The 55741-nt window shown below is 70.9% G+C and carries 55 protein-coding genes (2 of these 55 only partly in view); 23 read left to right on the forward strand and 32 right to left on the reverse strand.

The window, feature by feature from the left end; all coding sequences use genetic code 11:
• Window positions 1-97, forward strand: partial view of a carbohydrate-binding protein gene (locus tag KIK09_RS08910; RefSeq protein ID WP_250572869.1) — the 3' end only. 1271 nt of this gene lie to the left of the window's left edge; 97 of the gene's 1368 nt are visible here — the last part of the coding sequence; the start codon falls outside the window, past its left edge; the stop codon is at window positions 95-97.
• Between the two features lie 54 nt (window positions 98-151).
• Here KIK09_RS08910 and KIK09_RS08915 read toward each other — a convergent pair whose 3' ends face one another.
• Complete coding sequence (locus KIK09_RS08915; protein ID WP_214318248.1) at window positions 152-1510, reverse strand: peptidoglycan-binding domain-containing protein; 1359 nt, start codon at window positions 1508-1510, stop codon at window positions 152-154.
• A gap of 49 nt (window positions 1511-1559) precedes the next feature.
• Between KIK09_RS08915 and KIK09_RS08920 the strand changes: the two genes are divergently transcribed.
• A complete protein-coding gene (locus KIK09_RS08920) occupies window positions 1560-4670 on the forward strand; it encodes a GumC domain-containing protein (RefSeq protein ID WP_214318249.1) in 3111 nt (1036 codons plus the stop codon).
• A complete protein-coding gene (locus KIK09_RS08925) occupies window positions 4667-7735 on the forward strand; it encodes a hypothetical protein (protein WP_214318250.1) in 3069 nt (1022 codons plus the stop codon). Before KIK09_RS08920 ends, KIK09_RS08925 begins: the two co-directional genes overlap by 4 nt.
• Window positions 7736-7742: 7 nt before the next feature.
• Here KIK09_RS08925 and KIK09_RS08930 read toward each other — a convergent pair whose 3' ends face one another.
• Window positions 7743-9077: an aminotransferase-like domain-containing protein gene (locus tag KIK09_RS08930; RefSeq protein WP_214318251.1), complete on the reverse strand. Its 1335-nt coding sequence runs from the start codon at window positions 9075-9077 to the stop codon at window positions 7743-7745.
• 53 nt (window positions 9078-9130) lie between these two features.
• Between KIK09_RS08930 and KIK09_RS08935 the strand changes: the two genes are divergently transcribed.
• Entirely contained in the window at window positions 9131-9940 is an 810-nt protein-coding gene (locus KIK09_RS08935; protein WP_214318252.1) for an enoyl-CoA hydratase-related protein, read from the forward strand.
• On the opposite strand, the gene KIK09_RS08940 is transcribed toward KIK09_RS08935, so the two are convergent.
• The gene (locus KIK09_RS08940; RefSeq protein ID WP_214318253.1) at window positions 9890-10714 is read right to left on the reverse strand and encodes a class I SAM-dependent methyltransferase; all 825 of its coding nucleotides are present in this window, start codon (window positions 10712-10714) and stop codon (window positions 9890-9892) included. The genes KIK09_RS08935 and KIK09_RS08940 overlap by 51 nt on opposite strands.
• A gap of 187 nt (window positions 10715-10901) precedes the next feature.
• Here KIK09_RS08940 and KIK09_RS08945 point away from each other — a divergent pair, with 187 nt between their 5' ends.
• On the forward strand, window positions 10902-11876 hold the full coding sequence (locus KIK09_RS08945; RefSeq protein ID WP_214318254.1) for a winged helix-turn-helix domain-containing protein: 975 nt from the start codon (window positions 10902-10904) through the stop codon (window positions 11874-11876).
• Between the two features lie 114 nt (window positions 11877-11990).
• Here the strand turns inward: KIK09_RS08945 and KIK09_RS08950 are convergent, their stop codons facing one another.
• From KIK09_RS08950 to KIK09_RS08980, 7 genes are read right to left on the reverse strand one after another with little or no spacing between them, the layout of a single operon-like run.
• A complete protein-coding gene (locus KIK09_RS08950) occupies window positions 11991-12938 on the reverse strand; it encodes an acetylxylan esterase (protein ID WP_214318255.1) in 948 nt (315 codons plus the stop codon).
• 4 nt (window positions 12939-12942) lie between these two features.
• Entirely contained in the window at window positions 12943-15177 is a 2235-nt protein-coding gene (locus tag KIK09_RS08955; RefSeq protein WP_214318256.1) for a hypothetical protein, read from the reverse strand.
• Window positions 15174-16070, reverse strand: a complete 897-nt coding sequence (locus tag KIK09_RS08960; RefSeq protein WP_214318257.1) for an N-acetylglucosamine kinase — start codon at window positions 16068-16070, stop codon at window positions 15174-15176. The genes KIK09_RS08955 and KIK09_RS08960 overlap by 4 nt, the downstream gene beginning before the upstream one ends.
• On the reverse strand, window positions 16067-16978 hold the full coding sequence (locus KIK09_RS08965; protein WP_214318258.1) for a carbohydrate ABC transporter permease: 912 nt from the start codon (window positions 16976-16978) through the stop codon (window positions 16067-16069). Before KIK09_RS08965 ends, KIK09_RS08960 begins: the two co-directional genes overlap by 4 nt.
• Window positions 16979-16980: 2 nt before the next feature.
• Complete coding sequence (locus tag KIK09_RS08970) at window positions 16981-17883, reverse strand: carbohydrate ABC transporter permease (protein ID WP_308163990.1); 903 nt, start codon at window positions 17881-17883, stop codon at window positions 16981-16983.
• 6 nt (window positions 17884-17889) lie between these two features.
• The gene (gene ngcE / locus KIK09_RS08975) at window positions 17890-19293 is read right to left on the reverse strand and encodes an N-acetylglucosamine/diacetylchitobiose ABC transporter substrate-binding protein (RefSeq protein WP_214318259.1); all 1404 of its coding nucleotides are present in this window, start codon (window positions 19291-19293) and stop codon (window positions 17890-17892) included.
• 15 nt (window positions 19294-19308) lie between these two features.
• Entirely contained in the window at window positions 19309-20067 is a 759-nt protein-coding gene (locus KIK09_RS08980; protein ID WP_214318260.1) for a sugar isomerase domain-containing protein, read from the reverse strand.
• A 133-nt stretch (window positions 20068-20200) separates the two neighbouring features.
• Between KIK09_RS08980 and KIK09_RS08985 the strand changes: the two genes are divergently transcribed.
• Genes KIK09_RS08985 through KIK09_RS08995 form a run of 3 tightly spaced genes read left to right on the forward strand, consistent with a single transcriptional unit; the run spans window position 20201 to window position 23237 of the window.
• On the forward strand, window positions 20201-21079 hold the full coding sequence (locus KIK09_RS08985; RefSeq protein ID WP_214318261.1) for a MurR/RpiR family transcriptional regulator: 879 nt from the start codon (window positions 20201-20203) through the stop codon (window positions 21077-21079).
• The gene (gene rhmD / locus KIK09_RS08990; RefSeq protein ID WP_214318262.1) at window positions 21079-22260 is read left to right on the forward strand and encodes an L-rhamnonate dehydratase; all 1182 of its coding nucleotides are present in this window, start codon (window positions 21079-21081) and stop codon (window positions 22258-22260) included. The genes KIK09_RS08985 and rhmD overlap by 1 nt, the downstream gene beginning before the upstream one ends.
• Window positions 22257-23237, forward strand: a complete 981-nt coding sequence (locus KIK09_RS08995) for a Gfo/Idh/MocA family protein (protein WP_214318263.1) — start codon at window positions 22257-22259, stop codon at window positions 23235-23237. Before rhmD ends, KIK09_RS08995 begins: the two co-directional genes overlap by 4 nt.
• A gap of 49 nt (window positions 23238-23286) precedes the next feature.
• Here KIK09_RS08995 and KIK09_RS09000 read toward each other — a convergent pair whose 3' ends face one another.
• Together KIK09_RS09000 and KIK09_RS09005 are read right to left on the reverse strand one after the other, a co-directional pair.
• Window positions 23287-24219 carry a sporulation protein gene (locus KIK09_RS09000; protein ID WP_214318264.1) on the reverse strand — a complete coding sequence of 311 codons (933 nt, stop codon included), beginning with the start codon at window positions 24217-24219 and terminating at the stop codon, window positions 23287-23289.
• A gap of 326 nt (window positions 24220-24545) precedes the next feature.
• Window positions 24546-25754, reverse strand: a complete 1209-nt coding sequence (locus tag KIK09_RS09005) for a serine hydrolase domain-containing protein (protein WP_214318265.1) — start codon at window positions 25752-25754, stop codon at window positions 24546-24548.
• A gap of 94 nt (window positions 25755-25848) precedes the next feature.
• Between KIK09_RS09005 and KIK09_RS09010 the strand changes: the two genes are divergently transcribed.
• The 3 genes from KIK09_RS09010 to KIK09_RS09020 all read left to right on the forward strand — a co-directional run bounded on the left by KIK09_RS09010 (window position 25849) and on the right by KIK09_RS09020 (window position 27551).
• On the forward strand, window positions 25849-26727 hold the full coding sequence (locus tag KIK09_RS09010; RefSeq protein WP_214318266.1) for an alpha/beta fold hydrolase: 879 nt from the start codon (window positions 25849-25851) through the stop codon (window positions 26725-26727).
• 91 nt (window positions 26728-26818) lie between these two features.
• Window positions 26819-27235: a DUF7144 family membrane protein gene (locus KIK09_RS09015; RefSeq protein WP_214318267.1), complete on the forward strand. Its 417-nt coding sequence runs from the start codon at window positions 26819-26821 to the stop codon at window positions 27233-27235.
• A gap of 10 nt (window positions 27236-27245) precedes the next feature.
• Entirely contained in the window at window positions 27246-27551 is a 306-nt protein-coding gene (locus tag KIK09_RS09020) for a hypothetical protein (protein ID WP_214318268.1), read from the forward strand.
• Between the two features lie 144 nt (window positions 27552-27695).
• Here KIK09_RS09020 and KIK09_RS09025 read toward each other — a convergent pair whose 3' ends face one another.
• From KIK09_RS09025 to KIK09_RS59950, 3 genes are all read right to left on the reverse strand, one after another.
• On the reverse strand, window positions 27696-28277 hold the full coding sequence (locus KIK09_RS09025) for a fascin domain-containing protein (protein WP_214318269.1): 582 nt from the start codon (window positions 28275-28277) through the stop codon (window positions 27696-27698).
• Window positions 28278-28311: 34 nt separating this feature from the next.
• Window positions 28312-29166: a helix-turn-helix transcriptional regulator gene (locus KIK09_RS59945; RefSeq protein WP_214318270.1), complete on the reverse strand. Its 855-nt coding sequence runs from the start codon at window positions 29164-29166 to the stop codon at window positions 28312-28314.
• Window positions 29167-29812: 646 nt separating this feature from the next.
• Window positions 29813-32143 carry an Ig domain-containing protein gene (locus tag KIK09_RS59950; protein ID WP_214318271.1) on the reverse strand — a complete coding sequence of 777 codons (2331 nt, stop codon included), beginning with the start codon at window positions 32141-32143 and terminating at the stop codon, window positions 29813-29815.
• A 107-nt stretch (window positions 32144-32250) separates the two neighbouring features.
• Between KIK09_RS59950 and KIK09_RS09040 the strand changes: the two genes are divergently transcribed.
• Window positions 32251-33294: an ROK family protein gene (locus KIK09_RS09040; protein ID WP_214318272.1), complete on the forward strand. Its 1044-nt coding sequence runs from the start codon at window positions 32251-32253 to the stop codon at window positions 33292-33294.
• Here KIK09_RS09040 and KIK09_RS09045 read toward each other — a convergent pair.
• The 3 genes from KIK09_RS09045 to KIK09_RS09055 all read right to left on the reverse strand — a co-directional run bounded on the left by KIK09_RS09045 (window position 33291) and on the right by KIK09_RS09055 (window position 35616).
• Window positions 33291-34343: a glycoside hydrolase family 88 protein gene (locus KIK09_RS09045; protein WP_214318273.1), complete on the reverse strand. Its 1053-nt coding sequence runs from the start codon at window positions 34341-34343 to the stop codon at window positions 33291-33293. The two genes, KIK09_RS09040 and KIK09_RS09045, sit on opposite strands and share 4 nt — an antisense overlap.
• A 97-nt stretch (window positions 34344-34440) precedes the next feature.
• Window positions 34441-35007, reverse strand: coding sequence for a TetR family transcriptional regulator C-terminal domain-containing protein (locus tag KIK09_RS09050; protein WP_214318274.1), 567 nt, complete (start codon window positions 35005-35007; stop codon window positions 34441-34443).
• Between the two features lie 33 nt (window positions 35008-35040).
• The gene (locus KIK09_RS09055) at window positions 35041-35616 is read right to left on the reverse strand and encodes a TetR/AcrR family transcriptional regulator (protein ID WP_308163991.1); all 576 of its coding nucleotides are present in this window, start codon (window positions 35614-35616) and stop codon (window positions 35041-35043) included.
• Window positions 35617-35702: 86 nt separating this feature from the next.
• Between KIK09_RS09055 and KIK09_RS09060 the strand changes: the two genes are divergently transcribed.
• Window positions 35703-36887, forward strand: coding sequence for a cytochrome P450 (locus KIK09_RS09060; RefSeq protein WP_214318276.1), 1185 nt, complete (start codon window positions 35703-35705; stop codon window positions 36885-36887).
• Window positions 36888-36901: 14 nt separating this feature from the next.
• The gene (locus tag KIK09_RS09065; RefSeq protein WP_214318277.1) at window positions 36902-37093 is read left to right on the forward strand and encodes a ferredoxin; all 192 of its coding nucleotides are present in this window, start codon (window positions 36902-36904) and stop codon (window positions 37091-37093) included.
• Window positions 37094-37131: 38 nt separating this feature from the next.
• Here KIK09_RS09065 and KIK09_RS09070 read toward each other — a convergent pair whose 3' ends face one another.
• The 6 genes from KIK09_RS09070 to KIK09_RS09095 form a co-directional block, all read right to left on the reverse strand.
• Entirely contained in the window at window positions 37132-37731 is a 600-nt protein-coding gene (locus KIK09_RS09070) for a hypothetical protein (RefSeq protein ID WP_214318278.1), read from the reverse strand.
• Entirely contained in the window at window positions 37728-38759 is a 1032-nt protein-coding gene (locus KIK09_RS09075; RefSeq protein WP_214318279.1) for a PASTA domain-containing protein, read from the reverse strand. The genes KIK09_RS09070 and KIK09_RS09075 overlap by 4 nt, the downstream gene beginning before the upstream one ends.
• A gap of 66 nt (window positions 38760-38825) precedes the next feature.
• The gene (locus tag KIK09_RS09080) at window positions 38826-40031 is read right to left on the reverse strand and encodes an RNA polymerase sigma factor (protein WP_214318280.1); all 1206 of its coding nucleotides are present in this window, start codon (window positions 40029-40031) and stop codon (window positions 38826-38828) included.
• On the reverse strand, window positions 40028-40363 hold the full coding sequence (locus KIK09_RS09085; protein WP_214318281.1) for a YciI family protein: 336 nt from the start codon (window positions 40361-40363) through the stop codon (window positions 40028-40030). Before KIK09_RS09085 ends, KIK09_RS09080 begins: the two co-directional genes overlap by 4 nt.
• 13 nt (window positions 40364-40376) lie before the next feature.
• Window positions 40377-40991: a dihydrofolate reductase family protein gene (locus KIK09_RS09090; RefSeq protein ID WP_214318282.1), complete on the reverse strand. Its 615-nt coding sequence runs from the start codon at window positions 40989-40991 to the stop codon at window positions 40377-40379.
• Window positions 40992-41033: 42 nt separating this feature from the next.
• Window positions 41034-41567, reverse strand: coding sequence for a helix-turn-helix domain-containing protein (locus KIK09_RS09095; protein WP_308163992.1), 534 nt, complete (start codon window positions 41565-41567; stop codon window positions 41034-41036).
• 62 nt (window positions 41568-41629) lie between these two features.
• On the opposite strand from KIK09_RS09095, the gene KIK09_RS09100 reads away from it, so the two are divergent.
• Complete coding sequence (locus KIK09_RS09100) at window positions 41630-42937, forward strand: erythromycin esterase family protein (RefSeq protein ID WP_214318283.1); 1308 nt, start codon at window positions 41630-41632, stop codon at window positions 42935-42937.
• Here KIK09_RS09100 and KIK09_RS09105 read toward each other — a convergent pair.
• Window positions 42879-44021 carry a MalY/PatB family protein gene (locus tag KIK09_RS09105; protein WP_214318284.1) on the reverse strand — a complete coding sequence of 381 codons (1143 nt, stop codon included), beginning with the start codon at window positions 44019-44021 and terminating at the stop codon, window positions 42879-42881. The genes KIK09_RS09100 and KIK09_RS09105 overlap by 59 nt on opposite strands.
• A 100-nt stretch (window positions 44022-44121) precedes the next feature.
• Here KIK09_RS09105 and KIK09_RS09110 point away from each other — a divergent pair, with 100 nt between their 5' ends.
• Entirely contained in the window at window positions 44122-44577 is a 456-nt protein-coding gene (locus KIK09_RS09110) for a MarR family winged helix-turn-helix transcriptional regulator (protein WP_214318285.1), read from the forward strand.
• A gap of 4 nt (window positions 44578-44581) precedes the next feature.
• On the opposite strand, the gene KIK09_RS09115 is transcribed toward KIK09_RS09110, so the two are convergent.
• The gene (locus KIK09_RS09115) at window positions 44582-45664 is read right to left on the reverse strand and encodes an FAD-dependent oxidoreductase (protein WP_214318286.1); all 1083 of its coding nucleotides are present in this window, start codon (window positions 45662-45664) and stop codon (window positions 44582-44584) included.
• 81 nt (window positions 45665-45745) lie between these two features.
• Window positions 45746-46753: a nitrilase family protein gene (locus tag KIK09_RS09120; RefSeq protein ID WP_214318287.1), complete on the reverse strand. Its 1008-nt coding sequence runs from the start codon at window positions 46751-46753 to the stop codon at window positions 45746-45748.
• A 96-nt stretch (window positions 46754-46849) separates the two neighbouring features.
• Between KIK09_RS09120 and KIK09_RS09125 the strand changes: the two genes are divergently transcribed.
• A complete protein-coding gene (locus tag KIK09_RS09125) occupies window positions 46850-47692 on the forward strand; it encodes a LysR family transcriptional regulator (protein ID WP_214318288.1) in 843 nt (280 codons plus the stop codon).
• On the opposite strand, the gene KIK09_RS09130 is transcribed toward KIK09_RS09125, so the two are convergent.
• Window positions 47689-48129 carry a cupin domain-containing protein gene (locus KIK09_RS09130; RefSeq protein ID WP_214318289.1) on the reverse strand — a complete coding sequence of 147 codons (441 nt, stop codon included), beginning with the start codon at window positions 48127-48129 and terminating at the stop codon, window positions 47689-47691. The two genes, KIK09_RS09125 and KIK09_RS09130, sit on opposite strands and share 4 nt — an antisense overlap.
• A gap of 110 nt (window positions 48130-48239) precedes the next feature.
• On the opposite strand from KIK09_RS09130, the gene KIK09_RS09135 reads away from it, so the two are divergent.
• Window positions 48240-49253, forward strand: coding sequence for an alpha/beta hydrolase family protein (locus KIK09_RS09135; protein ID WP_308163993.1), 1014 nt, complete (start codon window positions 48240-48242; stop codon window positions 49251-49253).
• 65 nt (window positions 49254-49318) lie between these two features.
• Window positions 49319-49792, forward strand: a complete 474-nt coding sequence (locus KIK09_RS09140) for a cation:proton antiporter regulatory subunit (protein WP_214318290.1) — start codon at window positions 49319-49321, stop codon at window positions 49790-49792.
• A 151-nt stretch (window positions 49793-49943) separates the two neighbouring features.
• On the opposite strand, the gene KIK09_RS09145 is transcribed toward KIK09_RS09140, so the two are convergent.
• Window positions 49944-50663, reverse strand: a complete 720-nt coding sequence (locus tag KIK09_RS09145) for a helix-turn-helix domain-containing protein (RefSeq protein ID WP_214318291.1) — start codon at window positions 50661-50663, stop codon at window positions 49944-49946.
• A 66-nt stretch (window positions 50664-50729) separates the two neighbouring features.
• Between KIK09_RS09145 and KIK09_RS09150 the strand changes: the two genes are divergently transcribed.
• Entirely contained in the window at window positions 50730-51545 is an 816-nt protein-coding gene (locus KIK09_RS09150; RefSeq protein WP_214318292.1) for an NAD(P)H-binding protein, read from the forward strand.
• Here the strand turns inward: KIK09_RS09150 and KIK09_RS09155 are convergent.
• On the reverse strand, window positions 51538-52572 hold the full coding sequence (locus KIK09_RS09155) for a hypothetical protein (protein ID WP_214318293.1): 1035 nt from the start codon (window positions 52570-52572) through the stop codon (window positions 51538-51540). The two genes, KIK09_RS09150 and KIK09_RS09155, sit on opposite strands and share 8 nt — an antisense overlap.
• A 109-nt stretch (window positions 52573-52681) precedes the next feature.
• Between KIK09_RS09155 and KIK09_RS09160 the strand changes: the two genes are divergently transcribed.
• Genes KIK09_RS09160 through KIK09_RS09170 form a run of 3 tightly spaced genes read left to right on the forward strand, consistent with a single transcriptional unit; the run spans window position 52682 to window position 54072 of the window.
• On the forward strand, window positions 52682-53113 hold the full coding sequence (locus KIK09_RS09160) for a hypothetical protein (RefSeq protein WP_214318294.1): 432 nt from the start codon (window positions 52682-52684) through the stop codon (window positions 53111-53113).
• 4 nt (window positions 53114-53117) lie between these two features.
• Window positions 53118-53495, forward strand: coding sequence for a nuclear transport factor 2 family protein (locus tag KIK09_RS09165; RefSeq protein ID WP_214318295.1), 378 nt, complete (start codon window positions 53118-53120; stop codon window positions 53493-53495).
• A 1-nt stretch (window position 53496) separates the two neighbouring features.
• Window positions 53497-54072, forward strand: coding sequence for a CGNR zinc finger domain-containing protein (locus KIK09_RS09170; protein ID WP_214318296.1), 576 nt, complete (start codon window positions 53497-53499; stop codon window positions 54070-54072).
• On the opposite strand, the gene KIK09_RS09175 is transcribed toward KIK09_RS09170, so the two are convergent.
• Window positions 54023-54553 carry a hypothetical protein gene (locus KIK09_RS09175; protein WP_214318297.1) on the reverse strand — a complete coding sequence of 177 codons (531 nt, stop codon included), beginning with the start codon at window positions 54551-54553 and terminating at the stop codon, window positions 54023-54025. The genes KIK09_RS09170 and KIK09_RS09175 overlap by 50 nt on opposite strands.
• A gap of 5 nt (window positions 54554-54558) precedes the next feature.
• Window positions 54559-55741, reverse strand: partial view of a hypothetical protein gene (locus tag KIK09_RS09180; RefSeq protein ID WP_214318298.1) — the 3' portion only. Its footprint extends 278 nt past the window's final position; only the last 1183 of its 1461 coding nucleotides appear in the window; its start codon lies off the right edge, out of view; the stop codon is at window positions 54559-54561.

Here is a 55741-nt window from a genome sequence, read left to right on the forward strand (position 1 = left end):
CACCTACAACGGCGTCAGCTACCGCTGCATCCAGGGGCACACCTCGCAGGTGGGCTGGGAACCACCCAACGTGCCCGCCCTGTGGGGCCGGACCTGAAGCCCCACTGACCCGGGGGGCGCGGAACTAGCCAGGTCCCCCGCGTCCCCCGGCCTAGGGAAAGTCCTGGACGAGGGGGAACAGGCCCTGCGGGTCCGGCGGGTCGATCAGGGATCCGCCGGCGGCCAGGAAGTCGCACACGCTCGCGGCCTTCTGCAGGCGCTCCTGTACGGTCGCCTCGTCCTCTTCGTTGTCGGTGAAGGAGTACTCCTGCAGGCGGCGCAGCCACTGGGCGGCCTGCCGCATGCGGGCCACGGCGTCGTCGGGGCGCTGGTTGAGCGTGGTGACATAGTCGTTGCCCGCGTCGAAGAGGCGGGGGAACTCGTGGAGGTAACTGACCACGGCCGCGGCGAACTGCACGTCGGTGAGGAATTGACCGGCGAACGGGTTCCCCTGCACTTCTTGGCGCACGTGCCATTCGACGTGGCGAGCGCTGATCTCTTCCATGAATTCGAGCAGCACCACCTGTGTCGGCCGGGGCATCGTGGCCGTCTGCTGCGCGGCGAGCGCCGTGTCGAAGTAGGTTTTAGAATCCGAATCCGGAGTGGCCCGGATTCCAGCCTGATTTCCTAGGTTCCGGAAATGCGTGAGCTCGTGAATGACGGTCTCGCCGACTTCGTTCGTGATGCGCTGCCCGGTCGAGGCGCGTGTCGTCACCGATTTTCCGCGCAGCAGCTCATCCGAGACCTGGATGATGCCCACGGAATCGCCGTCGGCGTTCTGGAAGGTGAAGGTGACCCCGCTGAAGCCGCGGGCCTTCAACGCCTCCTTGCGTTCCCGCTCGAACCAGTCGGCGGCGGTCTCGCCGTTGGGCTGGACCGCGGCCGCCTGCTGCAGCACCAGTTTCTTGAGGTCGCCGAACCTGCTGGTCGCCACGATGCAGGCGAGTTCGCCGCTGTTGAGCGAGTTCAGCGCGAACATCGCCGCCATGCGCCGCCACGAGCCGAACGGCGCGGCGAGGTGCCCGGCCAGCACGTTGGCCACCAGCGGATCGACCCGCTTGTCCGCCACGAGCGGGCTGAACTCCAGGAAGGCGGGGTCCAGGATCGGCGGGTCGACGAAGAAGATGTCGTCGAGCCTGGTCATCGTCCCGACGCCCACCACCGGGTCCGACGGATTGAGGCCCTGCTGTTGCTTGAAGGCGCTGACGGCGGCGCCGGTGTCGGGGCCGAAGAATCCGTCGGCGCCGTGGGAGCCGATGTCGAATCCCAGTTCGCGCAGCGCGGTCTGCACGCGCACGACAGCCAGATCCTCGTCGTTCAGCAGCATGCGGCGCGTTCCGCCGGCACAGTCCTCAAGAAACTGATCCCCGGCGAAGCGAAGGCAGCGAAGCGCCATTTCCAGTCCCCCTCCCTGGTGAGTACGTGTTATCACCGCTGTTCGCAGTGTCGGCGGCAACATGCCGGGCGGCATGAGTAGCCATTACTCATGCGCTCCGCTTTCAGACTGTTACTTTCGGTTCATGTTCCTGCTCGTGCGCCCGCATGACCTGGTCATTCTCGGAGTGAGCTGGTCGGGCTTCCACCTGGCCGGCGCCTCGATCGAGGCGATCGCGGCCGATGCTCAGGTGGTGCTGACGTTCCCGCCGCAGCATCTAGCGGAGGAGTTCTCCGACCAGCCGCTCGACCTGTTCCAGGCGACACTGTCCGGGGCGAGCCGCGTCGTGTTCTCCGTGGAGGCGGGCCGGACGATCGAGCTCAGCGTCGACGGGTTCCTCCAGGCGCTGTCGCGCGGCCGGATCCTGGGCGCGCAGACCTCGATCGAGCTGCCCTGGGGGCTGCTGCTGTCGCCGTCCGATCCTGCCTCCTGCCAGAACACGTTCGAGACGGTCCAGTCGGCGGCCGGGGACGTCGGGCTCTGGTTCGCCAGGCTGGCCACCACGTTCGTGAAGCCGGCCAACGCCAAGCTCGGCGTCGACCCCGGCTTCCTGACCCCGCTGCGCGACACGCTGCGCGACCAGATCGTCGAGAACAGCCAGCACGCATTGCCCGCCGTACGGCGGCTCGAGCTGTCGGCGCTCGGCGGCTCGCTGACGGTGCGCGGTGCATGGGACACCTTCGAGTGGGACCAGACGGTCGCGCTCGGCCGCGACCAGCGGGTCCGCTTCGCGACCCAGGGCGTGCTCTACCCGCTCGGCCACCGCGCGGTGTTCATCGAGCTGATCGAGCGCGGCTTCGACCCGCCGCCGGCCGCGTTGCGCCCAACCCGGATGATCATCGTGACCGAGCCGGTGCGCACCTCGACCGAGCCGAACGCGGTCCATCGCAGGTTCCCGTTCGACGAGATCGAGATCACTCAGACCACCTTCGCGATCCCCGCTCCGCAGTGGACGATCTTCCGCCGGCCCGTGCCGATGCTGCAGGACCAGCGAGATCAGCTGGCGGGCATGGAGAGCGAATCGGCCAGGCTCGCGGACGTGTGCGCCGGGGAGGGTGCGCGCTTCCGCCCGCCGGAGGAGCTGGCCGTCTTCATGCCCGCGGCCCAGGAGCTGCTCGACGTGAACGCCCAGCTCGCCGCGCTGGAGCCGCAGCTGGACGAGGCCGAGCAGGCCGACGCGCAACGGCAGGCCATCGAGGATCAGCTGCGCGCGGTCGAGGACCAGATCTCCCAGATCCAGATGATCGACCCGGACGACCCGTCGCTCGGGGACCTGCAGTCGCAGGCCGCCAACCTGATCGCGGAGCTGAACGCGTTCCCGCCCGTGCAAGTGGGCCCACTGCGCGCCCAGGTGAACGCTCTGCGGGCCAGATCCGAGCAGCTCTTCCCGATCGTGGACGCGGAGGGCCGCCGCTTCCGCGACATCCCCGAGCTGGCGGCCGGCGGAGTCCCCGAGGCCATCGCCTTCCAGGACCTGCAGCCGCAGATCGAGGCGGGCAGGGCCAAGGTGGCCGAGCTGGAGGCGCAGGCCACGCAGGAGTTCAACCTGTTCTTCACCCCGGACCTGGCGTTCCCTGTGCGTTGTTCAGGACCGCAGGGCGACGTCCGCATCGACCAGCCGCTCATCTTCGTCAGCGACTTCGCACTGGAGCCGACCGAGGACCTGCCCGGCTTCCACTCGCTGACCGACGACGGCACCGCCGACCAGTTGCGGGACGCCTACGCGAGCTTCGCCCGGGTGAAGCTGCCCGGCGTGGCCGTCGACCTGGTGCGCAGCCCGCAGCCGCAGCCGGCCGACGTGCACGAGGTACACGAGATCACCCTGGCCGCGGTCCCGCACGAGGGCGGCTTCCACCCGCAGCTCGGCAGCCTCATGGTGGCGCTGCCCGCGCTGCGCAGCCTGCTCGGCGAGGCCGACAGGCTCGTCCCGATCGACTTCGACCCGAAGTTCCTGCAGCAGGGGCCTGTCGGCGAGGTCGCCCTGCTGGTGAAGGATTACCCGGTCGACTTCATCACCAAGGCCGACCGCTCCGGCGGGCTGGTCTCGCCGCAGTTCATGGTCAACGCCATCTCCCGCGAACTCGGACCCGTCGACGTGGCCGCCACGATCAAGGACGCCGCGGGCACATTCGACGCCGAGCGGGTCTTCGGCCAGGCCACCACGATCCTCGGCTTCGAGCTGCGCAAGCTCGCGCCCCGGATGGACTTCCCACCCAAGATCACCCAGGTGCCGCCGAGCACGGTGAAAATGACCTGGCCGAGCGTACAGCTGAAGACCGACAAGCCGTTCGTCGCCAGAGACGGCTCCAAGCTCGACCTGAGCGTGGAACGTTCCCCCGAGCACATCACCACGACCTGCGTGATCACCAGCTTCACGCTGGCACTGCCGCTGCTTGACGTGGCCTTCGACAGCATCACCTTCACCCAGCAGGACGACAGGCCACCGCACCTGGACGTCAAGGGCGTCAGGCTCGACATGTCCGGGGCGCTCAAACTGTTGAAGGAACTGCTCGACAAGGTCGACCTCGGCACCAAGGCGCCGGACATCAAGACCACCGGGAACAGCATCAGCGCCGGATACGCGCTGCCCGTCCCCGAGGTCACGACGGCCGGGTTCTCGCTGAAGAACGTCCTCGTCGGCGTGGCCGTGGACGTGCCGTTCAACGGTGATCCCGTCTCGGTGTCACTGAGGTTCTCCAGCAGGCAGAACCCGTTCCGGCTGAACGTATTGACCTTCGCGGGCGGCGGATACATCGACATCGTCATCGACCGCACTGGGCTGCGGCAGCTGGAGGCGTCGCTGGAGTTCGGCGCGGCCGTGTCCATCGGCGTGGGTATAGCCAAGGCCGAGGTGCACGCGCTCGGCGCCATCCGCTTCCTGAAGAAGGGCGACACGGTCGAACTGTCGGCCTTCCTCCGCATCGGCGGCAGCGTCAACGTACTCGGCCTGGTGTCGATCTCGGTCGAACTGGTCGTGATGCTGACCCACCAGGAGCCCAACCGCCTGGTCGGCCGCGCCACCGTGGTCATCGCCGTCGACCTGACCCTCTACTCCGACACGGTCACCCTGGACAGCGGAGAGTTCCTGATCAGCGGCGACCCCGTGCAACCGCAGGCGATCAGCCCCGGCGAGGAGGACGCGGGGCTGGCCGACTGGATCGCCTACCGGCAGGCCTTCAGAAGGAGCGTGGCATGAGCGACAAGCTGCTGTGGATCGCCGTCCCCGGCGGGAAGGTCGAGAACGGCCAGGTCCCGCTCCGGCTGCTGATCGTGCCCAGGCTGGCGGGCCCGCTGCAGGACGGCCCGCTGCACGACTGGCCGGCCACGCTCGCCACGCGGACCTTCGAGGTGGATCTGCGGGTCGGCCAGACGATCACGACGGTCGCCCCGCAGGTGGTCTCACAGTCGCAACCCGAGGTCTGGCACGCGTTCTTCGGCGACGGCGTGCAGGTCCGGCCGTATCAGGCACGCACCTACGCGGGCACCACCGTGGATCCGACCTCAGAGCACGCCGCGAAGATCGTCCAGGCCTACGAGGCGACCGCCAAGGCGCCGGAGACCGCAGGCACGCAGCTGGCCCAGTTCGCGGGCGAGGTGCCTCCCACGGCCCCCGCGCCGCCCACCCCTGACGGCCAGGAGCCGGACTTCCACCGGATCGTCGCGATGCTGCGCGAGCACCCCACGGTGCTGCGCGCGCTCGGGCTCATCGTCGAGCTCACGGTTCCCGCCTCGGCGCTCCAGCCCGCCGGCTTCGTCCGCGTCGGCTCGCCCGGCCTCGACCTGATCCGCCCGTGGACCTCTTACGAGTTCGACGGCACGCACGTCCTGCCCGCCTCCGCGGGCGACGTCAGCAGCGGCATGCTCGACCTGAGCGGCACCGACCTGAGCGGCGCCGAGTCCGACTCCAGCTGGGAGATCACCACCTTCGACGTCGACGGCGGTCTGTCACGGCTGCGCGAGGCGGCCGACTCCGACCGCTCCAGCCTGCCGCACCTGCGCTCGGCGGGCCTGATGCTGGTACGGCGCGGCCGCCAGCAGGACTTCGACGCCCGCCACCAGACCGCCAAGGACAACGCCCAGTTCCCCGAGCTCCTCGATTTCAAGGAGTTCGCGGCCGACGAGCTGATCCTGGGCTACCGCATCGACATCAGGCCGAAGGACGGCCAGTGGTCGGGGCTGTGCCGCCGCGTCGCCAGCTACGACATCGGCGACGTGGCCATCGGCACGCCGAAGCAGGTCGAGGAGGGGCAGGTCAAACCGTACGCGGCTGTCGGGGGCGGCGACGGTGTGCTGCGCGCCGACGAGGTGGTGGCACGCTGGGACGGCTGGAGCCTGGCCGTGCCGCGCAAGCGCCCGGCCGAGCAGGGCGCGGGCTTCACCTGGTCGTTCGACGTCGAGCCCGGCTCGCTGCCGGAGCTGCGGTTCGGGCATTCCTACGAGGTCAGGGCCCGGGTGGCGGACCTGGCCGGTGGCGGGATCGGCCTCGACGATGCGGCGGCGGGCAGGTTCGTCTCGTCGCTGGTGGCCTACACCCGCTACGAGCCGGTGCCGCCGCCGGAGACCACGGTGACCGAGCTCGTCATCCGCAGTGACAGGGGCATGACGGTGGCGGAGTTCCTGGCGGCCAACCCGCGTTACGCCGCCGAGCAGCCGCGCCTGCAGCTGGAGGCGCCGTCCACGTCCCTGAGCCTGGCCGAGCAGCACGGCATGCTCGACGGCGCCGACCCGGAGACGTTCCTGGCCGCCCAGCGGCCCACCGACCCCGCCGCGGAAGGCGTCGCCGTGCACCTGCCGGGGCGGGCGACGGAGCGGCGTCCGTGGACGGGCACCTGGCCCGATCGGGAGCAGAAGACGTTCGAGCTGGCCGAGCGGCCGCCCGGAGGTGGCGGGCCGCTGGCGGAGTGGGATGAGACGGGCATGACCGCGACCGCCCGGCTGGCCCAGGGCGAGCAGGTGACCGCGGAGCTGTCGTCGTACCTGCCCGACGACTTCCTCGACCGGTTCTCCATCAGGCGCTGGCTGGAGCCGGGCGCGGAGAGCCAGGCCAGCGGCGGGCGGCATCCGATGGTGACGCCGCCGCACGCGGTCAACCTGGTGCATGCCGTACGCAAGCCGCTGCGCGATCCGGCGGGCACGCTGAAGGCGAGCCGTGAGGAGGGCCAGACGTGGACGCGGCTGCTGCCCGAGCCCGCGCTGCTGGGCCTGGACGCCAACAGCACGGTGCAGTTGCGCGTCGAGGCTGCCTGGGACGAGTGGAGCGACTCGCCCACGCCCGCTCCGGCCGTCGCGAAGGTCCAGACCCTGCCGCTGCAGGCTGCCGACGTGGCGCTGGGCGAGCTCAGGCAGGAGTTCGGCGACACCAAGCACCGGATGGTCACCTACACGCTCACCGCGGACTCCCGCTTCCGCCGCCACTTCGCCGATGACGAGCCGCCCGAGGCCTTCATCGCCACCGCCAAGCTCGCCCCCGTCGTCGTGCCCAGCTCGGCCAAGCCGGTACCGCCCGTGGTGCTCGGGGTACGGCCGGCGTTCCGTTGGACGGGCGCGGCCCAGGGCGGGGCCGAATGGGACTCCCTCGAGCGGACCCGGCTGTCCGGACGGCTCCGCGTCGAGCTGGACCGGCCCTGGTTCACCACCGGCGCGGGCGAGCGCCTGGCCGTACTGCGGGCGCGGTTCGGCCGCGACCCGATCTGGGCCACCCTCGAACCGCCCGCCGCGATCGAGCAGATGAGCACGCACGCCGTGGAGTTCGACGGCGCCCACTGGTACGCCGACGTCCCGATGCCGCCCACTCAGTCGTACGCGCCCTTCGTCCGGCTGACCGTGGCACGACACCAGCCGAACAGCCTGCCGGGGCTGGAGCTGTCCACACCTGTGGACACCGAGCTGGTCCAGGTCCTGCCGGACAGGACGCTCACCGTCCAGCGACACGACGGCAACCTGCACATCCTGCTGCGCGGCACCGGCCCCGACGGCCCGCGCCCGAACCGGGTCGAGGCGCTGTTGGAGCAGGGCACGCAGGGGACCACAACGCTCACCGCGCTCGATCCCGACGACGTGCCCGCCTGGGTCCGGGTGCCCGGCCACGCGGTCTCCGGCACGCTCAACGCCGAGCTGCCGCCGCTGGCCATCCCGCAGGTCGACGGCCTGCTGCGCGTCTACGTCAGGGAGATCGAGCAGATCGACACCGCGCCGGGGGACGGCGAGCTCTTCGAACGGGTGGTGTTCGCCGACTTCGTGCACGGCTTCTCGGTCCAGTGATCGCGGGTCACGGCGGGATCGCCTCGATCGCCTCGCGCAGGCGGCGCAGGGCGGGTGCGAGGTCCTCCAGCGCGGGCGTGCCCAGGGCCAGCCGCAGCGCGTGCGGGCGGAAGGAGCCGGTGGCGAAGGCGTCGGCGGTGGACACCAGGATGCCGTCCGCGGCGAGCGACGCCGCCACCTGGTCGGGGCGCTGGTGGGGCTCCAGCCCGAGCCACACCAGGTAGGACGCCGGATGGGCGGTGACGTCCATCCCGGCCAGCTCGGCTCTGGCGATGTCCTGCCGGGCGGCGGCGTCCGCGCGCCGGTGGTCCTCCAGCTTGGCCACCGTCCCGTCGGCGAGCCAGCCGGTGGCCACGGCGGTGACGAGTCCTGGCATGCCCCAGCCCGCCGTACGCAGGGTGCCGGTGACAGCCGCGACGTGCCGATCGGGCAGTACGGCGAAGCCGAAGCGCAGGCCGGTCGCCACGTTCTTGGACAGCCCGGCGAGGTAGCAGGTGCGTTCGGGAGCCAGTGCCTGCAGCGGGGGCGGCGCCGCGGTCTCGAGGAAGGCGTAGGTGCCGTCCTCGACGATCACGCAGTCGTGGGCGCGGGCGATCTCCACCAGACGGGCCCGCTGCCGCGCGTCCAGCACCCAGCCGAGCGGGTTGTGCACGGTGGGGATCGCGTAGATCGCGCGGACGGGCCGGAGCTCGCACAGCCGGGCGAGCGCGTCGAGGTCGGGACCGGTCGGCGTCACGGGCACGGCGGCGAGGTCGAGACCGTGCGCCCGCGCCGCGAGTTTGACCCCCGGGTAGGTGAGCGCGTCGGCGGCCAGCACGTCGCCCGGCCTGGTCAGGCCGCGCAGCACGGCGTCGAGCGCATGCTGGGTCCCGCCTGCCAGCAGGACGTTTGCCGGCACGGTGTCGATGCCGCGGCCGAGCAGGTAGGTGGCCACCACGGCACGGTCGTGGCGGCGCCCGCCCGGCGGGTGCTGGCGCAGCAGCGACTCGATCCCGCCCGAGGTCGCCAGCTCCCGCAGGGCCAGCCGCAGCAGGTCGGCCTGCCCCTGGGCCAGCGGCTGGTTGAACGACAGGTCGGCCACGCGCGCCACCGGCAGCGCGCGCGACGGCTCGAGTCCGTCGTAACCGGACAGGTCCCGCACGAACGTGCCCCGGCCCGGCTCCCCCACGACCAGCCCCATCGCGGCGAGCTCGGCGTAGACGCGGGTGGCCGTGGCCAGCGCGATCCGCCGCTCCCGCGCCAGCTCGCGGTGCGTCGGCAGGCGGGAGCCCGCCGGGAGCCCGCCCCCGCGGATCGCCGCGGCGAGCTCGTCGACGATGGCCTTGTAGCTCGGTGGTCGCATGTATCCATGACAATAAATGGATTGTCGTGGTGGCGAGTACCTAGCCTGACGCCATGACGGTCCATCTCGCCCAGGACGACCAGGTCGTCACGATCACCATCGACCGGGAACGCAAGCTCAACGCCCTCGACTACCCGACGATCGACGCGCTGCTCACGGCCCTCGACCGCGTCGACGCCGACGACTCCGTCCGCGCGGTCATCCTGACCGGCGCGGGCAGCAGGGCCTTCAGCGCGGGAGCCGACATCCCGTCCCTGGCCGGCAGCATTGCGGGCGGGCCCGAGCGGGCCCTGCGCGAGATCGTACGGCGCGGCCACGGGCTGACCCGGCGCGTCGAGGAGTTCCCCAAGCCGGTGATCGTGGCGGTCAACGGCCTGGCGTACGGCGGCGGCTGCGAGCTCGTCGAGGCCGCCCCGCTCGCGATCGCGGCCGACCACGCCAGGTTCGCCAAGCCCGAGATCACGCTCGGCTTCCCGCCGCCGTTCGGCGGCTCGCAGCGCCTCCCCCGGCACGCGGGCCGTAAGCGCGCCCTGGAGCTGATCCTCACCGGCGACCCGATCCCCGCCGCCCGCGCCGCCGAGCTTGGCCTGGTCAACGCCGTCGTGCCCGCCGCCGACCTGCTCACCGCCGCCCGCGATCTGGCCGCCAGGATCGTCCGGCACGCCCCCACCGCCGTGGCGGCCTGCCTGCGCGCCGTGACCCGCGGCATCAACCTGCCCATCGACGAAGGGCTGGCGGTCGAGGCGGCCGCCTTCGCCTCGACCGTCCCCACGGACGGTGTCAGGGACGGGTTGCACCGCTTCCTCAGCCGGTCAGCCGGTGACGGTGGCGCGGGCCAGGCGGCACAGGTCGGCGGGGCGTAGGGCGTCCCTGCGGTCCCACAGCTCGGGGGCGACGCAGTCGGCCTGCCGTACGTGCTCGGCCGTCTTGAGGCCGTGCCGGTCGAGCAGGGCCGACAGGTCGTCGGGGGTGAAGAAGGACAGCCACGGCTCGCCGCGCTCGGCGGCGGCGGGCAGGGCGAACTCGGCGTAGGCGGTGCCCTGCTCGTCGCGGAGCTCGGGCGGCAGGGCGTACTCCATGACCAGCTCGCTGCCCGGCGCGAACCGGGCGACGGAGGCGAAGGTGGCCGTGATCGCCTCCCGCGTGAGATACATGGCCACGCCGAGCCAGCTCACCAGGGCCGGGCGGCGCGGGTCGAAGCCCGCCGCGACGAGCGCCTCCATCAGGTCGCCCGACTCGAAGTCCAGCGGGACGAAGGCGAGCCCCGCCGGCACCGTGAGCCCGGCCGCGGCCAGCAGCTCCCGCTTCCACCCCTGCGTGGCGGGATGATCCACCTCGAACACTCGCGCGCCGGTCCTGAGCGCGAACGTGTCGAGCCCCGCGCCCAGCACCACGTACTGCTCGGCCCGCCGCCCCTCCACGTAGTGGCTGCGGGCGGTCACCTGGGCGCGCGTGCCGGAAAGCACGACGTGGTCACCGTGGACCCGGTGGTAGCCGATGATCTCCTCGCCTTTCTCGCCCAGCAATGCGGCGGCCAGGGTGTCGCGGAAGATGTAGGGCTCGTGATCGACGACCAGGTGAGCCGCCCGGGCGGCGGCGGTCATGACGGCGGTCTGACTGGGCTGCGTTTCCCGCATGAACGGTCGTTCCTTTCCTTGCGTCTGGAACGCCGATGCTAAAACGCATTTCCCATGAAACAATCCCATCATACTACAACAAAATAAATTCCCAATAACGCGCTAATTTCGGAATCATTCAAAAGTCATGCGACGAGTGCGTCTTTGGACGCATCGCGATTCGAGGTTTGCGGTTTCACTGAACGCCATGCTGAGGATCCGGTTCACGGCGCAGGATCTGCTGCGGTTGCGGTTCGCCACGCGGCCCGCGCCGATGGTGGAGCTGACACTGGCGCTGATGACGCTGCGCCGCCGTACGGCAGGCCCGCTCGGACCGTGGCGCGACCGGGCCAGGAAGGCGTTTCCCGAGCAGGCGAGGCCGCTGCTCGACCTGGTGTTCGCCGATTCGGGGCCCGAGTACCTGGACTCGCTCGACCCGGACTTCGACGCCGCGCTCGACGCGGTGCTGGGTTCGCCGCCGGGGCTGGTGCGGATCTCGTTCGACCGCCACTCGGCCTCCGGCTGGGTGCGGCGCCTGGCCGAGGGCGAGCGGGAGGCGCAGCGGATCCTGGAACGCGCGCTGCGCAGCGCGCACGCCGCCCTGCTCGCTCCTTCGTGGTCGCGCGTCGTGGCGGGGTTCCACGCCGACCTGGCCCACCGCAACCGGCTGCTGCACGACGGGGGCATCGTGGGCGCGCTGCCGTCGGTGTTCCCCGGGGCGCGCTGGCGGGGCGAGGTGCTGGAGGCCGAGGTGCCCGGCGAGCAGGACGTGCACCTGACCGGGGAGGGGCTGATCCTGCTGCCGGTGGCGTTCTGGAGCGGCCCGCCCACCATCAGCAGGGCCGTCCCCGGCAGGCCGCGCCTGCTGATGTACCCGGCCAGGATCCCGCTTCCCGTCGTGGACGACGCGGCGACCTCGCTGGAGTCCCTGCTCGGCCGGACCAGGGCCGCCGTCCTGGGCGCGATCACGGCAGCGCCCGCCAGCACCACCACCGAGCTGGCCCGGCGGCTCGGCATCTCACCGGGCAGGGCGAGCGAGCACGCGAGCGTGCTGCGCGGGGCGGGGCTCGTCACCAGTCACCGCCATCGCAACACCGTGCTGCACTCCCCCACCCGGCTCGGCCACGCCATCGCCGTCGGCCACGGTGAGCGACACCAAAAGCCGGGCACGGCTTCGCGGTGACGCCTCAGGTCCCGGCCGCCCCCTCCCGGGACGCCATCGGTGGCGGGTCCCGACCTGGAGAACCCAACAGCTCAAGCTGCTGGGCCCGCGCAGCGTCGAGACCCGCTGACGATCTCAGATCGCCGTAGCCCAGGCGATCTTGTCGCGGAGAGTGGTGTCGGCACCTCCTTCGTGGCCGTTGAACGGATGGACGGTGATCTCCGCCTTGCCCGCGTAGGCGTTGAACGCCGCGTACACGGTCGACGGCGGGCAGATGTCGTCCATGAGCCCGACGGAGAACAGCGCCGGCGCCCCAGCGCGCGCGGCGAAGTTGACCCCGTCGAAGTACGACAGCGTCTCGAAGACCCGGTCGACCTCCTTCCTGTTGGCCGCGCAGAAGCGGGTGATCTCGGCGTACGGCTCGTTGTCCACCAGCTCCACGGCACGCCGGTAGTGGCACAGGAACGGCACGTCGATCACCGCCCCTGACAGGTCGTCCCGCAGCCCGGCCACGGCCAGCGCGATGCCGCCGCCCTGGCTGCCGCCCGCGACCAGGACGCGGGCCGGGTCGACCCGCGGGTGGGCGCGGGCGGCGTCGACCGCGCGCACGGCGTCGGTGTGGAGCCTGCGGTAGTAGTAGCCGGCCGGGTCGAGGATGCCGTGGGTGAGCATCCCGTGGGTGGCGCCACCCGGGTCCGGGGTGGCGCCGGCGTACGCGGACGTGGTGGTGCCCTGCCCCCTGCTGTCCATGACGAGCGTGGCGTATCCCGCCGCGGGCCAGGCCAGATGGGCGTACGGCTCGCCGCGGCCGCGCCAGTACCCCAGGTACTGCACGACGCAGGGGACGGGCCCGGATCCGGCGGGCAGGAGCAGCCAGCCGCGGATGGGATGCCCGCCGTACCCGGCGAAGGTGACGTCGAAGACGTCGACCAGCGGCAGGCCCGCGTCCACCGGCGTGAAGTCCGGCGAGAGCGGACCCTGCGCGGCGAGCGTGTCCTTCCAGAAGGAGTCGAAGTCCGCGGGAGTCAGGACGTCGGGTCGGTAGGAACGCAGCGAGTCGAGCGGGAGGTCGAACAGTGGCATGCGATCACTCCTTGACCGTGACGGCGTTGCCGAGCCGCTCCTGGGTCGCCCAGATGTCGGGGATCTGGTACGGGTAGGTGATCGGCTGGCCCGGCCAGGCCTCCACCCAGGGGCCGAAGTTCATGATGGCGATCACGCTCGGGTGCCGCTTGGCGGCGTCGAAGTAGACCTGCTGGACCGCCTGGATCTTCTCCGGGGTGTCGTACTGGCCGGTGTAGGGGCCGACGACGGTCGGCGGGAACAGGTAGATCTTCTTCGTGCCGCCGGTCATCCGCTCCATCGTGTCGATCAGGTAGTCGAGCCTGGCCGCGTCCGCGCCGTAGTCGTCGGCGCCGAGCCAGTCCACCTCGGCGGGAACGTAGGTGTTCGGGTTCACCTTCCCACCGGACAGAGTCAGCAGGATGGGCAGCGACCCGAAGTAGGAGGACTTCACGGCGCTGGCCATGGTCTGCAGGTCGGCGTTGGTGACGCCGTAGTCGTGGGGCTCGTCCTTCAGATAGATCGCCCCGATCTTGTCCTGGTAGGGCTTGACCTTCTCCAGGAACGCCTTCCACCTGACCAGTCCTGGATCGATCGGGCACGTGCCGTTCTGGCAGGTCTCGTGCGGGAAGAACTCGTCACCCACGTACAGCGCGCACGAGTGCGCCGGGCAGCTGTCCAGGTCGGAGAGGGCGTATCCGGTCGAGGGGTTGTCGTAGTCGGGGGAGACGCTGATCCAGTGGAGGTTGGCGAAGCCGGTCACCTCGGGGATGTGGTTGCCCCACCGCTTCAGGATGCGCTCGGCGAAGTAGCCGTAGTACTTCAGGTTCGGGTACGGGTCGATGCGGCTGATCGCCAGGTCGTCGACGGTACTGATCTGCTTGTCGTTGCTGACGTAGGCGCCCAGGTACAGGTAGGGCTTGGGGATGGACGCGCCCAGGCCGACGGTACGGCTGGCGCCGTTCACGGTGACCGTGACCGAGGGGTCGGCCTTGGAGGCGTTGGCCACGGCGATGGTGACGTGGAAGCCGTCGGCGGCCCGGGTCGCGGTCAGCACCGGGTTGAACAGGGCGACCCCGGAGCGGAACAGCTGGACGTTACCGTTGCGGGCGACCGTCAGCCCGAGCTGGACGTCGCCGTTGGTGACGTAGCCGCTGGAGTCCTTCGACTGGGACAGCATGATCGAGTTCCAGTCGGCCGGCGCGCCCAGCAGCTTGGGGTCGGGGTCGACGGTGGCCGAGACGGTGTAGGAGCCGTCCGTGTCCGGTGCCACGGGAGCGTCGAGCCGCACGGCCGAGCGGGAGATGGCGAACAGCAGCTTGCCGGGGGTGTTGGGGTGGTTGACCTGCGAGTACCAGGTCGGCGGCGGGTCGTAGGACCACCAGTTGCCCGACACCCGGGTGTAGGTCTGGGTGGCCAGCGGAGACTGCCTGCCGCCCAGCCCGTCGTTGAGCCCGTAGCCGGGGTCGACGTCGTTGGCGCCGTCGAAGTTGTCGGCGAAGCGGGAGACGCGGCTGACGGTCAGGTCGTCGACGGTGCTGATCTGCTTGTCGTTGCTGACGTAGGCGCCCAGGTACAGGTAGGGGTTGGGCAGGGCCGTCCCGAGCCCGATCGTGCGGGCGGCGCCGTTCACCGTCACCGTGACCGAGGGGTTGGCCTGGGAGGCGTTGGCCACGGCGACGCTGACGTGGAAGCCGTCGGCGGCCCGCGTGGCGGTCAACGGCGGGTTGAACAGGGCGGTGCCGGAGCGGAACAGCTGGACGTCGCCGTTGCGGGCGACCGTCAGGCCCAGCTGGATGTCGCCGTTGGTGACGTAGCCGACGGATCCGGAGGTCCGCGACAGCATGATCGAGCTCCAGTCGCCCGGCGTGCCGAGCGACTTGGGGTCGGGGTCGACGGTGGCCGTGACGGTGTAGGAGTCGTTCAGGTCCGCCGCCACGGGAGCGTCGAGGCGTACCGCGGAGCGGGTGAGCGCGAACAGCAGCTTGCCGGGGGTGTTGGGGTGGTTGACCTGGGAGTAGTAGGGCGGGGGCGGGTTGGTGGACTCCCAGGTCCCCGCGACGCGGGTGTAGGTGACGCCGCGGGCGGTGCCGCTCTGCCGCGCGCCGAGCGAGTCGTTGAGGCCATAGGTGGGATCGGTGTCGCGGGCCTTGTCGAAGCTGTCGACGAGCTGCGGTGCGGGCGCGGCCTTGGCGGAGACCGCTGGAGAGACGGCCAGGGACGTGGCGATCATGGCCAGGCATAACAGGGTGCGCTTCATGGGCAGGCCTTTCCGAGGTCGTGACGGGCGAGCCGGGCGGCGGCCTCCGCGCCGTCGCCCGCATGGGTGATCGGTGCCGCCGGCCAGCGCTCGGCGGCGGACCGGCTGACGACTTCTCCCAGCAGGGTGCCGACGGCGAGCATGCCGCCGCCGAGCACGATCGGTGAATCCTCCTCTTGGTTCCGGACCACGCTCAGCGTGGTCACCAGGTGCGCGGCCGCGGTGACGAGGATGCGGCGGGCATCCGGATCCCCTTCCGCGGCGACCTGGTGGACCAGGGGCGCGAGCGAGGCGGGCACGGTCACCGGGGAGGCTTGCACCGCCTCGATCACCTCGCCGATGGAGGCGTGATTGAACCGCTCGAGCACGGCCTGCGCGAGCTTCGTGGTGCGTGCGCGGTCGAGGCACCGCAGCGCGTGCCTGATCGCCTCGCGCCCGATCCACACGCCGGAACCCAGGTCTCCGAGCAGCCAGCCGTGCCCGTCGGCGGTGCGGGTGACCGTACGGCCTGCGATCCGTGCGGCGGCCGCGCCCGTGCCGCTGACCAGGACGCTGCCTGAGGCGCTGTCGGTGCCGGACACGAAGGCCAGCTCCACGTCGCTGACCAGCCGGGGCGGCCTGGACAGCCCGAGCCGGGGCCAGAGCAGGGCGAAGTCGGGCGCGTAACGGCTCATCCCGCCCGCCAGCCCGAGCACCCCGGCGGCCACGCGGGCAGGATCCAGCCCGGCCAGCACCTGGCGGACGGTGCCGGCGATCTCCTCCACGGCCGCGGCGCCGTGTGCCATGGGATTGCCGCCGCCGCCCGTGGCCCTGGCGACGACCTGGCCGTCCAGGTCGGCGACCAGCGCCCTGGTGGTGCTGCCGCCCACGTCCAGGCCCAGGGTGAGAGTCACTTGAGCGCCCCTTCCGTCATGCCGGCCTGGATGTGCCGGTGGAAGAGGACGTAGACGACCAGCATCGGCAGGATGGCCATGCTGAGCGCGGCGAACAGGGCGCCCCAGTCGGCGCTGTAGCCGGTGGCGGTGGAGATGTCGGCGATGCCCTGGGTGAGCACCCACTTGTCGCGGGCGTTGCCGCTGAGCAGGACCAGCGGCAGCTGGTACTGGTTCCACTGCCCGAGCACGTTGAAGATCGTGATGCTGATCAGGGCGGGTCTCGCCATGGGCAGCATCACCCGGAGGAAGATCCGCGAGTGGGAGGCGCCGTCCATGAAGGCCGCCTCGGCCACCGAGGTGGGCAGCGTCTTGAAGAACGCGGTGAGGAAGAAGACGGTGAAGGGCAGCGAGTAGGCGATGTAGACCAGCACCAGCCCGCCGTAGGTGTCCAGGCCGATGAACTGGCCGATGAGCGGGATCGAGCCGGTGTTCTTGACCACGAAGAACAGCGGGGTGAGCGCCAGGTAGACGGGGAAGGCCATCCCCGACACGAGCAGCAGGTAGATCGCGCCGCTGCCGCGGAAGGGATAGCGGGCCAGCACATAGGCGGCCATCGAACCGAGCGCCATCGTGCCCGCCGTGGAGAACACCACGACGATCACGGTGTTGAACAGGTAGGTGCCGATGTGCGCCTGGTGGAAGGCCCTGACCCAGTTGTCCAGCCGCAGCCTGGCGGGCAGCGACCAGGCGGGCCCGAAGATCTCCGCGGTGTCCTTGAAGGACGCCAGGAGGGTCCACAGCATGGGGACGACCACCAGGATCGCCCAGAACGCCAGCGCCACGTGGGCCAGCCGCATCAGGCTCGGCCGGGTGCGCGGCGGGCTGTCGGCGCGCTGCCGGAGTGCGGGACGGACGTCGACGGCCATCGTCAGTACTCCAGTCGGTCGCGCCGGGTCAGCCGCAGCGTGAGCGCGGCGAAGGTGAGCGTGCAGAAGAACAGGGCCACTCCGATGGCCGAGGCGTAGCCGAACTTCGCGTAGCCGAAGGCGTTGCGGTAGACCTCGTTGGCCAGCACGGTGGTGCTGTAGTCGGGCCCGCCGTGCTCGGCCGACAGCACGAACACGATCGAGAAGGCGTCGAACGCGGCGACCCCCAGATACACCCAGCCGACCTGCACGGTGTGCCGCAGCAGGGGCAGGGTGACGTGGAAGAACGAGGTGGCCTTGCCCGCCCCGTCGATCTGCGCCGCCTCGTGCAGCTCCTTGGGGATGGCGGCCATGCCCGCGGAGAACAGCACGACGTAGAAGCCGACCGCCTGCCAGACCAGCACCCCGAGGATGGACCACAGCGCCAGGCCGGGGTCGGTGAGGAAACCGACAGGTTCCAGGCCGAGCTGCATGAGCAGCCCGTTGATGACGCCGCTGCGGTCGGGCCGCAGCACCGACTGGAACATCACCGCGATGATCGTGACCGACAGGACCTGGGGGAAGAAGAACACCACCCGGTAGAAGCCCGACCCGCGGATCCCCCTCCCCGGCCGGTCGCCGCCCGCGTTGAGCAGGTAGGCGAACAGCAGGGCCAGCGCGAGGGTGATGACGGGCAGGCAGACCAGCAGGATCGCGTTGTGGCTGATCGCCTTCCAGAAGATGGGATCGGCCACCAGCCGCTGGAAGTTCTCCAGCCCGACGAACTGGGGCCTGGCGTCGACCCCCCGCCAGTTGGTCATCGAGATCTGGAACGCCTGCGCGTACGGGGAGATCACGTAGACCACGTAGAGGAGCACCGGCAGCGTCAGGAAGCCGATGGCGAAGCGCATCCGTCCGTGCCGCACGGCGGGCTACCTCGAGAACTTCTTGATCGAGGAGTCCTTCTTGACGGCGTCGGCCTTCTTCTGCAGCCGCTCCGTCCACTGGTCGGCGGTGATACCGCCGGTCATGAGCTGGCCGGTGGCGGCGTCGAGCTCGGTGGCGAGCTCCTTGTACCACTCGTTGACGCGCCAGTTGACCAGGTCGGTCCCGGCCGCGGACAGCGCCGCCGACGCGCTCTTGAGCCCCGGCTTGGCGTCGGCGGGCAGCGCGGCGTCCTTGACGGTGGTGAGCGTGCTGACCATGCCGCTGTAGCGGCCCGCGCCCTCCTTGGACACCATGGCCCGCAGGTACTCCATCCCCGCCAGCGGGTTCTTGCTGCGGGCCGCGACGATGAACCCGGCGCCCGGCATCGCGTGCAGCGCGGCCTGCGAGAGCGCCTCGCTCGCCTCCAGCGCGGGGACGGGCATCATCGCGTAGCCGAAGTCGGCCGGCGCGACGTCCTTCTGCTCGTTCTCCAGCCACGACCCGTTGGGGATCATGGCGACCTCGTAGCCGTTCTGCCTGGCCTGCGACTCGGTGTGGTTGAGGCCCTCGGTGCCCTGCAGCAGGAACCCCTTGGCGTGCAACTCGCCGAAGGCCGCGGCCGCCTGCTTGAGCGAATCGACCTGCCAGGCGCCGTCCTCCAGGTTGTCGACGTTCTTCATGACGTCGACGCCGCCGTGCTTGACGGCCATGGTCAGGATCGCCTCCCAGACGTAGCCGGGATACTTGCCCGCGTAGGCGAACGGCGCGATGCCCGCCTTCTTGATCTGCCCGCACAGCGTGAGGAACTCGTCCCAGGTGGCCGCCGGCTTCCAGCCCTTCTCGGTGAACAGCTTGCTGGAGTACCAGAACCCGAAGATCATGAACACGTACGGCAGGCTGTACGGCTTGCCGTCGAACGAGCCCGCCTCGATGGCCACCGGCAGCAGCCCGTCACGCACCTTCTTGGCCGGGTCGTCCCAGGAGGGAGCGTCGAGCAGCGGGCTCAGGTCGGCCACCTGGCCACCCTGGATCAGCGCCGCCACGTCCAGCGCCTGGGCGCCGTCGTTGTTGATCACCTCGGGCGGGTTGCCGCCGACGAAACGCGGCTGCAGGGTGCCGGAGATCTCCTTGGTGGCCACGTGCTTGAGCTGCACCTTGGGATGCTTGGCCAGGAACATCGGCTCGTGGATCTTGGTCGCGTAGGCGTCGCCGAACCCGCCGTCGAAGATCACGATCTCGAGCGGGCCCGCCTCGTCCATGCCGAGCGGGTTGGCGGCGCTGCGCGCGCCTGTCACGGTGGGCTTCGGGGCGTCATCGGACCCGCCGGGGGTGGCGCAAGCCGCGGCGAGCAGGCCGACACCCGTCAGGGCGGCTCCGCGCAGGACCTGCCGCCTGGAAAGGACGTTCATGATCGTACTCCTGGATCACTTGGTGGTACGGCGGATGCGCCCGTCGTACCGGTCTTCGAGGGCCCTGTTGTGGGCGTCGCCGCCCTGGATGTTGGCCGACAGGTACACCGGCGGCCGCACCCCCGACTCCTCCATCCGGCGTGCCACCTCGGCCACGATCTGCTGGGCAAGCAGGGCGCCGGTGATGGAGGACACGCCGCACACGTGGCCGCCGTCGCGCAGCGGGATGACGGCGTCGCCGTACGGCGCGCCGTTGTCCAGCACGATGTCGGCGTGGTCGGCCAGATGAAGCCCCGACGGATGCCGGGAGGGCATCCGCCCGGAGTGCTCGGCCGACGTCACCGCGATCAGCGCATGGCCGTGCGCCTTGACCACGGCGGCCAGTTCGACGACCGAGCCGTTGACCCCCGAGTTGGACGCGATGACGAACACGTCGCGCGGGTGCGGTGCGGCCAGCTCGTAGAGCCGCTGGGCGACACCGGGATCGCGCTCCAGTGCCGGGTCGGTGAGCACGTCCGGGTCGGCGCCGCCGAGCAGCACCAGGTCGCGCAGCTCGATCCGGTTGGCCGCGACCAGCCCGCCGGCCCGGCCGGTCAGCTCCATGGCGAACGCCTCGGAGTGGCCGCTGCCGAAGACCTGCAGGATGCCGCCGGCCTCGATGGCCTCGGCGACCAGCCCTGCCGCCTTGTCCACCAGCGGCGCCTGGGTCGCGCTCACGCGGGCCATGACGTCCTGGAGCACGGTCAGATAGCCGGTCGCAGAGAGGGAAGACATCCGCACCTCATTCGCATCGCGAGCAATTTTTCTCTGTTGGCCGATAAGATGAGGCCCAGAGCGCAGATCGTCAAGGTGTTGACCCCACTAGTAGTGAATAATTATTCTCTGTGTCGCGAAGAGGAGGACCCACATGCAGAGCCCCGTGGACGGCATCGTCGATCGGCTCGCCGCGCTCGCACCCTCGATGCCCGAGGCTCAGCGCACCATCGCCGAGCTCGTGCTGACCGATCCCGGCGCGGTAGCCCGCCTGACGATCCTCGACCTGGCCGACCGGTGCGGCGTGTCCACCGGCAGCATCACCAGGCTGTGCCGCGCGCTCGGCCTGAACGGCTACGCCGAGCTGCGCCTGGCGCTCGCCTCCGACAGCGGCAGGACCCGGGCCGAGCCGTGGAGCGTGAGCATCGGCGCCGACGTCGCCGAGACCGACGACATCCACCGCATCGCCGAGGTGGTCTCCGCCGCGATCTCGCAGGGCGCCGTCGAGACCGTCGCCGGGCTCGACCTGGAGGCGGCCGACCAGGCCGCCGGCATGCTCGCCACCGCGCGCAGGGTGTGGGTGTTCGGCGCGGGCGGCAGCTCCACCATCGCCTCCGAGCTGCAGCAGCGGCTCTACCACATCGGCGTGCCCGTCTGGACGTCGACCGACACCCACGTCGCCCTCAGCGGCGCCGCGCTGCTCGGGCCCAAGGACGTGGTCGTGGGCATCTCGCACAGCGGCCGCACCAAGGAGGTCGTCGACATGATGACCGAGGCCGTCTCCCACGGCGCGGCCACCATCGCCATCTGCAACGACGCCACCTCGCCGCTCGCGTCCCGCGCCGACCTGCTGCTGCTGACCAGCGTGCGGCAGACCGGGTTCAGGACCGAGTCGCTGGCCTCCAGGCACGGCCAGCTCGCCGTGGTCGACGTGCTGTTCATCGCGGTGGCCCAGCGGACCTTCGAGCAGGCGGGCGAGACGATGGCGGCGGCGCACCAGGCCGTCCAGCCGTACAAGAACCAGGAGCGCTGATGGACCGGATCGTGGACGTGCGCGCCTACGTCGCCGACTACGTCAACCTGCCGCCCGCCCCCGCGGAGCCGGGCGACGGCGAGGCGTTACGGCAGTGGAAGCGGCGCAAGGTGGCCAGCCCCATGACCCAGCACGCCGACTTCCGCGACGACCGGATGGCCGCCATCGGCCCGAACTCCCAGCAGACCGTCGTCGTCCAGGTCGAGAGCGCCTCCGGGCACGTGGGCGTGGGCACCACCAACGGCGGCGTGGTCGTCGCCACGCTGGTCGCGCTGCATCTGGCCTACCTCGTGAAGGGCCAGAGCGCCCTCGACCACGAGCCCATCTGGGACCGGATGTTCAACAGCACCCTGCACTACGGGCGCAAGGGCCTGGCCCTGCACGCCATCTCCGCCGTCGACCTGGCGATCTGGGACCTGCACGGGCGCATCACCCAGACCCCGGTGCACGCCCTGCTCGGCGGCGCGGTCCACTCGGAGGTCGAGCTGTACGCCACGGGGCCGCGGCCCGAGGTGGCGCGCAAGCTCGGGTTCTGGGGCGCCAAGATCCCGCTGACGTACGCGCCGGTCGAGGGCGAGGAGGGGTTCCGCGCCAACGTCGCCATCGCCGAGCAGGCGCGCGAGGCCGTCGGCGAGGGGTTCCCGCTCATGTACGACTGCTGGATGTCGCTCGACGTCGACTACGCCGCCCGGCTCGGGCACGCCGTCGCGCCGCTCGGCTTCCAGTGGATCGAGGAGCCGCTGCGGCCCGACGACTACGCCGCCCACCGGCGGCTGCGCTCGCGGCTGCCGCAGGCCATGGCGCTGACCTCGGGCGAGCACGAGTACACCGCCGCCGGGTTCCGGCTGCTGTGCGAGTCGGGGGTGGACGTCATCCAGCCCGACCCCGCCTGGTGCGGCGGCCTCACCGAGCTGCGCCGGATCTCCACGGTCGCCAGGACCCACGGCGTCCGGCTCATCCCGCACACCGGCGGGCACCACGCCTACCACTTCGTCGCCACCAGGCCCGAGCCGCCGCTGGCCGAGTTCGGCATCTTCGCCGGCGACTGCGACGGGCCGGTGCCGCAGCACCCCATCTTCACCGGCGAGACTTTCCCCGTCGGTGGCAAGGTGCGGCTCGGCGACGCGCCCGGGTTCGGGCTGGAGCTCGATCCTTCGATCCGGCTCCAGCAGGTACGGTGACCGTCCGGCTCGGCGTGGTCGGGCTGGGCTGGTGGGCCCGCTTCGCCCACCTGCCCGCCATCGCCGCCTCTCCCTGCCTGGAGCTGACCGCGATCTGCGACACCGACCCGTCCCGGTTCTCAGGTACGGCCCGCACCTTCGGCGACCCTTCCGAGCTCTTCGCCTCCGGGCTCGTCGACGGCGTCGTCATCGCCACCCCGCACAGCACGCACCACACCCTGGCCCGCGCCGCTCTCGACGCCGGACTCCACGTCCTGGTCGAGAAGCCGATGGCCACCACCGCCGCGGAAGCCTGGGACCTGGTCGACGCCGCGGCGCGCGCGGGGGTGCACCTGTCGGTCGGGTACACCGGCCAGTACACGGCGGCCGCGATCCGCGTCCGCGCCGCCGTACAGGAGGAGATCGGCGAGCTGGTCTGCGTCAACGGCGACTTCTCCTCGATCATGATGGACCTGTTCACCGGCAACGCCACCTACGGCGACCCGGCCCTGGCCGCGGGCGGCCAGGGGCAGTCCCAGCTCACCCACCTCGTCGGCGCCCTGACCCGCGCCACCGGGCGCGGGGCCCAGCAGGTCTTCGCCTACATGGACAACCGCTCGCTGCCGCTCGACGTGGTGAACGCGCTCACCTTCCGCCTGGCCGGCGGCGCCATCGGCACCCTCACCGCCACCGGCACCGTGCCCGGCGGCCTGCCGACCCGCCAGCGGCTGCGCTACTACGGCACCCGCGGCATGGTCGAGCACGACATCCAGTACGGCACGGCCGCCATCCACCGCGGGGACGGCTCGCAGCTCCGCCTCGCCCCCGACCCGAGCCTGCCCGCCTGGGCCAAGCACGCGCCCGTCGAGGCGTTCGGCGACCTGATCGCGGGCCGCGGCGAGAACCACGCCCCCGGCCAGGACGCCGCCGCGGCCGTCGCCATCATCGAAGCCGCCTACCGCTCAGCCGGAACCGGCCTCCCCGTCGCCGTCACGTGACCTCGGGGGTGTCACGTGACCTCAAGGGCGTCACGTGACTTTGGGGGCGTCACCAGTCGCCGTCTCCGCCGTCGTCGCCGTCGAAGATCTCTTCGACGATCTCACCGGCCACCAGCCCGCCGACCAGGCCCGCGGCTCCCGCCGCCGCCACGGTCCCCCACCCAGGGCCGTCGTGATAGTCGTCGTGGTGACCGTAGTGGTGGCCGTGCTGGTGATGCCCGAAGCCGTGCCTGGGCAGGTCGGCCAGCCAGCGCTCGATCTCGCCCTCCCAGTCCATGTGCAGGGCCTGCTCGTGCGTGACCTGGAAACGGCCGAACGCGTCGCCGGAACCGCGCTTGTCGGCCTCCAGGACCACCTCGAGCCCGCGCGGGCTCGCCACGAACGTCAGCTCGACCTCGTTGACGTGGCGCGCGTGGTGGTGCGGCGGGTGGAACTCGATCTCCTGGTAGAACGGCAGCTCCTGGTGCACGCCGTAGATGCGGCCGGCCTCCACGTCGGCGGACTTGAAGTGGAACCCGAGCCGCAGGAACGCCTGCATGACCCTGGCCTGCGAGGGCAACGGCTCGACCGCCACCGCGTCCAGGTCCCCCTTGTCGACGGCCTTCGCGATGGCCACCTCGGTACGCACCCCGACGGCCATCCCGGTCAGGCGCTGCCCGGCGATCACGCTGATCGGCGTCTCCCACGGAACGGGGAACTGGAAGGCGATCACCCGGTCCTCGCCCTGGCCCAGCCGGAACGGCCCGGACACCTGGACGTGGGAGAACTCCGCCAGCCCCCGCTGCTCACCCCCGCCGTACTCGGCCTCGATCCCGGCCACCAGCCCCAGCGCGATGTGGTCGATCTCGGCCTCGACGTCGCCGCCCTTCAGCCGCACCTCACCGCGCACCGTCCCGCCCGGCTGAACCCGGGGCGTGGCCAGCACGGTGTCCACGGACGGCGCGCCGACGCCCAGCGCTGCCAGCATGCGTTTGAACCCCACGGTGCCCTCTCCACTGCGATCGCGACGATCCCACCACTCCCTCGAACGATCACTCCACTCTCCGGGTTCCAGGGCGACAACGACACCTGCTCCACGACCGACGAGTCGAGCTACTACACGGTGGGCGTGCGCGCGGGTGGGCGGAAGCGGCGGGAAGGGAGCTACTCCGTCGACACGGGCAACGTCCTGTGCCGGGGAGGCACGTTCGCTCCTCCGCTCAACGCGTACGTGCAGGTGCAGGAGAACGGCGGCCCGTGGTCTCCTCGCGCGCCGATCGTCTGGCGCAGGTGCCGTGGCCGGCAGGGAGGCTCCGGCTCGGGGTGCGCTCAGCCCGTCGGGGTCGTGGAGAGCTGCGGGCTGGGTGCGGACGTCTGCGGGCTCGGGGTGCCGGAGGGCGAGGTGGACGCGCCCACCCCGACCGGGAGGTTGAAGACGTGGTCCGGCGTCACGACCTGGGTGATCGCCTGTCCGAAGAGGGTGCTGGGTTCCTGGCCGTTCTTGAGGATGTCCGTGTTGAGCAGGACCACCAGCGTCGCCTTCGCCTCCGGGAGGTAGATCACGAGCGCCTCGTAGCCGGGGAGCGAGCCGTTGTGCCCGATCCAGCCCTGCACGTTGAAGATGCCCAGCCCGTAACCGGTGCCGGGGATGCCGGACGGGGGCATCTTGAGCCGTTCTGCCTGCGTCTTGGCCGTCAGCAGCGTGCCCGTGGCCAGGACGCGGGCCCAGTTCTGCAGGTCGGGAAGGTCGGAGATCATCGCCCCGGCGGCCCAGCCCCAGGAGGGGTTCCAGTCGGTGGCGTCCTGGACGGCGCCCGTCTCGGTCTGCTTGGTGTAGCCGTGGGCGTGCGGGCTGGGGAAGGTGGCGTCCGTCGGGAAGATCGTGTGCGTCAGACCGGCCTTCTCCGCGACGTTCTTGTGGATGTAGTCCTGCAGCGGCTGACCGCCGATCTTCTCCACCACCAGCCCCAGCAGGATCGTGTTCGTGTTGGAGTACTGGAACCGCTCGCCGGGCTGGAACTGCACCGGATGCTTGAAGGAGTAGGCCAGCAGTTCCTGCGGCGTGAAGGGCCGGGTCGGATCGCTGAGGAGCGCCTTGTCGAAGCCCTCGTCCAGGGTGTAGTTGAACAGCCCGCTGCGCATCTGCGCGAGGTTGCGCAGGGTGATCCGGTCGCCGTTGGGCACCCCGTCGACGTACTTGGCGATCGGGTCGTCGAGGCCGACCTTGCCCTGGTCGACGAGCTCGAGCAGGGCGGTCACCGTGAAGGTCTTGGTCACGCTGCCGATGCGCATGTTCAGATCGGGCGTCATGGAGGTGTTGGTCGCCTTGTCCGCGACGCCGAAGGCGCGCACGTAGGAGCCCTTGCCGGGAGCCGACAGGCCGACGATGACGCCCGGCACCTCGGCCTCGCGCATGACCTTCCTGATCGCCGCGTCGAGCCGCGCCGTGACCGTGGGATTCAGGTCGGGGAAGTCCGTCTGTGCCTTCGGTACGGCCAGCAGAGCAGCCACCATCAGCCACACGATCGAGTACCTCATGGCACAGCTCTGCCCCAGAAACAGTGCAGTAACGCTATTACCTGCGTAAACATGTATAAATCACGCATCGCTGGCGTCATGCCATCATCGGTGCATGACTCTCGCCTCTGTCACCACACCCGTGCTCGACATCGCCTACGAAAGCAGTGGTGAGGGCTCTCCTGTGATCCTGCTCCACGGGTTCCCCTATGACGTCCGGGCCTACGACGAGGTGGCGCGGATCGTGGCGGCCGCGGGTCACCGGGTGCTCGTGCCGTACCTGCGAGGTTTCGGGCCGACGCGGTTCCTGGACGCGGCGACGATGCGGTCGGGCCAGCAGGCCGCGATCGCGCAGGACCTGGTGGACTTCATGGACGCGCTGGGCATCGACCAGGCGGTGCTGGCGGGCTACGACTGGGGCGGCCGGGCCGCCTGCATCACGGCCGCGACGCAGCCCGGCCGGGTGCGCGGCCTGGTCACCGTGGACGGCTACAACGTGCAGAACCTGGCCTACGCCGATGAGCCCGTCGACCCCGAGTGGGAGCGCACCTACTGGTACCAGTACTACTTCCACTCCGAGCGCGGCCGCCGCGGGCTGGAGGCCAACCGGGAGCGGCTGTGCGAGCTGCTGTGGCGCACCTGGTCGCCGACCTGGCAGGAAGCGGCCAAGGAGTTCCCTGCCAGCGCGCCGAGCCTGCACAACCCCGACTTCGTGGACGTGGTGATCCACTCCTACCGGCACCGCTTCAACCTGGCCGACGGCGACCCGCGCTACCAGCCGCTCGAGGACCTCATCGCCCAGGAGCCGCCCATCACGGTCCCCGCGATCGTGCTGGAGAGCGGCGCCGACGGCGTGGGAGGACCCGGCCCGGAAGGCGACCGGGAGTACTTCACCGGCCCCTACGAGCACCGCCTCCTGGAGAACATCGGTCACAACGTCCCTCAGGAGGCCCCCCAGGCCTTTGCCGACGCCGTCCTCACTCTGTGCACATGACCCACGGAATGTTGCCCGTTCTTTAGGTACGTCGGGGCGTCTCCGCCCGAAGCGGCGGGCATCCCGACATATACCTGGAAAGGGGGCGCAAATGGCGACGTCTGCTTCACAATATGGGGGGACCGGGACTTTCCCGGGCCGTTCGGGCTGGCTGGGATTCGCCGGGATGCTCGGCATCGTGCTCGGGATCTTCAACGTCATCGAGGGCTTCATCGCTCTGTTCAAGGAGACCTACTACGTGACGCCCGGCGGCAGGCTCCTGGTGTTCGACTACACCACCTGGGGCTGGATCTGGCTCATCATCGGCGTGATCCAGGTCGGCGTCGGCATCGGCATCCTGGCCGGCCAGACGTGGGCCCGCTGGTCCGGCGTGGCCCTGGCCGCGCTGGCGATGCTCGGGCAGTTCGCGTTCATGGCCGCCTACCCGATCTGGTCGCTGCTCTGCATCGCCCTTTCCGTCCTGATCATGTACGGCCTGATCAGCGCGCCGAAGGGCGCCACCGGCTGAGGTGAACACCATGGAAGACCTCGAAGCACTGGCGAAGGGCGACGGCGCGATTCTGGAAACACTCACCCAGATGACGGTGGACACCATGGAGCGCTCGGGGCTCGACCCCGAGACCTACATGCTGGTCCGCCTGGCCGCGCTGGTCACCCTGGACGCCTCGGAGACGTCCTACCTGCTCAACCTGGGGGTGGCGGAGCACTTCGGCATCCCGCTGGAGAAGATCCGCGGCACCCTGATCGCGCTCGCGCCGGTGATAGGCACCGCGCGCATCGTGTCGGGCGCCGCCAAGATGGGATTCGCCCTGGACGCCTCCTAGCGATCTTTGGGATTGAGGTCGCACGAACGGCCACTGCAAGATCATTCAGAGTTGGTGAAGACAACCGAAGATCGCGCAGTGGCCGTGCGACAACGGCGCCGTCGGATTCGACTCCGAGGGGTTGAACGCCGTGGCGCGCCTGGCTTACCGGATGAATTCGACCTCGAACTTCTCCCACGGCCCGATCTGGCCGGCCCGGGCACGCACCATGCCGTTGTGGTCGCCGCCCGCGCCCCACTCGGCGGAGAAGTAGTACGGCTGGGCATAGTCGTAGGGCTTCCAGGAGAAGTTGCTCGACTCGCCGGGGGCATTGCCACCCAGCACCATGTTGAAGATCTCCCACTCCTGCACGGTGTCGGCGCTGGCGCGGAGCAGGCCGTTGTAGGCGCCGCCGTAGCCCCTCTCAGACGACACCCACAGGCCGTTGGCGGCCCGGAAGGCCCAGACGCGCTCCTGTCTGCCGAAGCACTCGTAGCGCTTGAACTTCTCCCACGGCCCGATCGCGGTGGCGCGGGCGCGGATCATGCCGTAGTACGGCTCGCCATAGGCCAACTCGGCCGAGAGATACCTGCTCGGCCTGGTGCTGGTGGCCTGCGTCTTGATCGCGATGGTGTTCACGTACTGGCAGGCGAACTCCGTGGCGTGCGCTGCGGGGGCGGCGATGCCGAGCATCGCCACCCCCATGATCGTCGCAGTCGCGGCCCGTGTGATGCGGCGATAACCCATTGGTCCCCCTTGATCGAGTGCCTACTGGCAATGATCAGGGGGCGCCCGTGGGCCGGGCTTGAATATTCATGCTCAATCTCCCGCGCAGCGCGGACGGCGAGTGCGCGGTGTGCTGCCGGACGGTCCTGGCCAGGTGCGCGTGGTCGGCGAAGCCGTACTGCGTGGCGAGCTCGGCCAGGTTCCCGGTGCCCGCGGCGAGACGTTCGAGGATCGCGCGCACCCGCAGCTCGTTACGGTAGGCGGTGATCGTGCGCCCGGTCAGGCGGCGGAACACCCGGCTGAGATGGTGCGGCGAGGAGTTCACCAGGTGCGCCAGCTCCTCCAGGCTCACGATGAGATGTCCGTTGTTGAACGCCTCCTGGACGGCCGCCACGAGCGCCCGGTGCGCCCGCTCGGTCGCGGGCCGCGGTCCAGGACCGCCCCGTGCCGTACGGCGGGGCAGCAACTGCAGCAGGTTCTGCAGCCGCTCGCTGACCTCGAAGTCGTCCGTGCCCTGCCGACACACGGCCAGGAGCATGCGATGGCGCAGGTCGAACTCGGGGCTTGTGCCGATCCGCCAGCTCCCTTGGCTCTCGATGCCGGCGACGAGGTCCTGGTAGATGTCCGGCGGGAGCCTGATCACCGTGCTGGCATCGGGTCCCTTCGTGGCGTTCGCGTAGCGCTCCTCGATATCGAGTGCGTTGATGTAGCCGCCGGTGGAGTCGACGAAGTGGCGCTGGCCCTGGGCTTCACGCAGGAACCCGCCGGCGCGCACGAGAACGACAGCGCAGCTCGTGGTCTCCCGCAGGGGCGTCCACGCCGGGTCCTGCAGTTCGGCCGGCTCGCGAACGTCCTCGATGACCATCCCTCCGGCCGCGGCGAGCCGGTGCCTTTGCACGGTGTCGACCACGGGGTCATACCTTCCTGTCGGCTCCGTCGTGGACAGTGATGGGATGGCCGGTAAGGTCGTCCTCCGGTCACGGCGAAGCTCCACCAGGCCGGGGTGTCACGAGTTTAGGGGTTCACGCCTCTCCGGCGGCGACCCGGCTTGCAGTCGCCGTTCTCATGCGAGGCGTCACTGGAGTGCTAGGTGTACGCCACGGTGGCCAGTTCCAGCAGGACGAACGCCGCCACCGCGGCGAGGCGGGCGAGGTTCGGTCCGCGCACCATGGCGTAGATGGCCAGCGGACCGAACAGCATCCAAGCGATCCCCAGCAGTACTCCGACCATGAGCGGGCCCCCGATTTCCGCGTAGATGATCTGATTACAACGCGAATCGGATAACTCAGGCCACCAGCGTTAACCCAAGGATCAACCAGGAAAACCATCACCCTGAACCGCCCGGTCGAGCCCACCCAGCCCGACCCGCAACCCCGCGCCCTCGACCGAAGTCAGGCCCTCGGCCACCGCTTCCCCAGCACGGGGGCGAGGCCCTGGCCGCGCTCGCCCGGGTACCGGGCAGCGGGAACCTGCCGCCCGGGCTGCACCCGCCCGGCGCCGACAGCCCTGGACGCGGTCATCGCGCGCGGCCAGGGTGGTGCGCTTGGGCTGATGTGTCAGGGGTGGACGGTCAGGTCGTAGGTGGCCTGGGCGGCGGGCCGGCCGTCCGTGCTGCGGGCCGTGATGGTGAAGGTGGCCGGCCTGGCGCGTACCGGGGTGCCGACGATGCCGCCGGTGTCCTGGTTGAGGGTCAGCCCCTTGGGCAGAGCGCCGGCGGTCACCTCGTACCTGACGGTGGCCGGCGTGTTCGTGGTGACCTTCGCCTCGTAGAGCCGGTGCAGGGTCGCGGGCGGCAGCGAGGTGGTGACCACCTGCGGGGTCGGCACGGCGACGGGCTGCGGCGAGCCGACGGCGTTGCCGGAGGCGTCGAGCTCCTGCAGCGACCACTTCGTGCCGGACTCGACGACCGTGAGATGCCAGTTGGTCGACTGGTCGCGGAAGCGGGCCTTCTGCTCCTCGGTGAAGGCGCCCAGGTTGCGGGCGGTCTCCCACTGCTTGATCGCGTCGAGGACCCGCTTGCCGTTCTCGCCGCCCGCGTTGAGGCTGGACACCGAGGTCTGGAAGCCGGCGCCCGCGTTCAGCCCCGCGCCGCGCGCCAGCTTGCCCTCCACGCTCAGCAGGCTCTCCGAGCCGCGCAGGCTGATCCAGCCGAGCATGCCGGGCAGGAAGTTGGCCCGGTAGAACTCGTTGTTGATGAAGACCTGGTTCATGGTGGTGACGCCGACCTCGCCCCAGCTGGCCCTGGTGAGGGCGTCCCAGGTGTTGGAGGTCATCCGGCTCGTCTCGGTGATGTGGCCGTCCTTGGCGTCGGTCTGGCGGTAGGTGCCGTTGACCAGCCTGGCCTGGCCGTAGGAGCCCCAGCCCGACTCCGAGGCGGACTCCACGCCGTCGTAGGAGTTGGCCAGGATGCCGGTGCCGTTCCACGCGGTGGCCAGGCGGGTGGCGATCTCGTCGATGATGCCGACGCCGCCGGTGGCCCCGCCGTACGAGTTGACGATCACGCGAGCGGCGCGGTCGCCCTGCGCGTGCGCGGCGGCGGCCGAGCCCCACTGGGCGCGGCGCAGGCCGGTCACCACCCACTCGTTGCCGGACTGCTGGACGGACCCGTAGCCGATGAACTCGTCGCCGACCCGCAGCAGCGTGTTGTACAGCCCCGGCGCAAAGGGCGCGTTGGAGTCCAGGTAGAGGGTGGTGTCGCCGGGCGCGAGCGGGCGGGTCAGCGCGGCGCGCTGCCCGGTCGCGAGCCTCGCGTCGGCGGGCGCCGGGCTCACGTAGCGGTCGTTGGTGCTGACGAAGTCGGAGATGGTGTGCACGCCGAGCCGTACGCCGTTGGTCCTGGCCAGCTCGACCGCCTGCGCGGCGGCCGCGTCGCCGCCGCCGAGGCTGGAGTTGAACTGGTAGTGGCCGGTCGTCTGCCACGGCCCGACGGCGTTGGGCAGGGAGTACACGTAGCCGATCCCCGCCGCCTTGGCGAAGCCGGCCGCCGCGGGGATCGTGTCGGTCCGCAGGTCGCTGAGCACCAGGAAGGACTGGCTGCTCGCCTGCGCGCTCTTCTGCCACTGCCCGTTCTGCGTCGGGTACGGCAGGCCCTCCTGCTTGGCGATCTTCGACAGCACCGTGGGCGTGAGCTCGGGCGAGGCCCCGAAGAGCGCGACCTTGGATCCGGCGATGCTCCCTGTGTCACCGGGGAGCGGGCCGACCGGGATGGGGTAGCCGGCGAGGTTCCTGCGGTCGCGTTCCTTGGTGTAGTCGTAGGTGAAGGCGCGCAGCACCGAGCCCCAGCCGGTCTTGCCCGCGGCGCTCCACTCCTCGTGTGGGGCGACCTGCAGCCTGGACGGGTTGTCCTCGACCTCGCTCTCCCAGCCGAGCTGCTGGTACTCCTGCGGCCAGGCGCCCTCGGTCCTGTCGGTCAGCGGGCGCAGCCCGACGGCGAAGGCGTCGTCGCGGACCACGCCGACGGTCTCGCCGATCGTCTTGGTGATGGAGGTGGCCAGCGGGCCCCACAGCAGGGTCTGCACGTCGCCGGTCGCCTCGATCCTGGTCGCCTCCAGGGTCGTGTAGCCGGGCTTGCTCTGGACCCTGACCTCGACCGTGAAGTGCTCGCCGGTGAAGGTGAGCAGGTCGCGCCGGGTGCGGGTGACCTTGGTCGGCCGTTCCTGCCTGCCGTCGATCACCAGGCTGACGAGGGAGGCGGACTTGCCGCCGGCGAGGTAGTCGGTGCCGGTCCTGGAGTCGCGCAGGCCGGTGACGGTTCCCGCGGGGTCGAGTTCGATCGTGAGGTAGCCGGCGGCGAGGTTGCCCGCCGGGGCGGCGCTGGCGGGTGTCGGAGTCAGCGTGAGTGCCGCGGCCACCAGGACTGCTGCGGCTAACGTCCCTGCTTGGCGCACTTGTGCCTCCATTAATTTTGGAACTTCTTTAATAATTGCCGGAAGTGTGACACCCTCCATCTGTGCCGTCAAGACTTGGATCACCCATTCATCGGATCAATGCGGAGGTGCTTAACGCGCTCTACGCGGCGGCGGATTCCAGCCTCACCCTCACGGAGCTGGCCGAGCGCTCGGGCGTGTCCAGGCCGACCGCCGAGGAGGCCGCGCTCGCGATCGTCGCGGCAGGGCTCGCGATCGAGACATCCGATGAAATGGCGGGCCCTCGGCCTGTCGGCCGGCCCGCCAAGCGTTACGCGTTCCGTGCGGACGGCGCCTTCGTGGCGGGCATCGACATCGGCGGCCACAAGATCCTCGCCTGGTGCGCCGACCTGTTCGGCCGCCCGCGCGGCACGCACAGGATCGATGTCGACCCAGGGCTGCCGCCGCGGCAGCGACTCGACGCGGCGCGCGAGGCGCTGCGCCGGGCCATCAGATCGGCCCGCGTGGCGCAGCGCGACGTGGTCGCCGTCGGCGTGGCCACCACCGGCATCGTCGGCGGGGACGGCGTCGTCGCCCTCAGCGCCGACCTGCCCGGCTGGACCGGCGTCGACCTGCGTGCCGAGCTCGCGGTCATCGGCGAGGCGCCGGTCGTGGTCGGCAACGACTGCAACCTCGCCGCACTGGCCGAGCGGTGGCGGGGCGCTGCGCAGGACGTCTCGGACGTCGCCTACATCCTGGCCGGCCGGCGCATCGGCGTCGGCCTGCTGATCGGGGGCCGCATCCACAGCGGTCGCCACGGCGCCGCCGGCGAGATCGGCGTCCTGGCCGGCAGCGGCTGGTTCGCCGCGCTCGAACGCATCCAGCGGGGCACGGCGACGCGCGGCGGCGCCTACACCCCCGAGTTCATCGCCGACTTCGCCACCGGCATCGCCGCCACGGTCCTGACCGTGGATCCGGACGCGGTCGTCATCGGCGGCGGGCTCGCCCACGCCAAGGAGAGCCTGATCGAGCCGCTGCGCGCCGAGCTGGACCGCCTGTGCCTGTTCCCGGTCAGGGTGGAGGCGTCCACACTCGCCGACGAGTCGGTGGTGATGGGCGCGATCCGCATCGCCCTCGACGACGCCTCCACCCGCCTGTTCTCCGTCACCGGCAGACGACCGCCGCTACGTTAGAGGTTGGCGACCTCGCTTCCCGCGAGCAGGAAGGCGCCGACGCCGAACGCGTCGGTGTCGGCGGCGGTCCACGGGTAGTGGTCGCTGGGCCTGGCGCCCGGGCCCTGGACGTAGCCGAGGAGCCCGTCGGCGCGCAGGGCGACGGTCACCAGCCCCTGCCAGGCCCGCTCCACGACCGGCCGGTGGACGGCCGGGTCCAGCAGGCCGTGGTTGATCCCCCAGGCCAGGCCGTAGGTGAAGAAGGCGGTGCCGCTGGTCTCCGGCCCCGCGTAATTGATCGGGTCGGTCAGGCTCGCGTTCCAGAAGCCGTCGGATCGCTGCAGCGGAACGAGGGCGGCGGCCATCGCCCGCAGGGTGCCGGTGTAGTCGGGCTGGCCCGGCACCGCGCCGAGCGTCTTGGCCAGCGCGGCCATGGCCCAGCCGTTGCCCCGCGACCAGTAGGTGGAGGTGCGCAGGTAGTTCGCGTCACGCCACCACAGGCGCCGCTGCTGGTCCCACAGCCCGAGACGGCGCGTGATGCGGGACTTGGTGTAGGTGTAGGAGGAGTAGAGGTAGTCGGTGTAGCCGAGCCTGGCGTACACCGGCATCGCCATGTGCAGCGCGTCCACCCACGTCCAGTACTGGGTGGAGCCGCTGGCGATCTGCGCGGTCACCCGGCTCATCGTCGCCTCGAGATAGTGCGGCTGCGCGTCCAGCGCGTAGAGGTCCAGGTAGACCTGCGCCGCGGCCTGATGGTCGGCGTTGTACGGCTTGCCGCCGGAGTCGGTCATCAGCTGGTAGTCGTGCGCCTGCGCCCAGCTCTGCGTGAAGGCCAGGTAGCGTGGGTCCTGGGTGAGCCGGTGGCAGGCCATCATGCCGCTGTGCAGGGTGGCGTTCTGCCAGTTGTTGTCGTTGCTGTACATCGGCGGCCGGCTCATCCAGTAGTCGGCCGCCCGCCGCGTGTCGGCGATCACCTGGGCACGGCTGAGCGTCGCAGCCTCGGCCGGTCGAGCCACGATGGGCAGGCTCAGGGCGGCGGCCGCGAGGAAGCCCCGTCGGGATAACTCCACCTGAAGATCCGTTCTGTCGGCACGTCCCCCCACACATAGGATGATTAGTGCGCAGAAGAAGGTCAACAGGCGACGAGGTATCCCTTATCCCGATGATTCATCGGATGGCCAAGGCGCGGACCGCCTGTTTGGCGGCCTGCATCGCGGCCTCGAAGCCGGCGGGGTCTCCCAGGGCGCGGGCGAGGACGTAGGCGCCCTGGACCGAGGCGACCACCAGCGACGCGGCCGCCCGCGGGTCGACGTCGGGACGCAGCTCGCCACGGTCGAGGCCCTCGGCGAACACCTGGGTGATGCGCTCGACCAGCCAGGCGAAGAACTCGGCCGCGGGCCGGCGCAGCGTGTCGTCGTCGACGATGTCGGCGTCCTGGACCAGGCGACCGATCCGGCATCCGGCCATGGGGTCGCGCTCCATGTCCAGGTAGGCGATCACGCGCTCGATCGCCGTGCCGCCCGTGCTCAGCGTGGCCTCGGCCGTCTGGCAGAGCAGGTCGGCGGAGTGCGCCATGGCCGCGGTGGCCAGGTCGGCCTTGCCGGAGAAGTGGTGGTACATGCTGCCCTGGCCGGCGTGGGCGCGTTTCTGGATCATCGCCGGGCTGGTGCCGGAGTATCCCCGCTCCCACAGCAGCTCGGACGTCGCCTCGATGAGTGTGTCCCGAGTAGCCATACCCGGACTGTACCTACTAATAGGTACTGGCTGCTAGGAATGGAGGGACGCCGGGCGGGCCCCGTCCGGGTACAGGGCCGCCAGGAGCGGCCAGGTCAGGGCCGCCATCTCGGCGGGCGAGCGCGGGCAGCCACGCTGCAGCCAGTCGGTCGCCACCCCGATGAGCGCCCCCGCGGTGAAGGCGGCCGGCACGTCGTGCGGGACGTCCTCGGACGGGTCGGTGATGCCGCGGGCCCCGCGATAGCTGCCCAACATGGCGCGCCGCCGTACGTGGTCGATGACGCGCGCGCTGCCCTGCGGCCCCAGCAGGCTGCGGTAGAGGCCCGCGTGCTCGGCGAGGTGGGCGAAGAAGGCGCGCAGCGAGTGCGCGGCATCGCCGCTCGGCCTGGGCATGGAGTCGATCAGGGCGTCGATCATCGCGGTGCACGCGACCTCGGCCAGTTCGTGCACGTCGCGGTAGTGGTCGTAGAACGTGGAACGGCTCACCCCGGCCCGCTCGACGACGTCGGCGACGCTGATGCGGGACAGCTCCTGGTCCTCGACGAGCTCGATCAGCGCACGCTGCAGGGTCTCCTGGGTGCGCCGTACGCGCGGGTCTCCGCTGGTCACATCTCCCATTGTACGGTTCCCTACATGTGTAGGTTAAGCTACACATGTAGGCGAACTCTGGCTGGATCCGCACGAGGAGATTGAGGATGAGCGTTGACTACCCGATCCCCGGCGACGCGGCGCTGGACCCGCCCGCCGAGTGGGCGAGGCTGCGCCAGGAGTGCCCGGTGGCCAAGGTCAGGCTGCCCAGCGGCGACGAGGCGTCGCTGCTGACCCGCTACGACGACGTCAAGCGGGTGCTGGCCGACCCGCGCTTCACCCGGCGGCTCGACGCGGACGACGCGGCCCGCCTGTCCGACACCGACTCGGGCGGGGTGTTCAACAACGAGATGTCGAAGGTGATCCCCGACGGCGGCGAGGAGCACCAGCGGTGGCGGCGCCAGGTCGGCAGGTGGTTCACCGCCAAGCGCATGTCCGCGCTCCGGCCCGCGATGGAGCGGATGGCCGACCAGCTCGTCGACGACATGATCAAGCGCGGCCGGCCGGCCGACCTCAAGGCCTGCCTGGGCTTCCCGCTGCCGGTGTACGTGATCTGCGACCTGCTCGGCGTGCCCGCCGCCGACCGCGACAGGTTCGCCTACTGGTCCGACGCGCTGCTCAACCTCACCAGGTACGGCCAGGCCGAGGTGGAGGCCGCCCAGGCGGAGTTCGTGGCGTACATGGCCGATCACGTGGCCGCCATGCGCGCGAACCCGGGCGAGGACCTGCTCAGCGAGCTGATCAAGGACGGCGACCTGACGGACGCAGAGCTGCTGGCCACCGGGATGGGCCTGCTGGTGGCCGGGCACGAGACCACCGCCAACATGATCGGCAAGATGGTCTCGATGCTGCTGGCCGACCGCGCCCGGTGGGAGCGGTTGCTGGCCGACCCTTCGCTGGTGCGTACCGCGGTGGAGGAGTCGCTGCGCTTCGACGCCAACTCCGGCTTCGGCCTGCCGCGCTACATCGGCGAGGACATCGAGATCGCCGGGACCACCCTGCCGGGCGGCACCACCGTGATCTGCAACATGGCCGCGGCCAACAGGGACGCCAGCGCCTTCGACGGCGCCGCCGAGATGAACCTGAGCCGCTCCCCCAACCCGCACCTGGCCTTCGGTTCCGGGGCACACTCCTGCCTGGGCCAGGCGCTGGCCCGCACGGAACTGCAGGTCGTCCTGGAGGTCCTGCTCCGCAGGCTCCCCACCCTCGACCTGGCCGTCCCCGCCGACGAACTGCAGCGGGTGGACGGCCTGGTCGTAGGCGGCCTGCGCGAGATCCCCGTCCGCTGGTGAGAAAGGAGCCGCCCATGAAGATCACCGTCGACCAGGAGAAATGCTGCGGCGCGGGCCAGTGCGTCCTCATCGCCCCCGAGGTCTTCGACCAACGCGACGACGACGGCATCGTCCTGCTCCTGAACGCCACCCCCGCCGAACCCCTGCACACCGCGGTCCGCGAAGCCGCCACAGTCTGCCCCGGCGCAGCCATCGAGGTGTCATGAAGACGGAACCCCGGCACCCGAGGCTCCTTAGGACAAGATCAGTGGGGGGATCTGGCGGCTTGGAGCAAGGGGATGCCCTCGCCTAGGTCTTGGTTGAGGGGGAGGTGGACTTCTACCAGGTCTCTGCTGGCCAGTTCGATGCCCTGCATGGAGCAGCTGATGGTGGCGGTGCAGGTGCCGGCCGTCAGGCGCATGAGGCGGCCGGCGCGGATGCTGGCCTGGACCAGGGCCAGTTTCAGCTTCAGGTCCACGCCCAACGCCAGGCGGGCGACCGGTTGGCCGTTGACCTGGACCTCCACCCAGGGCTCGTGGTGGGAGACGATCTCGTGTTCAAGCAGCGGGACCACCTGGCCGGTGCCGGGGTGGTCGAGCGTCCTGCGGGCGGCGGCGCGCAGGGCGCGGTACTTGGACCAGCCGTTGAGCAGGACCGACCCCAGGTCGATGCCCTGCAGCAGTTCGCCGCTCGCCTCGGCCGCCTTGCGGACCAGCTCGCCGGGCGGCGCCTGGACCTGGCGGGTGAGCTCTTCGACGACGCGGCGGGTGTCCACGGCCCGCGCCAGTTCGTCGGCCACCTGCCTTGGCTCGGCGTTCAGCAGCAGGTCGGCCGTGCTCGGGTAGGTGGTGAAGGTTACGGTCACCGTACGATCTCCCTGATCTCCTGGCGGCCCTGGTCGTGGTGACAGACGAAGTCGATGCTGAGCGAGAGTTCGCGGACCTCCACGCGCGGCGCGGGGTCGGCGCGGGGCACGAACACCACGGAGGCCGGAGCGGTACGCCGAGCCGGACGGCGGGCACGGCGCAGCCCCCAGACGACCACGACCAAGCCCAGCAGCAGGAGCAAGAGCAGGAGCCATGGCGCCGGCAAGGAGGTCGACGAGCCGGTCTCGGAGGGGGTGATCTCGGGGATGGACGAGTCCGAGGAAGGCGTGGGCGAGGGCGAGGGCGAAGGCGAGGACTCGGAGCCCGGGGTGAGCGTGACGCTGACCGAGCTGCCACGGTCGACGACGGTGCCGGGCGACGGGTCCTGATCGCTGACGCTGCCCGACGAGCCGCTGCCGACGACGAGCGTGAGGCCCAGGTCCTCGAGCTTCCGGCGTGCGTCGCTCTCGCTGAGCCCGCTGAGGTCGGGGACCGTGACGCCGGTGGGGCTCGGGGCGCGCAGGTGGAGCGTGACCGTGCTTCCGGGGGCGACCTTGGTGCCGGCGGCGGGGTCCTGGGAGTCCACCACGTGGGGATCGGCCGCCTCGCCCGAGGCCACGGACGGCTCGAGCCCGGCGTCGCGGATCGTCTGCTCGGCCTGGTCCTGCGACTGGCCCACGACGTCGGGGACCGTCACGGTCGACGCCTCCAGGTCGATGGTCACGGTGGAGCCGCAGTCGGCCTGTTCCTCGCTGGTCGGGGTCTGGTCGTTCACCTTCCAGTCGCTGCCGGCCTCGGAAGGCCGCCACTCGGTGTCGAAACCGGCCTGCGCCAGCGCGGCGACCGCGGCGTCACGGGTCATGCCCATGACGTCGGGGACGGGTCCCCCTGCGTTGCCGTCGTGGGTGGTGCTCCGCCACTCCTCCAGCGTCGGGCACGACGGCGCGGGCGTCGGCGAGGCCCATGCGGGCGCCGACAACCCGATCACCATCGCGGCCAGCAACACGATCACGCTCGTGGCCCGCATCTCGCCTCCTGGCATCAGCCCGGACACTAGATGCGTCGCCTGGCCAGGGCATGAGTATCCCCCTACTCAATCGGCCTCTAACCGCGATGCCAGGAACGCGCGCTCGGCCTCGTTGTCCGCCAGCGCGATCGCCTTCCCGTACTCCGCGGCGGCCTCCGCCGAGCGACCGAGGCGGCGCAGGAGGTCGGCCTTGATCGCGGGCACGTACCGGTAGCCGGCCAGCCGTACATCCCGTTCGAGCGTCTCGACCTCCGCCAGCGCGGCCGCGGGGCCCGCGACCATGGTCAGCGCCACCGCGCGGTTGAGCGCGACGACCGGCGAGGGCCAGGCGGCCAGCAGTTGGTCGTAGAGGAACAGGACCTGCGCCCAGTCGGTGTCCTGGTAGGTCGGGGCGGTGGCGTGGAGCGTGGCGATGGCGGCCTGCAGGGCGAACCGCCCGTAGTCATCGGCCCGGAGCGCGGCCACGACCAGCGCGTCCGCCTCGGCGATCAAGGACCGGTCCCAGGCCGAGCGGTCCTGCTCCTCCAGCAGCAGCAGGCGCCCGTCGGGCGCGGTGCGGGTGGCGCGGCGGGCATGGTTGGCCAGCAGGAGCGCGAGCAGCCCGCTCACCTCGGGATCTCCGGGCAGCAGCGAGTGGAGCATGCGGGCCAGGTCGAGCGCGTGCGCCACGAGGTCGGCTCGGGTCAGCTCAGGGCCCGATGGAGCGGTGTGGCCGATGGTGAACAGCAGGTGGATCACGGTGAGCACGGCGTCGAGCCGGTCCGGCAGCTCGTCGGGAGCGGGCATGCGGAAGGGGATGCGGGCCTCGGCGATCTTCTTCTTGGCCCGGGTGATCCTGGCCGCCATGGTCGGCTCGGCGACCAGGAACGCCTTGGCGACGTCGGCCGTGGCCACCCCACACACCAGCCGGAGAGTGAGCGCGACCTGGGCCTCGGGAGCCAGCGCGGGATGGCAGCAGAGGAACACCAGCCGCAGCCGATCGTCGTACATCACCGGCTCCGCGGGGGTCTCGACCAGCAGATGCAGCTTGGACCGCAGCGTCCTGGTCCTGCGCAGCGCGTCCAGGGCGTTGTGCCGGGCCGCCGTGGTCAGCCACGCGCCGGGCCTGGCGGGGACGCCGCCGCGCGTCCAGTCCTCCAGCGCGGCGGCGTAGGCGTCCTGGACGCACTCCTCGGCCAGGTCGAGGTCGCGCGTGAGCCGTACCGTCGCGGCGAGCACGCCCGCCCACTCGCGCCGGTGCGCCTCGGCGAGCGCGTCGCGAACAGAGGTCACGGCGCGAGCAGCGGCCACACCTCGACGGCGCCGTCCATGATCGGCAGCAGCCTGCCGACGGCGAGCGCCTGGTCCAGGTCGGCGGCCTCGACCACGAAGAACCCGGCGATGACCTCCTTGCTCTCCAGGAACGGGCCGTCGGTGACCATGCCGCCCTTGCGGATCGTCCTGGCGCTCGCGCTGGGCCGCATGGCGTGCTCGTGCACCACCTGCACGCCCATCTCGGCGATCTTCTCCCCCGCGCGCAGGTTGGCCTCCATGACCTCGGGCGGGATGTCGGCCACGCCCCCGGGAAGCTCCTTCTCGTAGATCAGGATCGCGTACTGCGGCATCCTTCGCCCCCTGTCACCAGTTGCCGGTTTCCGGCCCCATCGCCCCGTACGTGAGTCCGCCTGCGCGTACGTACGAGCTGACGACCACACCCGTACCCGCCACGGACGACTCCGCCAACCGCAGCCCGGCGGGAATCGTCTCGTCGCCGAACAGCCGCTTGCCCGCGCCGAGGAGCACGGGGAACACCAGCAGGTGGAACTCGTCGACCAGGTCGCGCCTGATCAGGGTCTGGACCAGGTCGCCGCTGCCGTGCACCTGGATCTCACCGTCCAGGCCGCGCACCGCCTCGGCCAGGTCGCCGGTCAGCAGCGCCGAGTTCTGCCAGGTCAGGTCGCCGAGGGTGCGCGAGGCGACGTACTTGGGCACGGCGTTGATCTTCGCCCCGATAGGGTCGTCGGCCCCGGCCAGCGGCCAGGTGGCGGCGAAGCTCTCGTAGGTCTTCCGCCCCAGCAGCAGCGCGTCGGCGCGCGCGGTCAGCTTGGCCATCCGCTGGATGAGGTCCTCGTCGAAGTACGGCACAGCCCAGCCGCCGTGCTCGAACCCGCCCTCGCGGTCCTCGTCCGGCCCTCCGGGCGCCTGCATGACGCCGTCCAGGGATACGAACATGGTCACCAGAAGCTTGCGCATGGTGTGGTCTCCTCTCTCTCACCAGGTACGGCGAGCGAGACCTCACGAATTCGACAGCGTGGGGAAGAAAATCGCGCTCATCAGGTGGGGCCTGCGGCCAGGAGCGGGCTCGTTGCGCCATTTCTCGGCCAACAGGGCGCCCATCTCGGCGACCATCTCGTCGACCTCCTCGGGGCTGAGCCAGACGACGCCCTGCCGGTAGCCCACCTTGTCGGCGACCGGGTCGGCCCCCTCGGTGTCGAGGTAGGCGTTGAACTCGGCGAGCAGGCCGGCCATGGCGGCGGCGAAGCCGCGGCGGTGGTCGTCCTGGGACATCGACGCGGCGGCCTCGTTGTCGATCTTCGCGCGATCGCCGCGCAGCCGGTAGTGGCGTTCGACGGCCCCGTGCACGCGCTGCTCGTCGGCCACCTCCAGCACGTCCGCCTCCACGAGCGTGCCGACGTGCCGGTACACGGTGGTCTTGGGGACGTCGGGCAGGCGCTCGCACAGCTCGGACGTCGTGCGGGTCACGCCGCCGGACAGGGCGTGCACGATGCGCAGCCGCACCGGGTGCAGGAGCAGGTCGAGAGTGTCCACTTCCCTACGATCCCATATTTGGTACCATTCCCAAAGTTGGGAATACACGATTGGAGAGCGACATGATCTTCCCCCTGGACACGCTGGATCCGGCCGCGCCACTGGACGACCTGGCGTGGCTGGACGAGGCGATCGGCGACGCCCGCGTGGTGGCGATCGGCGAGAGCGCGCACTACAACCGCGAGTACCTGCAGCTGCGCCACCGCCTGCTGCGCTACCTGGTGGAGCGGCACGGCTTCGGCGCCTACGCGATGGAGACCGGATTCCCCGAGGCCTGGCAGGTCGACGCCTGGGTCAGGGGCGGCGCCGGCGAGCTCGGCCAGGTGCTGGCCGAGGGCACGACGTCGCTGATGGGCCTGTGGACGCAGACCGGCGACCAGCTGCGGTGGATGCGGGAGCGCGGCGATCTCGGCTTCTACGGGGTCGACCTGCCGGGCTCGATGGTGTCGATGCTGCCGGGACTGGACGCCGTGCTCGCCTACCTGGCCGAAGCCGACCCCGATTTCCAGCCCGACCCGGCCATCAGGGAGACGGCCTCGTCCACCGCCGCGCCGTCCGCGTTCTCGGTCGCCACGGCCATGGAGGGGTACGGCAAGCTCGCCCCCGAGGCCAGGGACGCGCTGACGGCGGGCCTGGCCGACCTGTCCGCCCGCCTGACCGGCCACCGCCTGGCCTATGTCCGGCGCACCGGCGCCGAGGCCTACGAGCGGGCGCTGCGAACGATGCGCGTCACGGTCGACCTGGACGCGTTCTGCCGGCGACTGCCCGACGGCGACCGCGAGTCGATGATGCTCATCCGCGACGCCGCCATGGCGGACACGATGGAGTGGATCCTGCGCAGGGAAGGCCGGATCGTGCTCGGCGCCCACAACGGCCACGTCCAGCGCACGCCCCTCGCCATGCCAGGGACGTCCCCCGTGACGATGCTCGGCGCTCACCTGGCCGACCGCCTGGGCGACGACTACCTGGTCATCGGCACGACCACCGGTACGGGCCAGATCCTCAACGCCAACCCCGACTTCTACACCGGCACCCTCTTCGCCCCCACCCAGGAGCCCGAGCCCGGCAGCTTCGACGCTTTCATGGCCGCCAGGCACGACGGCCTGTTCGCCCTGGACCTGCGCCGCCTGTCACCCGCCGACGCCGCGGCCGTCCGCGCCGTCACCAGGCAGCGGGGCGGCGCCGGCGAGCTCTACGTCGACCAGAACCCGCTGGAGGCCTTCGACGTCGTCATCCACTTCCCGCACGTCACACCCGCCGACCCCGACCCCGGCGCGCTGGCCTGCTCCTCCGGCGACGTGCGGGAGGCGTTCACGCGATGGCTTGCCGTAGCCGGTGGAGCATCTCCTGAAGGATCGGACCCGAAGTAGCGAAGTTGAGGCGGGCATAGCCCTCTCCGCCCGGGCCGAAGGAGGGCCCGCTGCTGAGTTTGACGTTCGCGCGCTCGAGGAGGTGCGCGGCCGGGTCCGGACCGAGGTCCAGGCCGCGGAAGTCCAGCCAGGCCAGGTAGGTGGCCTCCGGCAGGTGGAAGCGCACCCCGGCGGGCAGGGATTCGGCGATCAGGTGCCGGTTCCCGTCCAGGGTGGCGCGGACCTCGGCGAGCCAGTCGTCGCCGTCGCGCCACGCGGCCAGCGTGGCGAGCACGCTCAGCGAGCTGACCTCGCCGAACAGCAGCGGCGGCTGCGCGGCCAGCGCGTCGCGGACGCGCGCGTCCCCGAGGTGGGCGACCGAGCAGCGCAGCCCCGCCAGGTTGAACGCCTTGCTCGCCGACGTCATCGTCACGGTACGGCCGGCCGCCTCGGGACCCAGCGAGGCGAAGGGGATGTGCCGGTGCGGGTCGTAGGTGAGGTCGGAGTGGATCTCGTCGGAGATGACGAGCAGGTCGTGGCGTTCGGCGATCTCGGCGATGACCGCCAGCTCGTCCCTGCCGAACACCCGCCCGGTGGGGTTGTGCGGGTTGACCAGGATGAGCGCCCGGCAGCCGTGCCGTGCCACGTCGGCGGCCAGCCGCTCGGGGTCGAACCCCCAGCCGTCACCGTCGTCGAGCATCGGGATGGGGACCAGGCGCCGCCCCATGTCCTGCAGCGTCTGCAGGAAGGGCGAGTAGGCCGGGGTGTGCATGGCCACGGCGTCGCCGGGTTTGGTGGCCACGTGCAGGGTGACCTGCAGCGACTGGATCAGCTCGGTGAACAGGCGGACGTGCGCCGGATCGAACGTGGCGTCGTAGCGGCGCTTCATCCGCTCGGCGAAGGCGTCCCTGAGCGGGTTCAGCCACGGCTGGTCGTCCCAGGCGGGATAGCCCAGGTCGTCGGTGCCGGCCAGCACGTCGCGCACCGCCTGGGGGACGGGGAAGTCCATGTCCGCGATCCAGGCCGGCAGGACACCGGGGGCGACAGCCGACCACTTGACTCCGGGCCGCCGCCGCAGGACATCGGGATTGAGTTCGTCGAACATCGCATTCCGATCACTCGCCGCCGCATTTAAGGACTGATACTAGACCATTCACTCCCAAAGCGGTTAGTTCGGCGGGCGAACTATACGGTAGGGTGAGGGGATGAGCAAGGCCGAGGAGAGCATGGGGGTCGTGACCGCGCTGGTGCGGTCGTCGTTCCTGATCAACTCCGTGTACACGGAGTCGGCCCGGGAGTACGGGCTGACGCCGCAGCAGGGGCAGCTGCTGTGCGTGCTGATGGCGCAGTCGTACGGGATGAGCGAGCTCGGCGCGGTGCTGGGACTGGCCAAGTCCAGCCTCACCGAGCTGGTCGACCGCACCGCCCAGCGCGGCCTGGTCCGGCGCGAGCCCGACCCCAGGGATCGCCGCGCGGTCCGGGTCGGGCTCACCGAGCAGGGTGCCGAGCTGGCCGAGGCGTTCTACACCGAGACCTGCCGGCGCATCGACCTGCTCCCCGCCGGGCTGGACGGCGCGGAACGCGCGACGCTGGCCGAGCTGCTGGCCCGCGTGGTGCACGACAACCACGTGCCCACGGTCTTCCTCGACCCGGCTCGGTGACGGCTCACGCCGCCACTTCCCGCTCCAGGCCGAACAGCGCGGAGAAGCGGCCGGTGAACAGGTCCGCCCCCTTGTAGTCCGCGACCTCGCGCGCCGGCAGCACGATCGGCCCGTCGGGCGAGGGCAGCTGCCCGACGCCGCCGCTCGGGCCGAGCGGCAGCAGCACGAACGGCACCTCGGAGGGCCGGTAGGTCGTGCCCGGCCGCTCCCCGCGCACCTGGGCCAGGATGTTCTCCGCCACGACCTCGGCGTGCCGCATCGCGTTGCCGGCCATCTTGGCCTCCGCGAGGTCGGCGATGTCGCCGATGGCGTAGACGTGCTCGTGGCCTTCCACGTTGAGGTGCTCGGTCACCTTGAGGTGCCCCTGCGGCGTCCGTACGGTGGCCAGCTCGTCGCCCAGGTAGCCGGTCTCGACGCGGACGCCGTGGGCGCGGAACCAGATGTCGGCGGAGACGGGTCCGACGGTGAACGGCGCGGCGACGCCCGGCTCCACGGGCGGCGTGCCGTACGAGGTGCCCAGCCGCAGCTCCACGCCGAGCGTGTCGAGCTGGCCGTGCAGGTCCTGGCGCAGCTCGGCGGCGAAGCCCGGCAGCAGCTCCGGCTGCGGGTCGACGATGACGACGTGCTTGTCCGGCCAGACCGCCTTGATCTCGCCGGCCAGCTCGAGCCCGACGGGGCCCGCCCCGGCGATCAGCACCCGGCCGGCCGCCGCGAGGTCGGCGTTCAGCTCGAGCAGCCGCTGCCGGGCGTGCCCTGAGGAGTCGGTGTCGAACTTGAACGGAAACGGGTAGCCGGAGCCGGTGGCGAGCACCAGGAAGTCGGCCTCCACGCGGGCCCCCGAGGCAAGCACCACACCCTTGGGGTCGACCGAGGCGGCCCGCTCCCTGATCACCCGGCCGCGCTCCATCAACCGGTCATACGGGTAGAACAGGTTGTCCGCCCAGTCCGGCCGCACCAGGGCCCGCAGCGACACGGCGTTCTGGACGAAGGCGTCCTTGGGCTCGACGAGCACGACGTCCGTCTCACGATCCAAGGCCTTGGCCGCGCTGGCCCCGCCGTACCCACCACCAATGATCACAACTCTCATGACACGCCCCTCTTGAAGTTCGTTCCACGAACCATATTCGTTCGTGGAACGAACTTCAAGTCGATCCCTTGCCAGGGAGCGCTACTCGGGGTCCTGCGCCTCGGGACCCTGTACGTGGGAGGTGCGGTGGAGGGGGACGGGGGTGGGGAGGAAGCGGGCCGTGCGGGGGTCGCGTTCGTCGCCGAAGCGGTGGGTGAGGATGGTGTAGAGGTCGGGGCGGCGGCCCTGGAGCCAGCGGCGGCCGGTCGAGAGGGGCAGGAGGGTGAGGTCCAGGTCGGCGACGATCATGGTGTCGGCGGCGGCCCAGGTCTCCTCGATGATCCGGCCGTAGGGGTCGATGATCATGGCGTTGCCGGTGCGGATCTCGTCGTCGTCCTGGCCTACTCCGTTGCTGAAGAGAATGAACAGGCCGTTGTCGTGGGCGCGGGACGGGAGCCAGCGCATGAGCCACTCGCGTCCGTTCGGGCCGCGCAGTTCGGCCTCGATGGCAGCCGGGTTCTGGTGCCTGTCGTGCCAGAGGTGGGCGGGGATGGGACGCATGCCGTACGGGCTGCGTGAGGCGGTGCCGCCCGTCTGGTGCGGGGCGATCAGGATGGAGGCGCCGAGCAGCGCGGTGGCGCGGACGTTCTCGACGAGGTTGTTGTCCCAGCAGATGAGGATGCCGGCGCGCACGCCCCACGGGGTGTCGAAGACGGTGTAGGCGTCGCCGCTGCTGATCGCCTCGTGCTCGAAGGCGTGCAGCTTGCGGTGGCGGTGCACGGCTCCGTCGGGCATGCATACGGCGTAGCTGTTGAACAGCCTGCCGTCCGCGTCGATCTCCAGGAAGCCGGCTCCCACGGCCCTGCCGTACCTGATGGCCAGGTCGCGGACGGCGGTGATGGACGGTCCGTCGAGCGGCTCGGCGAGCTCGCGCAGGCGGTCGGCGGTGTGCCTGCGCAGGTGCCAGTAGCCCAGCAGGCACATCTCAGGAAAGGCGATCAGCTGGACGGAGGAGGCCTGGGCGACGTACTTCTCCACCTGGGCCAGGTTGTAGGCCTTGTCATCGGGGCGGTGCTCGAACTGCACCGTCGCGCATCGCAGCTGGTCCACGGGGACACCTTTCTCGTTGCCGGTCTCGGACCAGGAGAACCCCGCAATGAGCCATTCGTCCAATGAATCTTTTTGGGTGTCCGATAGATTCGTGGAATGGATATCGGGCTGCTGCGCGCGTTCCTGGCGGTGGCCGAGCACCGCAACTACGGGCGTGCCGCGCGGGAACTGCTGGTGACGCAGCCGACGCTCACCAAGCAGATCCAGTCGCTCGAGGCCAGGGTCGGCGGGCGGCTCTTCCGCCGTGGCCGGCACGGCGCGACGCTGACCGAGCTGGGGTCGAGCCTGGTGCCGGAGGCGCAGGACCTGGTGCGGCGGTCCGACGCGCTCGATCTCCGGATGGCCAGGATGGCGCGTGGCGAGGTGGGCAGGCTCTCGATCGGGTTCGGGTTGTCCAGCATCGAGCGGGCGCCGCGCCTGGTGGCGGCGTTCAGGCGGCGGTACCCGGAGGCGCAGCTCGTGCTGGACGACATGTCCTCCAGGGAGCAGCTCGACCGGCTGGCGACCGGCGAGCTCGACGTGGGCTTCATGCGCCCGCCGCCGGGCGATGCCTGGGGGTCGCTGGCGTTGGGCACCGACCGCCTGGCCCTGGCCACGACCTCGGACGTCGATCTTTCCGCCCCGGGGGACCTCGTCCAGCTACGGCGGGACAGAGGCCCTGGGCTGGTCGGGCAGATCGACCGGCTGTGCGAGGCGCTGGACATCCGGCCGCGGGTCGTCCAGGAGTCACAGGATCTGCTGACGGTGCTCGCGCTGGTGGCCGCCGGGGTCGGGGCGGCGTTCGTGCCAGCGGGTGCGGCCCGTGTGGCGCCGCACCCGGTCGTCGTCACCCCGATCGACCATCCGGCGGCCGAGTGGCAGGTGGCCGTGGTGTGGAATCCCGGCCGCGCCCACCCGATGACCACCCGCTTCCTCGACCTCGTACGGGAGACCGGCTAGGCCGCGTGGAAGTCGTAGGGCAGGTCGTCGGAGACGTAGTAGACGCAGTCGGCGCCGGGGGCGCAGCGGCCCCAGTGGACGGCCTTGCCCGGGTAGTACAGGTAGTCGCCCGCGCCGACCTGGTAGGTCTTCTTGTGTCCCTGGACGTGCCAGAGCATCGTGCCCTTGACGCCGACCACGTGCTCGGGGCTGGTGTGCCAGTGCGGTGAGAACGGCGTGCCCGCCTTGAGGGTGAACATGGCCTCGGACGGGCCCTTCTTCGGGTCGCCCTTGAGCTGGACGTAGGTGCAGCCCGCCAGCCCCTCGCACGGGGAACCCTTCTCGTGGTCGCTGTGGTAGGTGACCGGGTCCTGGCCGGCGGCCGAAGCCGAAGCCGACCCCGTCGCGATGGCCGCCAGAGTCGCGGCCGCCAAAGCCAGGAAGACCTTCTTCATCATGTGCATGCTCCTTAGAAACGGACCGGAGTCCGATTATACGGACCACAGTCCGGAAAGCAATAAACGCTCAAAATCAAAACGATCGTTTCCATGACGTAAGATTTATCGTTGTGCGTACATGGATCAAGGTCTCGCTGATGACAGTGGTGCTGCTGCTCGTGGCCGCCACGGGCTGGGTCATCTACCAGAACGAGTACGACATCAGGGAAGAGAAGGTCACGATCACCGGTGGCGCCCAGCCGCTGCACGGCGTGCTGGCCTGGCCGAAGCGGGGACGCGGGCCGTACGGGCTGGTGGTGTTCGTGCACGGCGACGGGCCGATCGACGCCACCCACGACACCTTCTACCGGCCGATCTGGGAGTCGATGGCCCAGGCGGGCTACGCGTCGCTGTCGTGGGACAAGCCGGGCGTCAACGGCGCGCCGGGCAACTGGCTGCACCAGAGCATGCAGGACCGCGCCGACGAGACGATCGCGGCGATCAACTGGGCCAGGACGCGGCCCGGCATCGACCGCGACCGGATCGGACTGTGGGGCGCCAGCCAGGCCGGCTGGGTCATGCCCAAGGTCGCCAGGCAGACGCCCGACGCGCGCTTCGTCATCGCCGTGGGAACCGCGATCAACTGGCTCCAGCAGGGCCGCTACAACCTGCTCGCCGAACTCGGCGCCAGGCACGCCTCGAAGGACGAGATCGCGGCCGCGGTCGCCAGAAGCGACGCCATGCGGCGCGCGCTCAGGAGCGGCCAGACCTACGACCAGTACAAGGCCGGGGGCGGCGATGTGAGCGATCTCTCACGCGACCGGTGGGAGTTCGTCGTCAAGAACTACACCTCCGACGCCTCCGCGGACCTGGCCGCGGTCAAGGTGCCGGTGCTCCTCGTCGTGGGAGGCCGCGACATCAACGTCGACGTCGCCGACACCGAGGCCGGATACCGCAGGCAGCTGCGAATCCCGGGGCAACTGCAGGTCAGGCGCTATCCGGAGGCCACCCACGCGCTCGTGCCCAAGGACGTCGAGGAATCGGAGTTCACCTCCACCCTGCTCGGGATCGCCGCGCCCCGGTCGCTGTTCGTGGACGGGTACCTGCGTGATCAGAAGCGGTTCCTCGAGTCGCTGGGCCACTGATGCCCGCACATAGGGCCGAAGGAAAGGAGCCTGAGGAAGGGGCGACCGCTGTGCCTGCTGCGCGCATGAGCACGACGCCGCTGCCGGGAGTGGGGGTCCGGTACGACCTGACCACGCGCGAGCAACGGCACGTGTCGGTGATCGCGCACCGCGACGGAGCCGGGCGGACACTGAACACCTACGCCGGCGACGACCCGGACGCGTGCGCGCTGTCGCTGCGGCTCACCGAGGCGGAGGCCGCGTCCCTGGCCGAGGCGCTCATGCCGTCGCACCGCAGCCCGAGCCTGCTCTCCACCACCGACCTGGGCCTGGTCGCCGAGCGGATCGAACTGCCTGCCACCTCCCACTGGAACGGCCGCCTGCTCGGCGACACCAGGATGCGCACGGATACCGGCGCCTCGATCGTCGCGGTACTGCGCAGAGCCGAGGCGATACCCTCACCGACACCCAACTTCCGCCTCGCCGGCGGCGACACCCTGATCGTCATCGGCACCCGCGAGGGCGTGGACGCCGCGGCCGCGATCCTCGGGCGGGAGTGACCTTTTGCACTCCGCGCTCTTCCTGATCGAGTTCGGCGCCATCATCCTGGGACTCGGCCTGCTCGGACGGCTGGCAGGACGGCCAGCCCGCCGACGCTCCCGAGCCCGCCGGCGCCCGCGACTAGCTCGCCGGTACGGCCTGCCGTACCGGTCAGCAGGGGCGGAGTGCCGGGAGGCGGCCAGCGAAGTAGGCCGCGGGGGTGATGCCCATCAGCGTGCGGAACTCGGCGGTCATGTGGGACTGGTCGTAGTACCCGGCCGTGACGGCGAGCTGGGCCCAGTGCCGGGTGCCGCCACGGGCGAGGACCTTGCGCAGGCGGGCGATGCGCTGGAAGCGCTTGGGCGGCAGGCCGATGCCGTCGGAGAACAGGTCGCGCAGGTGGCGTTCGCTGACGGCCAGCCTGCCGGCCAGGGCGGGCAGGGCCTCACGCCGTTCCCCGTCGAGCGCTCCGGCGGCGGTGCGCAGGAGCCCGGCGCGCTCCAGGTCGGCGGTGGAGCGGGCGGCGAGCATGGCAGGCAACGCCTGCTCCAGGCGTCCCACCACGTCCTGGCCCGGGTAGGCCGCGAGGTCGCCGTCCAGGAGCTCGCCGATGGGGACGATCCGGTCGACCAGCTCGCTCACCGGGGCCCCGAACAGCAGCCGGGCCGCCCCGGGGCGCAGCCGGAACCGCAGGCACACCGGCAGGTCCTTGCCGAGGTGGTAGGTGGCGTGGGTGCGCGGGCCGACCACCAGGAGGTCGCCGCGGCCTGCCGTACGCGCGCGGAAGACCAGGCAGGTGTCGGGGTCGGGAAGGTGGACGAGGGACGGGCCGCCGGACGTCACCTCCGTGATCTCGCTGACGAGCCACCGCAACCGCTCCGGCACCACCATGGCTCCACGCTACCCGTGCCGGAACTTCCTATAAGCGCTGGTGGGCCCGCTGGCAGGCTGGCGGCCATGATCCTGGTTACCGGTGCCACGGGCACCATCGGCGGTGAAGTGGTCCGTCTGCTGGCAGGGCGGGGCGAGCGGGTGCGCGCGATGACGCGGCAGGACGTCGCGCTGCCCGGGGTGGAGGTCGTGCGCGGGGACTTCGACGACCAGCCGTCTCTCGATGACGCGGTCAGCGGCGTGGAGGCGCTCTTCCTGCTGAGCGCGCCTGGCCCGCGGATCGCCCGGCACGACGCGGCCATGCTCGCCGCCGCCCGGGCCGCGGGCGTGCGCAAGGTGGTCAAGCTGTCGGCGATCGGCGCGGTCTCGTGGCACGAGGCGGGAGAGCAGGCGGTGCGGTCGGGCGAGCTGGAGTGGACCGTGCTGCGCCCCTCCAGCTTCGCCTCCAACGCGCTGCGCTGGGCTCCCGCGATCCGCCGCGGCGACGCCATCCAGAACAGCACGGGGACGGGTACGCAGGGCGTCGTCGATCCCCGCGACGTGGCCGAGGTCGCCGTCCAGGCGCTCACCTCCGACGCCCACGCCTCCCGCGTCCTGACCCTGACGGGGCCCGAGCTGGTCAGTGTCCCCGACCAGGTCGCCGTCCTGGCCGAGGTGCTCGGCCGCGACCTGGCGGCGGTCGACGTCTCCCCGGAGGAGTACCACGAGCAGCTGATCGCCGCCGGTATGGACCCTGCCTTCGCGGAAACGGCCGCGAACGGCTCCCGCCTCATCGCCTCGGGCGGCAACGCCCGCATCACCGACGACCTCGCCCGAGCACTCCCCCACCCGCCCCGCACCTTCGCCACCTGGGCGAACGATCACCGCGCGGCTTTCACGTGATGGCCTGATCCGCTGATCGGCGGCGTTGCCAGTAGGACAGGACCGCGGCGCCGAGCAGCGGGCCCCAGATGGGGCACGGGAACAGCAGGACGAAGAGGAACGCGTCCAGCAAGTACTTCGTCTGGGCGGCGCCCGCCAGGACGCCGGGGGCGGAGATGCACAGAGCGGCCGACACGAAGGCGCCGGGGACGACCGCGAGCATGACCGGGACCGGCCTGCCGCGCACGATCGGCATCCATCTCGGGAAGACCTCGCCCCAGCGGCTGATCAGCCCGAACGTCAGCACCACCCCCATCACCGCGCCGGCGCCGATCAGCAGCCCCTGCAGCCGGGTGGCCGGGTCGCCGCCGGGCATGACCAGCACGATGCGCTCGGTCACCGGGTCGTATCCGCCCAGCGGCCACGGCGTCGCCCAGGACAGCCGGGCCACCGCGTACGGCACGCCGCCCAGGGTGGCCAGCACGGTCACGAGCCTGCCCCAGCGCCCGACGGACCCGTGGCGGATCAGGTCGCCGAACGCCGTCCACCCCCAGGTGCCCGCCGCGATCGCCATCGCCCACGACCAGCCGACGCGCCCGCCGTACACACCGAGCCCCTTGCCGAGGTTCCCCAGGTAGGTGGTGATGACGTCGGAGCTGATCAGCCAGGCGGCGACGGCCACGAGCAGGACGGCCGCCACGTACCCGGCGGGATGCCGCCGGACGCACCCGATCACCACGAGCCCGACGACGCCCACCGCCATGACCGGGATCGCGCCGTACCCGAGGGACGACAGCACCGCGGCGTCGGACATGACGAACAGGAAGAACGCGGCCTCCACCGCCGCGACCGCCCGGAACCTGCCGAACAACAGCCCCAGCGCGCCGGATGCCAGCATCAGGCTCGCACCCAGGTCGCGCTCGATCCAGTGAGTGACGCCCACGGTCACCTTGTCGGCCGCGCCGTACGGATAGGTGCCGGGGAAGGCCAGCCACAGCGCTCCCACCGCCAGCGCCGCGAGCGAGACCAGCGAAACCTTGCTCTTCATGGCAACCCAGTCTTGGCGGCGGCGGCCTCCCGGCGATCACCCCAGGAGGCGATCCGACTCCCCCTCGAGAGGGATTGACACCTTCTAACGCGTTAACTAGTTTCAAGATATGCATCGGCCACGGAACATCGCCTATCTCGGGCTGCGGGAGCTCCCGGGCTGGCGGGTGAAGCTGTACGGCATCGCCTGGCAGGGCGCCGAGCCACGACCCGACCTGCTCCAGGCGGGCGCCGAGCTTGCCGGGCGGGTCCTGCTCGAGCAGCGGGACCATCACGGGCTGGGGTTCTGTGTGGTCCACGAGGCCCGCGGCATGACCTACGTCCTGGTCGACTGGTGGGCCTGCGAGAACGAGATCCACCAGCGCCTGTTCTCCACCTCGGACGACGCGTTCGCCCCGCACCCGAGCGACGCGATCGGCTGCGTGTGGGAGCTGGCCGTGGTCGATTTCGAACGGCGGGCCTGGCTGCGCCACGTGCTCGCCAACCCCGGCGGTCCCGACGAGGACGCCTACCTGCGTGAGACGTTCAACGGAAAGGTGTGATCGCATGGACGCCGACAGGCTGGCCGCGTTCGGGGCGGCGTGGCGTGAGAAGGACCTCGACCGGCTCATGTCGTTCATGACCGACGACTGCGTGTTCGGCGCGTCCGTCGGCGCCGAACACGGCACCGTCTTCCGCGGGCGCGACGAGGTGCGCCGCGGGTTCGAGCTGATGCTGGCCTACGACGCGGGAGCGCGGTCCAACCCGGGCACGACCTTCCTCGCGGGCGACCGGGGCGTGTCGACGTGGTCGTACACCTACCCGGACGCCGCCGAGGTGCACGGGTGCGACATCTACGAGTTCGACGGCGACCGCATCCGGGTCAAGGACGCCTACCGCAAGGTCTCCGGCGACATCACCCGCCCGTTCCCCCAGGGCGCCTAGCGTGGTGCGCCCGCCCGCGGATCCGGCGGAGGTCACGGGGCTGCCCGCCGACGTGGCGCTGGTGCACGCCTTCGTCAACTCGCTCGACCTGCGCGAGTACCGCGTGCACGGCAAGCGGATGACGCCGGGCGACGCCTGGGAGGGCGGGCCCGCGGCGCTCGCGCGCTGGCTGGACGCGCACGGGCTGCCCGCCGGCGAAGATCCGGACGCCTTCGAGCGGGCCGTGCGATTGCGCGCGGCCCTGCGTGACAGCACCCGCCAGACGCCGCCGGAGGAGCCGGCACCGCTCGCGGACCTCCCGCTGCTGGTCACGGTCGGCGTGGGGGCAGGGCCGCGGCTGGTCTCCGCCGCCGCGGGGGTGGACGCCGCGCTGGCCCGGATTCTGATCACCGCCGTCGATCTGTCGGCTCGCGGGCTCTGGGCGCGGCTGCGGATGTGCCTGGCCGACGACTGCCAGTGGATCTTCTACGACCGCTCCCGGCCGGGGCGCGGGCGCTGGTGCTCGCCGCAGCTGTGCGGGAACCGGTTCAAGATCCGCGCGCACCGGGAGGGTCGTCGTGACAGTCTCCCCACGTGAGGCAGGTCGCCTGCCCGATGGGTGGCTCGCTCGGCCCGCCGTACACCGGCTTGGGACGGGTTCTGGTGGGCTTGGGGGTGACGGTGACGCTGCTGGTGACGGTCACCGTCGCCCGCGGGGTGGGCTTCGGCGTCGGCCTGGGGCCCGGGGTGCGGCTTCTCGTGGGGCTGGGCTTGACGGGCCCGGTCGGGCGGGTCGTGAGGGTCTGGAAGATCGCGCCGGTGCCGGTGGTGGTGTGCAGCGTCAGCCGGGCGGTCGACGCGATGGGCGACGGTAGGGCGGGCGGCGGCGACCCCTGGTTCCGCCACACCAGGACGACCAGCGCCGACACCACCAGCACGGCCGCCCCGGCCAGCCACCAGCGCTCCGTGTGCCGCGGACGGACCAGCCGGACCGGCTCGTCGTCGGGCGGTTCGATCCGCCCGGGCAGCGGGTTGTACGGCATGCGCCGCCCGCCACCCGGGCCGGGAGGATCTGCCATGGGCGTCAGACGAGGATGAAGATCTCGGAGACGCCCTGGGCGAGGGTCGCGATGTCGGCGGCGGCCCCGCGTTCGGTGCTGGCGGGGTCGACGACGACGGCGAGCCGGTCACGCAGGCCCTTGCCGGTCAGCGCGGTCCACAGCAGGTTCGGCGCGAGCCCGGTGTCGAGCAGCCGGTAGGTGTCCTGGCCGGCCAGGCTCTTGTGCCCCCACAGCGTCACCGACGGCACGCCCTTGCCGATCACGTTGCCGACGAGCGTGTCGACCTGGGCGGTCGCGGTGGCCTGGTCCCACTGGGAGGTGTCGCCGGTGTGCGCCAGCCCGTACTGGCGGGAGGTGACCTGCGTCCAGGTGTCCCAGCCGAGCGCCCGTACGGCCTGCCACTGCGCCGCGCTGGCCCCGGCAGCCGTGATCTTGTACTTGCGGTAGGTCGGGCCCCAGAGCCCGTCGGCGAGCTCGACCCGGTCCAGGGTGACGGCCGCCAGGTAGTCGCCGACCGCCTTCTTGGTGGCCAGCGGCGCCTTGGCGCGCATGGCGGTCGCGCAGGGCGCGCTGGATCCGCAGCCGAGCTCGGGCACCGCGACGCCGATCGCCAGGCGCTTGCCGGGCAGGGCCGTCCTGAGCGCGGTGGCCGTCGTGGTGAGGAACTGCTTCACGTCGTCCTCGCCGGTGAACGTGCGGCCGTCGCGCGGGTAACCGAGGTAGTCGGCGAACTTCACGCCGGTGACGCCCGGCTGCTTGGCCGCCGCGATCAGCGCCTGCAACGCGGTGCGGTACTGGGGATCGCCGGTCAGGTAGTCGGCGCTGAGGTCGTGCTCGACCCAGGTCCGCAGCTTGGCCGCTCTGGCGGCGCGGATCGCGTCCGCGGTGCCGGCCGGGACCACGGCGGTCGGCTGCGGGGCCGCGCTGGTCACGGTGGGAAGCTGCGGGGGCGCGCTGGTCACGATGGGAAGCGGGGTGGCCTGCGGCTCGACCCCTGGGAAGGCCGTGGACTGCGGTCTCACCTCCGGCACGCCTGTCGTGGGCCCGTTGGTGTAGACGGCGTAAGGCTGCAGGGTGGCCACGTAGACCGAGTTCTGGTCGTCGCACACGTAGTAGGCCCGGTCTGCCTTGTTCCGGCAGGCGGGCGGGACGACGGGGACACCCTTGGCGTTCTGGCAGCGGTACTTGTGGACGGCCGGGTCCATC

Source organism: Nonomuraea sediminis (assembly GCF_018531495.1).
Taxonomy (GTDB): domain Bacteria; phylum Actinomycetota; class Actinomycetes; order Streptosporangiales; family Streptosporangiaceae; genus Nonomuraea; species Nonomuraea sediminis.

Bases quoted from the DNA above. Each gene is read 5' to 3' on its own strand.
- KIK09_RS09060 (WP_214318276.1), top strand. From the start codon at position 35,703: ATGAGCGTTGACTACCCGATCCCCGGCGACGCGGCGCTGGACCCGCCC.
- KIK09_RS09085 (WP_214318281.1), bottom strand. From the start codon at position 40,363: ATGCCGCAGTACGCGATCCTGATCTACGAGAAGGAGCTTCCCGGGGGC.
- rhmD (WP_214318262.1), top strand. From the start codon at position 21,079: ATGGACCGGATCGTGGACGTGCGCGCCTACGTCGCCGACTACGTCAAC.
- KIK09_RS08930 (WP_214318251.1), bottom strand. From the start codon at position 9,077: ATGCGACCACCGAGCTACAAGGCCATCGTCGACGAGCTCGCCGCGGCG.
- KIK09_RS09075 (WP_214318279.1), bottom strand. From the start codon at position 38,759: ATGCGGGCCACGAGCGTGATCGTGTTGCTGGCCGCGATGGTGATCGGG.
- KIK09_RS09050 (WP_214318274.1), bottom strand. From the start codon at position 35,007: ATGGCTACTCGGGACACACTCATCGAGGCGACGTCCGAGCTGCTGTGG.
- KIK09_RS09025 (WP_214318269.1), bottom strand. From the start codon at position 28,277: ATGGGTTATCGCCGCATCACACGGGCCGCGACTGCGACGATCATGGGG.
- KIK09_RS09155 (WP_214318293.1), bottom strand. From the start codon at position 52,572: ATGAAGAGCAAGGTTTCGCTGGTCTCGCTCGCGGCGCTGGCGGTGGGA.
- KIK09_RS08965 (WP_214318258.1), bottom strand. From the start codon at position 16,978: ATGGCCGTCGACGTCCGTCCCGCACTCCGGCAGCGCGCCGACAGCCCG.
- KIK09_RS09140 (WP_214318290.1), top strand. From the start codon at position 49,319: ATGAGCACGACGCCGCTGCCGGGAGTGGGGGTCCGGTACGACCTGACC.
- KIK09_RS09005 (WP_214318265.1), bottom strand. From the start codon at position 25,754: ATGAGGTACTCGATCGTGTGGCTGATGGTGGCTGCTCTGCTGGCCGTA.
- KIK09_RS08925 (WP_214318250.1), top strand. From the start codon at position 4,667: ATGAGCGACAAGCTGCTGTGGATCGCCGTCCCCGGCGGGAAGGTCGAG.
- KIK09_RS09110 (WP_214318285.1), top strand. From the start codon at position 44,122: ATGAGCAAGGCCGAGGAGAGCATGGGGGTCGTGACCGCGCTGGTGCGG.
- KIK09_RS08940 (WP_214318253.1), bottom strand. From the start codon at position 10,714: ATGCGGGAAACGCAGCCCAGTCAGACCGCCGTCATGACCGCCGCCGCC.
- KIK09_RS08945 (WP_214318254.1), top strand. From the start codon at position 10,902: ATGCTGAGGATCCGGTTCACGGCGCAGGATCTGCTGCGGTTGCGGTTC.
- KIK09_RS09115 (WP_214318286.1), bottom strand. From the start codon at position 45,664: ATGAGAGTTGTGATCATTGGTGGTGGGTACGGCGGGGCCAGCGCGGCC.
- KIK09_RS09125 (WP_214318288.1), top strand. From the start codon at position 46,850: ATGGATATCGGGCTGCTGCGCGCGTTCCTGGCGGTGGCCGAGCACCGC.
- KIK09_RS08915 (WP_214318248.1), bottom strand. From the start codon at position 1,510: ATGCCGCCCGGCATGTTGCCGCCGACACTGCGAACAGCGGTGATAACA.
- KIK09_RS08985 (WP_214318261.1), top strand. From the start codon at position 20,201: ATGCAGAGCCCCGTGGACGGCATCGTCGATCGGCTCGCCGCGCTCGCA.
- KIK09_RS09160 (WP_214318294.1), top strand. From the start codon at position 52,682: ATGCATCGGCCACGGAACATCGCCTATCTCGGGCTGCGGGAGCTCCCG.
- KIK09_RS08920 (WP_214318249.1), top strand. From the start codon at position 1,560: ATGTTCCTGCTCGTGCGCCCGCATGACCTGGTCATTCTCGGAGTGAGC.
- KIK09_RS09130 (WP_214318289.1), bottom strand. From the start codon at position 48,129: ATGATGAAGAAGGTCTTCCTGGCTTTGGCGGCCGCGACTCTGGCGGCC.
- KIK09_RS08935 (WP_214318252.1), top strand. From the start codon at position 9,131: ATGACGGTCCATCTCGCCCAGGACGACCAGGTCGTCACGATCACCATC.
- KIK09_RS09015 (WP_214318267.1), top strand. From the start codon at position 26,819: ATGGCGACGTCTGCTTCACAATATGGGGGGACCGGGACTTTCCCGGGC.
- KIK09_RS08980 (WP_214318260.1), bottom strand. From the start codon at position 20,067: ATGTCTTCCCTCTCTGCGACCGGCTATCTGACCGTGCTCCAGGACGTC.
- KIK09_RS08950 (WP_214318255.1), bottom strand. From the start codon at position 12,938: ATGCCACTGTTCGACCTCCCGCTCGACTCGCTGCGTTCCTACCGACCC.
- KIK09_RS09105 (WP_214318284.1), bottom strand. From the start codon at position 44,021: ATGTTCGACGAACTCAATCCCGATGTCCTGCGGCGGCGGCCCGGAGTC.
- KIK09_RS09150 (WP_214318292.1), top strand. From the start codon at position 50,730: ATGATCCTGGTTACCGGTGCCACGGGCACCATCGGCGGTGAAGTGGTC.
- KIK09_RS09175 (WP_214318297.1), bottom strand. From the start codon at position 54,553: ATGGCAGATCCTCCCGGCCCGGGTGGCGGGCGGCGCATGCCGTACAAC.
- KIK09_RS09010 (WP_214318266.1), top strand. From the start codon at position 25,849: ATGACTCTCGCCTCTGTCACCACACCCGTGCTCGACATCGCCTACGAA.
- KIK09_RS09100 (WP_214318283.1), top strand. From the start codon at position 41,630: ATGATCTTCCCCCTGGACACGCTGGATCCGGCCGCGCCACTGGACGAC.
- ngcE (WP_214318259.1), bottom strand. From the start codon at position 19,293: ATGAACGTCCTTTCCAGGCGGCAGGTCCTGCGCGGAGCCGCCCTGACG.
- KIK09_RS09065 (WP_214318277.1), top strand. From the start codon at position 36,902: ATGAAGATCACCGTCGACCAGGAGAAATGCTGCGGCGCGGGCCAGTGC.
- KIK09_RS09165 (WP_214318295.1), top strand. From the start codon at position 53,118: ATGGACGCCGACAGGCTGGCCGCGTTCGGGGCGGCGTGGCGTGAGAAG.
- KIK09_RS09020 (WP_214318268.1), top strand. From the start codon at position 27,246: ATGGAAGACCTCGAAGCACTGGCGAAGGGCGACGGCGCGATTCTGGAA.
- KIK09_RS09145 (WP_214318291.1), bottom strand. From the start codon at position 50,663: ATGGTGGTGCCGGAGCGGTTGCGGTGGCTCGTCAGCGAGATCACGGAG.
- KIK09_RS08955 (WP_214318256.1), bottom strand. From the start codon at position 15,177: ATGAAGCGCACCCTGTTATGCCTGGCCATGATCGCCACGTCCCTGGCC.
- KIK09_RS09090 (WP_214318282.1), bottom strand. From the start codon at position 40,991: ATGCGCAAGCTTCTGGTGACCATGTTCGTATCCCTGGACGGCGTCATG.